Here is a 57074-nt window from a genome sequence, read left to right on the forward strand (position 1 = left end):
CGGCCCCTGCCCGAACCAGTCTCCGCGAATGATTGCTTCGCGGGCGGTATCTATCTGGAAGGTGTCGCCTTCGCCGGTGAGGAACTTGTTTATTCGGCCCGCCACGTGCGGGAAGACGTAATAGGCAGTCACGAGACCGCCGGCACCGCCTGCGCCCAGCACGATGATCCAGAGCCATGGCATGCCGGCCATGAAGAACATGCCGCCCCAGACGGCCGTCGTCAGGATCGTCTGGCCAAGGTCTGGCTGGGCGACAAGAAGAGCGACGACAATGCCAAACAGGATGATGGCGAAGAGATTACCCGGTATCTCCGGCTGGCGCGCATGTTCGGCAAAGAGCCAAGCGCAAACGACGACGAAGGCCGGCTTCATGAATTCCGACGGCTGAATGGAAAGTCCGGCGATCCAGATCCAGCGCCTGCCGCCCTTGACCTCCTGGCCGAAGAACAGCACCAGCAGCATCATCGCGAGTGCAACGATCAGCAGGATGATGGCGGTGCGCCGTATCTGGCGCGGCGTCAGGAAGGAAAGGCCGAGCATGACTGCGATCGACGGGATCATGAACGCGGCATGGCGCTTGACGAAGTGGAAGGGTTCGAGGCCGATGCGCTCGGCAACCGCGGGCGACGCCGCAAACGAGAGCATGAAGCCGATCCCCATCAGGAAGAGGAACAATGCCAGGAAAAAGCGGTCGATGGTCCAGAACCAATCGGCCAATGCTCCACGTTCCGCGCGGCTCACCATGTCATTTGCCTCCTGTTGCCGAATTGATCAGCATGGTCACGCCGTCAAGGGCGGCCACATGGCCGACAAAGGCATCGCCCCTGACTTCAAAATTCTTGTACTGGTCGAAGCTTGCGCAAGCCGGGGATAACATCACGGCCACGGGACCGGTCTCATCCTTGTCCGCATCAGCTGCCGCATGCGCCACGGCGCGTTCCAGCGTGCCGGATATCTCGTAGGGTGCTGCCTCGCCGAGCGTCGCGGCAAATTCCGCCGCCGCCTCGCCGATCAGATAGGCCTTGGCGATGCGCGGGAAATAGGGCGCGAGTGTCGTGATGCCACCGGCTTTCGGCAAACCGCCGGCAATCCAATAGATCCTGCTGTAGCTCGAAAGTGCCGGAGCCGCAGCATCCGCGTTCGTCGCCTTGGAATCGTTGACGAAGACGACATTGCCACGCTGGCCAACGGGCTGCATGCGATGCTTGAGACCGGGGAAGGATGCAAGGCCGGCACGGATATCTTCCGCGGAAACGCCGACGGCAAGGCAGGCGGCGGCTGCAGCAGCCGCATTCTGCGCATTATGGCTGCCGCGCAGCGTCTGGATGCCATCGAGATCGACGAAGGGCAGCATGGCGCCGCTCGCGGCCTGGATGAGTTTCGTGCCCTCGGCGTAGATGCCGTCGGCCAGAACATTGCGGCGCGAGATCCTGATAACCTTTACCCCTGCGCGCTCGATGCGATCGGCAATCAGCGCCGAATGGCTGTCGTCGACGCCGACAACAGCGACGCCGCTGCCGGCGACCAACCGTTCCTTGACATCGGCATAATGCTGCATCGTGCCGTGGCGATCGAGATGATCGGGCGTCAGGTTGAGAAGGATGCCGGCGGACGGGTTGAGCGTCGGCGCAAGATCGATCTGATAGGAGGAGCATTCGACGACGAAGTAGCGCTCCGCCTTCGGTGGATCGAGCGTCAGCACGGCCGTGCCGATATTGCCGCCGAGCTGCGTGTCACGGCCGCTCGATTTCAGGATATGGGCAATCAGAGCCGTCGTGGTCGATTTACCGTTGGTTCCTGTGATCGCGATGAAAGGGCAATCGGGAGCATGCGCCCGCCGCTCGCGCACAAAGAGTTCGACGTCACCGACGATATCGACGCCGGGGGCACGCGCGAGGTCGACCGTCCAGTGAGGCTTCGGATGGGTGAGCGGCACGCCGGGCGAAAGCACGAAGAGCGCCTGAGCGCTCCAGTCGATCCCATGCAGATCAGCAGTGGTGATGCCCCCTGCCGCGGCTTTGGCGACGCTGTCAGGATTGTCGTCCCACGCGATGACATCGGCGCCACCGGCAACGAGCGCCTTGGCGGTCGCGAAGCCGGAACCGCCGAGACCGAAGAGGGCGACCTTCTTTCCTGCAAGCGTCGTGACGGGGATCATGACGGCCTCACCGGAGCTTCAGGGTGGAAAGGCCGAGCATGGCGAGGCCGACGGCGATGATCCAGAAGCGGATCACCACCTGGCTTTCCGTCCAGCCCTTCTTTTCGAAGTGATGGTGGATCGGCGCCATGAGGAAGACGCGCCGGCCGGTCATCTTGAAAAAGCCGACCTGGATGATGACCGAGAGGGTCTCCATGACGAACAAGCCGCCGACGATCGCCATGACGATCTCATGCTTGGTGGCGACAGCGACGGTACCGATCGTGCCGCCGAGCGCGAGCGACCCGGTGTCGCCCATGAAGATGGCGGCCGGCGGCGCGTTGAACCACAGGAAGCCGAGGCCGGCACCGATGACGGCGCCCAGCACGACGGCAAGTTCGCCGGTACCGGGCACAAAATTGATCTGCAGGTAATTTGCAAAGACGGCGTTACCGGCGAGATAGGCGATGATGCCGAAGGCGGCCGCGGCAATCATGACCGGGACGATGGCAAGCCCATCGAGGCCGTCGGTCAGGTTCACGGCATTGCCGGCGCCGACGATGACGAAACCGCCGAAGACAACGAACATGATGCCGATATTAATCATGAAGTCCTTGAAGAAGGGGAAAGCGATCGAGGAGCCGAAGGTCGAGCCGGCGGGGCCGGAAGCAAGGGCCGCGCGCATCATGAAATAGACGGCAATACCCGCAATGATAAACTCGATGCCGAGGCGCGCCTTGCCGGAAAAGCCCTTGTGGCTTTGCTTGGTGACCTTGAGATAGTCGTCATAGAAGCCGATCGCGCCGAAGCCGAGCGTCACGAGCAGCGTCGCCACCACGTAGACGTTGGAAAGATCGGCCCAGAGCAACGATGCGCCGACAATGCCGGCCAGGATCATCAGGCCGCCCATGGTCGGCGTTCCGGCCTTCTTGAAATGCGTCTGCGGCCCGTCGGCGCGGATCGGCTGGCCTTTTCCCTGCCGGATGCGCAGCGAATTGATGATGGCCGGGCCGAAAAGGAAGACGATCAAAGCGGAGGTGAAGAGAGCAGCACCAGCTCGGAAGGTAATGTACCTGAACAAATTCAGAAATTTGAAATATTCCGACAGTTCGACTAGCCAAATCAGCATTCAAGGCCCCTTTTACCCGATCATAGTTCGCGTTGCGTGTCTGAAACTGGTGGGTACTTGTCAAGGAGCGCGGCGACAATCTTGCCGAAACCGATCCCCAGAGACGACTTCACCATCAACACGTCGCCAGGTGCGACCGAGTTCAGTACGAATTCCAGCAATTCTTCCGTCGTCTCGCGGTGCTCGACCGCGACGCTGTCGGGAAGCGATTCTTTCAGCGCCACCATCTCGGGCCCGGCGAGCCAGACATGTTCGAGACCGGCAGCCAGCAGCGGGCCGGCAAGTTCCGTATGGACCTGCTCGGCAAATTCGCCCATTTCCAGCATGTCGCCGAGCACGGCAATGCGGCGTCCGCGACCGGTCGGTTCGGCATCCGCAAGCAGCGCGATCGCCGCGCGCATGGAGGCCGGATTGGCGTTGTAGCTCTCGTCGATCAGTGTGAAGCTGCCATTGCCGATCGGAAGCCTGTGGCGCTTGCCCCTGCCCTTCTCCGGCTTCAGCGTCGCAAGTGCCTCGATTGCCTTGTCGAGGCTGGCGCCGACGATCGTCACCACGCCCAACGCGGCCAGCGCGTTTTCAGCGATGTGGCGCCCGGGTGCGCCGATGCGCACCTCCTTGGTATCCCCTCCGACGGTCATCCAGAGCGTCGAGCTTTCGTCCGAGCCGTTGAATTCAGCCAGCCGGAACTCGGCCTTGGCATGCTGACCGAAGGAATGGATCTTCATGATGCCGAGCGCCTGGGCGGTTTGCTCCAGGAAATTGAACTGATCGTTGTCGCGGTTGAGGATGACATCGCCGTTGGGTTCCAGCCCTTCGAAAATCTCCGCCTTGGCGGCAGCGATTTCCTCAACGTTCTGGAAATTGCCGAGATGGGCTGGCGCAATCGTCGTGATGACGGCCACATGCGGGCGGATCATCTTTACCAGCGGCCGGATCTCGTCCGGATGGTTCATGCCAACCTCGAAGACCCCGAAATAGGTGTCAATCGGCATGCGTGCCAAGGTCAGCGGCACACCCCAGTGATTGTTGAAGGACGCAACGGATGCGTGGACCTTGCCGGAGGGAGAGAGCACATGGCGCAGCATCTCCTTCGTCGTCGTCTTGCCGACCGAACCGGTGACGGCGATGATCTTGGCCCGCGAGCGCTCGCGTGAAGCCAATCCCAGCTTGCCGAGCGCGGCAAGCACGTCCTCGACCACAATCATCGGCACCGTCAGGCGCCCCATGGCCGGCAGGCGGGCTTCGCTCACGACAAGCAGCGATGCACCGTTTGCCATCGCCATCGAAGCATAATCGTGGCCATCCACGCGGTCGCCCTTGATCGCGAAGAAAGCCTCACCGGGCGCGATCGAGCGGCTGTCGATGGAAATGCCGGTAATGCCCTGCGGCAGCGAGCCGAACGGACGGCCCGCCATCGCGGCGATCATGTCTTCGGTGGTCCAGAGCCAGTTCATGGTACCCGCTCCTCCAAAGCCTTGCGCACTTCGGCGTGATCGGAAAACGGCAGCGTGACGCTCCCGACCGTCTGCCCCTCTTCATGTCCCTTGCCGGCAACAATCAGCGTATCGCCGGATTTCAGCTGCAGAACCGCTTCACGGATAGCCTTGGCACGGTCGCCGATCTCCGAAGCGCATGTCGCCGCCGTCATGATCTCGGCACGGATCGCCGCTGGTTCCTCCGAACGCGGATTGTCATCGGTGACGATGACGACATCAGCGAGCCGGCAGGCGATCTCGCCCATGATCGGCCGCTTGCCGCGGTCTCGGTCGCCGCCGCAGCCGAACACGACAATCACCCGACCCGTCGTGAACGGACGCACCGAGCTTAGCACATTTTCCAGGGCGTCGGGCTTGTGCGCATAGTCGACATAGGCAAGCGCGCCGTCTTTGGTATGACCGACCAGCTCAAGACGGCCGGAAGCGCCCTGCAGCTTTTCAAGTGCGGCCATCGCGACCTTTGCCGGAACGCCTGTAGACATGGCAAGAGCAGCCGCAACCAGCGCATTGGCGATCTGGAAATCGCCGGCCAGTGGAATATCGACCTCGAAAATCTCACCCTCGGCGTGAATTTCCGCGACCTGCTTGTGACGAAAATGCTCGACGCGCTTCAGCGCCAGATAGGCACCCTTGCGCCCGACCGTGCGAACATCGTGGCCGGCGGCCGCCGCCGCCTTGATCGCCTGCTCCGACCATGGATCGTCGGCGAAGATGATCGCGGGCGAACCCTTCGGCAGCACCCGGTCGAACAGGTGCATCTTCGCCGCCATATAGTCTTCGACCGTCGGATGGTAATCCATGTGGTCGCGGCCGAGATTGGTGAAGGCGGCTGCCGCGAGCTTCACGCCATCGAGGCGATACTGGTCGAGGCCATGGCTAGAAGCCTCCATCGAGGCATGCGTGACGCCTTCATCGGCGAGTTCGGCGAGCAGCTCGTGCAGCGATACTGTATCGGGCGTCGTCAGCGAGCCATATTCATTGCGCGTCGGCGAAATGACGCCGGTCGTACCGATCATCGCAGCGGCATGGCCGGCATGCGCCCAGATCTGCCTGACGAAGGAAGCAACAGAGGTCTTGCCGGCCGTGCCCGTCACGGCAACCATCGTCGCCGGCTGATGGCCGTAGAAATGCGAAGCGGCAACGGAGAGAAAACGGCGCGGCTCGGAAACGACCAGAACCGGTACGGAAGCCTGAGCCGCATGCGATGCGATGACGACGGCCGCACCCTTTGCTACCGCATCGGCGATGAAGCCCGCGCCATCCGCCTTGGAGCCCGCAATCGCCACGAAAGCCATCCCGGGTACGATCTTCCGGCTGTCGGAAGACAGTCCCGTTACATCCAGCGCGCCGGCCGGCCCTCCGAGTTCAGCTTTGAGTTCCGGAAACGCATTTCCGGCGAGGTCCCGCAATTTCATCGAATGCACTTCTCTGGTTCAGGTCGACCGCCCCTTACGAATCGACGCCGACATTGATTCACACTCAATAAGACACCAACAAGGCCGAGCCGTCTTCGCCAAATTCCGGCTCGACACCGAGGATGGGCGCGGCGCGGCGCACGATGTTCTTGACCATGGGGGCTGCCGTATAGGCGGCGATGCGCTGATGCTGCTCGCCGTCAAGCGGCTCGTCGCAGAAGGTCAGCACGACATATTTCGGATTGTCGATCGGGAACGCCGCCAGAAAAGCGTTGAAATTCAGGTTGCTGGCGTAGCGGCCGTTGACGACCTTGTCGGCCGTGCCGGTCTTGCCGCCGACATGGAATCCCGGCACATCGGCGTTGCGGCCGGAGCCCTTTACGCCATTCAGCTTGAAGAGATAGCGGATATCGTCGCTGGTGCTTTTCTTGACGACCATTTCGGCGACTTCATCGGCCTGCTCGCGATTGCGCGGCAAAAAGGTCGGCTCGATCAGCTTGCCGCCATTGATGAGCGCGGCACCGGCGACCGCCGTCTGCAGCGGCGTCGTGGCCACGCCATGGCCGAAGGAGATCGTGATCGAGTTGATCTTCTTCCAGACACGCGGCTGGCTCGGCATCTTCACTTCGGGAAGTTCCGTCTGCATCTTGGTCAGCAGGCCGAGGCGCGTCAGATAATCCTTCTGCATCTCCATGCCGACGATATCGATCATTCTTGCCGTCCCGATATTGGAAGAATATTCGAAGATTTCGGGCACGGTCAGCCAGCGGCGCTGGCCATGGAAGTCGTGAATGGTGAAGCCGCCGATGCGGATCGGGTTGGTGGCGTCGAAACTGTCCTTCAGCGAGACCTTGCCGCTGTCGATCGCCATGGCGGTGGAAAAGGTCTTGAAGGTGGAGCCCATTTCGAACGTGCCGTTCGACATGCGGTTCAGCCAGCCGTCCTTGGAGCCTTCCTGCGGATTGTTGGGGTCGAAATCCGGCGCGGATGCCATGGCAATCACTTCGCCCGTATGCGCATCCAGCACGACTGCCCCTGCCCCCTTGGCCTTGTAATTGACCACGGCATTGGCAACGACATCGCGCAGGATTGCCTGCACGCGCACATCGATCGAAAGACGCACCGGCTCCAACGGCTGGTTGCTCGTCATGCCCACCGAGGCGAGATCGGCGAGGCCCTGATCGTCTATATATTTCTCCATACCGGCAACGCCGCGGTTGTCGATATTGACGTAACCGAGGATATGGGCGGCCGTCGCGCCGCCCGGATAGAAGCGGCGCTTTTCCGGACGGAAACCGATGCCGGGAATGCCGAGTGCCAGGATCTGGCTCTGCTGCTTCGGCGTCAGCTGACGGCGCAGCCAGGCGAAATGCGAGGTGCGGTTCGACAGCTTCTTGTATGTGTCCTTGACGTCGAGGTCGGAAAGCACCGTCTGCAGCTTCTCGACTGCCTCGTCCGCATCGACGATCTTGTTCGGCTCGGCAAACAGCGAAACGGTGCGGATATCGGTCGCCAGCACTTCGCCGTTGCGATCGACTATATCGGGGCGCGATGCCATCAGCCGGTCGGGCGGCAGGATAGACGAGACCGATTCCGGCTCCTTCATCGCATATTCGACCATGCGTGCGCCGATGACGGCATAAAGCGCGGTAAACCCGACGATCAGCAGGCCGACACGGCTTCTGGCCTGCCCCGACTTGCGTTTGCGCGAGCCTTCGATCGCCATACCCGAGGGAGCGCCGAAACGATTATAAACGCCGGCGGAAAAATGCGCCTGGCTCTTCAGCACCATGATGCGGGAAAGAAAGGACATTATTCCAGCGCCCCCGTCTCGATCTGGTCCGCGTCTTCGGCTTCGCGTGGCGCCCGCGTTGGGACCGGCTGAGACTTGGCGACGGCACCCGGCTTGGCGCCGGCCTTCGCTTCGGTAATGTCTGGCGGCGGAACCTGCGATTTCAGCATCGGCAGCTCGCGCGCATGGGCAAGCGATGTCGAATCCGTCGGCTGCAACTGCAACTCGCTATTATAGGCATTGACCAGCCGCTCCAGGCGGTTCGGCTGCGACTGCAGCGCCCAGTCGGCCTTCAGGAGATCGATCGTGTCCTTCTCCAGCTTGATCTCCGCCTCGAGGCGATGAACCTCCTCGAGCTTCAGTTCGGCGCGGTGCTTGATCGTATAGGTGACGGCGGCTGCCGCCGTCATGATGCCGATGAGGACAAGATCGAACGTTCTCAGCATATCAAGCTCCAAGCTTTCCGAGGCTGGCAAGATTGGGGAATCCGAAGAGCGACATGTCTTCGGCTTCAGCGGGAGCGCTGGTGCGCTGGCCGGCGCGCAGCTTGGCGGAACGGGCGCGCGGATTGACCTGAGCCTCCTCTTCGCCGGCAGAAACCATCGGCTTGCCGACCGGCTCGAAGGTCGCGGCGCGCTCATGCGCAATGGGCAGGTGGCGGGAGCCGGAGGCCTTGCCGGCCCGGTCGGAGAAGAATTTCTTGACGACCCGGTCTTCCAGTGAATGGAACGTGACGACAACGAGACGACCGCCGGGCTTCAGAGCCCGCTCGGCGGCAAACAGCGCCTGCGCCAATTCGCCGAGTTCGTCATTGACGAAGATGCGCAGCGCCTGAAAGACGCGCGTTGCCGGATGGATCTTGTCCTTCATCTTGCGCGGCGTCACCAGCTCGATGAGGCCGGCGAGATCCCGCGTCGTCTCGAAGGGCTTCTCGGCGCGATGCTTCTCGATGGCATGGGCGATGCGCGGTGCCTGGCTTTCCTCGCCGAGATAATGGAAGATCCTGATGAGATCGGCGACCTTGGCGCGATTGACGACATCGGCGGCAGAAACGCCTGAAACCGACATGCGCATGTCGAGCGGGCCGCTCTTTTGAAAGGAGAAGCCGCGCTCGGCCTCGTCGATCTGCATGGAGGAAACGCCGATATCGAGCACCACGCCGTCGAGCCCACCTTCCGGCGCATGATCGGCAAGTTGCGAAAACTGCGAATGGATGAGCTTGAGATGACCGCCATGCGCTGAGACAAGCGCCTGGCCCGCGGCAATCGCGGTCGGATCGCGATCGAGCGCGATCACATCGGCGCCGGCGCCAAGAATGGCGGAAGTGTATCCGCCCGCACCAAAAGTGCCGTCAAGAATGACCTTGCCGGAAGAAGGCTCCAGCGCCGCAAGCACTTCCTTGAGAAGAACCGGAATGTGGCGAACCGGTCCGCCACCGGCTTCAGTTGAACCTCCGCCAGGATTCGCCACCATTCCGTTCCCTCGTCCTCTCAGGAACGCTTGCCCGCCAGCTTGCGCTCCCCTCGTGCCTGCGCCTGCGCGGCCGCGAATGCTTGCGGCTGCCAGAGCTGAAAGTGATCCGCCCGACCCACGAAGGTCACCTCGTCCGAAATGCCGGTGAAGTCGCGAATGAAATCCGTGACCATCAGCCGCCCCTCGGCGTCGAGCTTCATGAAGACCCCGCCCCCATGAATGAGAAGCGACATCTCGTTTGCCTCCGGCGAAAACGGATCTTCCGCCGCAATCTGCCGCTCGAACCTCTCCAGAAGATCCGGGCCGCCGACGCTGATCGCCGGAAACACAAAATCCTGGAAGCAGTAAAGCTCCGGGATATTGCGCTGCGCCAGCACGGAACGAAACGCCGCCGGCACGGAAACCCGGCCCTTGGTATCGATCCTGTTGGTCGCATTCGAAAGGAAGCGGCTCATGACACGAAACATCCGTTTCCGAAAGAGCCCGGAAAGCATTTTGCCGCCCGAAACCCCTTAAGTCAGGCACAGCTTCGCAAGCCGGAAGAACCAGGATCCTCCCGACGCTTCCGGTCCGGAAGGCGCCTTTGCTTTGCGATGAATGGGCAGATGATTGCCCTGATGCAGTGCGCATTTGGGATAGCATGGGACCATATGGGCGTCAATGGGATGAGCCCCTTTTAAGGTGGGCGCAGTATCGAACATTTATAAGCTGTTAAGTTTAACAAAGGGTTAGGAAAGCGATTCTCCGACACCGCCTGAAGTACCGCAGCCGAACGGGAAAATCGGCCGCGCAAGACCCGTGAGACCTCGCCTCGGTTTCAGGCATTTCAATGACTTGTCAGGAAAGAAATCGGATCTTGCGGCAATGGAAACGCCGCGGTGTTAATCGCCAGTTGGCCTGTAAGCCGGGTTCTGTATGGCTCCGGCGAACCGGAACGTGGCAGCCATTCATCTGGGACAGCGCTTGCACGCTGCCTCACGCAACCCACCCGGATGACTGACCCAGAAACAGGCCGGAAGGCTTTCGCCAACCGCGTCATCCCTATTCGGTTTTGCTCCCGGTGGGGTTTACCGTGCCATATCCGTTGCCGGAGATGCGGTGGGCTCTTACCCCACCCTTTCACCCTTACCTGTCATGACAGGCGGTTTGCTTTCTGTGGCACTTTCCCTGAGGTCGCCCTCGCCGGACGTTATCCGGCACCGTGTTTCCGTGGAGCCCGGACTTTCCTCACCCTACCGCCTTTCGGCATTGGTAAAGCGCGGCTGCCCCGCCAACTGGCAGGGGCTCCTTTAAACGAGGAAGCCCGCAAAAGCCAACGAAATATCGGGCGCAGGCTTAACGGAAATAAGGTGCGAAATCCGTGGCGTAGCCCTGATCCTTGATTCCGCCTGCCAGAATGAGCTCGGCCCCCAGCCTGCCGATCTCGTCGGAGCTCTTGGCTGACGTTCCCATGCAGCCGGTCAGAACAGCGATATGCGGCGAAGCGGTATAGCCGATCATCGGGTAGCGGCTCTTGGTATAGGAGACGACGCAGGATGCACTGGAAATGGACCGCGCCTCGAGTTCGGGCAATATGCGTGCGACAATGCTCTTGAAGTGTTCGCGGGCAACCTCCCTCCCGTCGGTGCGGAACCAGGCACGCATGTCCTTGTCGTTGTTCAGCACGAGATTGTCCGGATCACCACCGATCTTCAGATAGAGCTTGCCATCGGAGTAACGGATTGGCGGCAGCAGATAGATATCGATGCCGGGTGCATCGAGGATTAGCGACGGCATGCCGGCAAAGCGGTGTGCATCCTCTTCCGCCACCTCGAAAAGGGTCACGGTGCGCCCGTAAACCGTCATATCAACGGATTGCGGCAAGAGATTCTGCGAAATGGAAAAACCACCGGCCGCAAGCAGCACTTTCTCGGCTCGCCAAACCTCGCCGCCATCAGTCGTGACGACAGCCACCCCACCCTCCTCCCGGATCGAGGTGGCGTGATCGCGGATGACAGTCGCACCTGCCTTTTCCAAGAGCAGCGACTGCGCCTTTACCAGCTTGCGCGGACTGATATGGCCTGCGCCCTTTGCTTGGAAAATGCCGGTGCTGCCGGCAGGAAAATCAAAGTAGGGAAATTGCCTCCTCAGCCCGGCTTCCTCGAAAGAAGCCGTGTCGACACCGAGCGAGGTTGCAGCCCGTCGCGTGGCGGCAAGATAATCGCTGRCCGGAGGCCCCACAGCGAGGCAGCCGGCTTGCGTATAGAAATCAACGCCACTTTCTTCGGCAATCTCGCCATAGCGGGCGATGGAGCGGTTGGCGAGCAAGGCCCAGTCGCGGTCCGGATCGATGGTGCGGGTGATGCGGCCTTCGTCATAGTGACTGGCGAAGACGCCTTCATGCGCCTTGCGGTCTTCAGGCTCATCCGGGCCGATGACGGCAACGCCGTCGGTCCGGCGGGCCAGATATTTTGCGGCCGCGGCACCCATCATGCCGCGGCCGATAACGATGAACCTGAAGTCGACTGCCATATCTCACCTCTTTTGGAGGTAGCGATAGCATGGCAATCGCCGTGAAGCATCAAGCTCCTGTCAGAGACGGGCGCCTGCGGTTCAGAGCATCGCAAGAACCTTGCCGCAATAGGATTTGGAGACAGGGTTCATGCGCGTCGCGCCGTGGCCGGCATTGTACTTGAGGATGGTATTGCAGGTCTGCCCACCACCGAGATCATGGGCGGCCGCCAGGTACTTCATGCCGTACTTGATGTTGGTTTCCGGATCGAACAGGCCCTTGGCGCTGCCGGAATAGCCCATCATGCGGGCCGTTGCCGGCTTGATCTGCATCAGGCCGATCTCGCCGTGGGTGCCGCGCGCCATCGGATTGAAATTGCTTTCGACACGGATGACGGCAGTCGCAAGAGCCACCGGCACATCATATTGATTAGCATATTTGCTGATCAGTGCGGAATAGGAATCGCCGGAAACTTCGGCGACGGGATAGCCGCTCTGGCGCTCGACCGTCTTCAGCGGACGCTGCGCTTTCTTCTGCACGCGCTGCGCCGTCTTCTGCGGGCGTTCTTTCTCGTGCACGCGCTCCGCAGTCTTCTGCGGACGCTCGATTTTCTTCACAGGCGCATCGGCCCGCACACCCCAGTCATTCGCAAAGGCAAAGCTATTTCCTGCCAGCACCATGCCAACGCATGCTGCAGCAACAACAATCAGTTTTCTCATGTAGTCTTGATCACTCCGACCCAAAGAATTACCGGACTGCGCGCCTCGCGGTCCTGATGTATTCCTGACCAATAACTGATCAGGCCTCGCAGCAATTCTTATCGTTTCACATGACGCCTTCGATTTAGCTTGGGAACAACCATCGGCGTCGCTTAGCGGAAGCCCTTAGACCATCGCAATGAGGAGATAATAGGGAAATGATGTGGCAGTCCGATTTTCGCGCCCAAACATGGAAAATCGGTAATGTTGGAAACTGTGAAAAATCAGGAATAACGCGGCAGCGCCGAGAGCAGGCGGTGCAGCGTGTCGATCGTCGAGAAATCGGCGATTCCGTCCACCTGTTCGGGGCGGAAATGCCGCTGGAAGGCTTCCACGTCACCCGCCGTCTTATCACTGAATTCGCCCGTGATCTCAGTGCCGTAACCATAAAGCGAGAGCATGGATTGCAGCGCCTCGATCGGTTGCCCGCGGTCACCGCGCTGGAAGAAGCGTCCGCCGGTAATCGCGGCGGGTTCCACCCAATGGCCTACGCCAGCCTCGTAGAGTTCGCGCCAGGGGAATTTTTCGCCGGGATCGACCTTGCGAACGGGGGCGACATCGGAGTGCCCAAGCACCCTTTCAGGCACGATTGACCAGCGATCGCCGCAATCACGACATAATTCGATCACGGCAGCAATCTGCTCTTTCGGGTAATCTGGAAGCCCGCCCGGATGGCCGGCATTGGCGATCTCGATGCCGATCGACCGCGAATTGATATCCGTCTCGCCGTGCCAGGAGCTCTTGCCCGCATGCCACGCGCGGCGGCTCTCCGGCACGAGTTGCAGGACCTCGCCGTCAGGCTGCACGAAATAATGGCTGGAAACCTGGCTTTCATCCCGACAGAGCCAGTCGAGCGCTCCTTCAGCGCTCGGCATGCCGGTATAATGCAGCAGGATCATATCCGGTTTTTGGCCATCGGCACGTTCGCCATGGTTCGGCGAAGGCCGGACGCGCGCTCGGCTGTAATCGGCCTCGAATGAGGTCATGCGGCGCGGCGTTCCTTTTCGATCGCCGCATAAGCGTCGTTCAACGCTGCCATCCGTTCGTTGGCAATGGCATGAAACTCTTCCGGCACGCCGCGCGAGATCAGCCGATCCGGATGATGCTCGCTGACGAGCACATGGTAGTGGCGGCGGATGGTCGGGAAATCGTCTGCCGGCGAAACGCCGAGAACCTTGTAGGGGTCGCGCCCATCAGAGACATGGCGCGCGGCGATCTGATCGAAGCGGGCGTCGCTCATCTGGAAGATTTCCGCGATATGGCGCAGGAAATACATTTCATTCTCGTGGATCAGCCCGTCCGCCTTGGCAATATGGAACAGGCCATCGAGCACGTCTTCCAGAACCGGGCAATTGGCAGCGCAGGTCGAGCACAGCGTCGACAGCTTGGCCGCATAGGCTTCGTAACCGGCAACGTCCTGGCGGGCGAGATTATAGAGGCGCGCGACATTCTTTGCTTCGCTCGGCGGAAACTCGAAAATATCGCGGAAAGCCTGAACTTCCTTTTCGCTGACAATACCGTCGGCTTTTGCCATCTTGGCCGAAAGCGCAATGACGGCTACGGAGAAGGCGACCTTGCGGCGCGTCTCCGGATCGCCTTCGAAAACTGTTCGAATAGCCTCGACCACCGCAAAGAGCGCATTGCCCGCGGTATTGCCAATGGCATTCACCAGTTTTTCCCAGAAAGACATCGTCATCTTCTCGCAATGCAGCAAGTTCTAGAAGAAACACCTTGACCAAATAATCGTTGCCATTGCAAGGCGGCTATTGGTCGTAGGTTTGAAAACAGTTTTCACAATTCGGTAATTGTCGCTGATCCCGCGACCTTCCGCTGTGTCCGCTATTTTCTACATTATTCGCACAACGCCCGGCGATTTCCACAACACTTATGGATAGGTGGACCGGCATTGAACCGATTATATCGACGGTTCCGGCAGCTGCACTGCAGAATGGTCCGTTTTTCGTAAATTCTTTACTTTACAGGGCACTTTCCCTGCCGCATCCATGCGTTACCGGAAGCATGTCGCGCAAAAAGTGCAGCGGTTTGCGATACCGGCATGCGTAAAACAGAGACTTGAGCCGCTGCAATCGCGCGCATCGGGCGCCAAAGGAGGGATCTATGGCCAAACAGAAAGTCGCAATGCTGACCGCCGGAGGCCTGGCGCCCTGCCTCTCATCCGCCGTCGGCGGCCTGATCGAGCGCTATAGCGACATCGCACCCGATATCGAACTCATCGCCTACAAGTCCGGCTATCAGGGCGTGCTGCTCGGCGACAGCGTTGTGATCGCCAAGGAGATGCGGGAGAAGGCGCCGCTCCTGCATCGTTATGGCGGTTCACCGATCGGCAACAGCCGCGTGAAGCTCACCAATGCTGCGGACTGCGTGAAGCGTGGCCTGGTCAAGGAAGGCGAAAATCCACTGCGGGTCGCCGCCGAACGTCTTGCCAATGACGGCGTCACCATTCTGCACACGATCGGCGGCGACGATACCAACACGACCGCTGCCGATCTCGCCGCCTATCTCTCGGCCAATGGCTATGACCTGACGGTCGTCGGCCTGCCGAAGACCGTAGACAACGACGTCGTGCCGATCCGCCAGTCGCTCGGCGCCTGGACGGCGGCCGAAGTCGGCGCCCATTTCTTCGACAATGTCAGCAACGAACAGACCGCCGCACCGCGCACGCTCGTCATCCACGAGGTCATGGGCCGCCACTGCGGCTGGCTGACGGCCGCGACCGCCCGTGCCTACCTGCAGCGCACCAAGGGCAACGAATATGTCGACGGCCTGATGATGAACGCGCATATGAAGAGCATCGACGCCGTCTACCTGCCGGAAATGGCCTTCGACCTTGATGCCGAAGCCGCGCGCCTGAAGGAGATCATGGACAGGACCGGCCATGCCACCGTCTTCGCGTCGGAAGGCGCCTGCCTCGACGCCATCGTCGCTGAACGCGAAGCCGCGGGCGAGACGGTCAAGCGCGATGCCTTCGGCCATGTCAAGATCGACACGATCAATGTCGGCGCCTGGTTCCAGAAACAGTTCGCGAGCCTGCTCGACGCCGAGCGCTCTCTCGTCCAGAAATCCGGCTATTTCGCCCGCTCGGCACCGGCAAACGGCGAAGATCTGCGGCTGATCCAGAGCATGGTCGACCTCGCCGTCGAAAGCGCCCTCAACAAGATTTCGGGTGTAACCGGCCATGATGAAGCGCAGAACGGCAAGTTGCGCGCAATAGAATTTCCCCGCATCAAGGGTGGCAAGCCGTTTGATCTTTCAACTGCATGGTTTGGTGAAGTAATGAACCAGATCGGGCAAAAATACACCGGGGCATGATTGACGGATGGCTAATATGATGTCTTTGCTTGTTCTCTAGGAATAGGAGGAGATTCCATGTCGCTTGAAGCTTGGCTCGCTTTTGCAGCCGCATCCGCCATCATGCTGGCCATACCGGGACCGACCATTCTTCTGGTCGTTTCCTATGCGCTTGGTCATGGCCGGAAAACGGCGCTGGCGACCGTTTCAGGCGTGGCTCTCGGCGATTTCACGGCCATGACGGCATCGCTTTTCGGATTGGGCGCCCTGCTCGCCGCATCCGCTTCGCTGTTTACCGTGCTGAAGTGGGTCGGCGGCGCCTACCTCATCTGGCTCGGAATCAAGCTCTGGCGGGCACCGATCATTGGCGAGCACATCGCTGACAACGATAACCTGCCGGAAGAAAAGTCCTTGCGGATCTTCCTGCATGCCTATGTGGTGACGGCGCTGAATCCGAAGAGCATCGTCTTCTTCGTCGCCTTCGTACCGCAGTTCCTGAACCCTGCCCTTCCCTTCTTCGATCAGATGCTGATCATGGAAGCGACCTTCCTCGTGCTCGCCACCATCAATGCCTCCTGTTACGCCCTTGCCGCTCACGCCGCCCGCGGCCTGATTCGCAAGGCGAGCGTGCAGCGTGCGGTTAACCGCACCGGCGGCACTCTGCTCATCGCAGCAGGCGCCGTAACCGCCGGGTATCGCCGTATTGCAGCTTAGAGCCTTTCCCGGTCAGATTGCAGCATTCTGCCGGAGCAGGTTTTCGACAGGGCAAAGATGCCCGGCCCTTCGGGTTGGCTGAATCGGGCCGCCTGATCGACCGGCCGGCTTGGCCGTAGATCTGGGCTACGACGCGCGCCTGCCGGTCGACCATCCAACTCCGTTTGAGCCAACAGAATGCTGCAATCTGACCGGGAAAGGCTCTAATAATTTTCCGTGGTTGCTGGAAAGCCACGAATAGGTTAATGGCTATCCCCGGGCTTAAGGTATTTGATAACTTTTAAGACGCTGCCGGGGCGGCGCGATTCACGAAAGTGAGAGAATGGTAGCGATCGGATTTTCCGGCCTGAAACGCAGTCTCGTGGTCTCGACCATGCTCTGCGGCGTCATTTCCGGATGCGCGAGCGTTGAATATACCTCTCAGGCGGAACTGACCGCCGCACAGACCGTGATTCCCATGCCGAAGCCGGGTGAAGACGCAACGCTGGCGGCTATCCCGACTGCCGAAGGCGCAACTGCTCCGGCCGTCGCCACGCTCAATCCGCAGGCAGCAACCGCCGCACCTGTTCTCACCGCAGCAGCCATGCCGAATGTGGTCTCCCCCGTTCAGCAGCAGGCCGGCGATTTCGCCATGCAGGGCGGCGTACAGCAGGTTGCCGTCAATGGCTATGCTCCGATCCCGCTGACACCCGAGATGACGGCAATCCAGTCCGTCATTCCGACGCCGCGTCCAGGCTCGCCCGCAAGCCCCTCGACACAGCTTGCCTTCGCTGCAACGACACCGCAGAACGGCGCGCTCGCAGCGCTTGCCGCCGTCGATACCACGCCGCGCTTCGCCATGGACTACGGCTTTGACGAATCCGGCCCGATCGATCCGCCGGCCGCTCCGCCGATGTTCAGCGATGACGACGGCGACGATGCTCCGACCGTCGAAAAGAGCCTCGTCAGCAAGCTCATCAGCAAATATTCCAAGCTTTACGCAATTCCGGAATCGCTGCTCCACCGCGTCGTCCATCGCGAGAGCCGCTACAATTCCAAGGCCTATAACAAGCGCGGCTACTTCGGTCTCATGCAGATCAAGTACAACACCGCAAAGTCGATGGGTTACGACGGTAATCCCGCCGGCCTTTTCGATGCCGAAACCAATATCAAATATGCGGGCAAGTACCTGCAGGGCGCCTGGCAGGTTGCCGACAGGAAGGAAGACGACGCCGTTCGTCTCTACGCCCGCGGTTACTATTATGACGCCAAGCGCAAGGGCATGACCGACATCGCCCAGGGCAATTACTGATCGTCCAATAATTGATACAGACTGTCTGTGACGGGCCTCAGCCGGCTTTCGCCGCCTGAAGCGTATTGAGGATTTCCTTCAGCACGATCTGCGGCCTGTAGCGCAGCCAGCTCGGGGTCAGTCCCATGCGGACGAAGACGAGATTTGCCGAGGGAACGATTGCCATCGTCTGGCCGTCATGCCCCTGCAGCCAGAACGTATCCTGCGGCAGGCCGAACTCCGCGCTCGTGCCGCCGCCAGGTCCGGCAAGCCAGGCCTGGCCTTGCGTATATTTGCCCCCCGAACTTGCTGTCGGTGTCCGCATCGTCGCAACAAAGCCTTCCGGCAGAAGCCTCTGTCCATTCCACACACCGTCCTGCAGCAGGAACTGGCCGAAGCGCGCCCAGTCATGCGCCGTGGCATAGAGATAGGAACTGCCGGTAAACGTCCCGCGCTCATCGGCTTCGAAGACCGCGCTCGTCATGCCGAGCGGAGAAAACAGCGCATCGCGGGGATAATCGAAGGCCGCCCGCGGATCACCGACCTTATCCATCCAGATACGGGACAGAAGCACCGCCGTACCGCTGGAATAATGGAAATCCGTGCCCGGCGCGGCCACCAGAGGGGCGCCCGCCGGCAGGGAAACCATATCGGGGTCGAGATAGAGCATGCGCGTCACATCGGCGACGGCGCCATAATCTTCGTTGAAGGCGAGCCCGCTTTCCATGCCGAGCAGGTCGGAGAGTTTGATGTCTCCGCGCGAATCACCGGCCCATTGCGGCAGGAGATGCGTGTCATCGAAGGAGATCTTGCCTGATAGCATCAGCCGGCCGATCAACGCCGCATTCACGGTCTTCGTCATCGACCAGCCGATGAGCGGCGTATCGGCGCCGAAACCCGGCCCATAATTCTCGGCAATGACGCGGCCATCCTGGATGACGACCATCGCCCGCATGGCAGGCCCGGCAAGCGCGGTATCGGCCAGAAGGGCTGCGACCTTCGCATTGCCTGTCGCAGGATCGACACCCTCACCGTCCGGCCATGATGCATCGTTCGCCCCCGCCCGCAGCGCCGACACCAGTGGCACGGCTCTGGCGGCGGCATCGAAATTGCCGTCAGGCACACTCGTGCAGCCGAGGGCGCCGCGATAAAGCGCATAGCTCGGCGCAAACAGACCCATGAAACGCGATGTCACCCGCCCGCCGTCGCGGTCGATCTCGACGCGCATCAGCCTGAGCAACGGATTTCCTGGTGCCTGGACATCATCGTGGAGAACTATGTCGGGATCGCGCCCCGCGATGAAGACATTGGAGCAGACGATCTTGGCAGTATAGCCATTACCCACCTTCAGGAGTTCCGGCGGAGCTATGGAGAGCCACGCGACTGCGCCTACGACGACGAGAATGACGAGCAGGGCCAAGCCCTTGAAGATACGCGGAACAACTCGCATGCAATCCTCCACGGAAGGGAGAGAAGCAGGAAACGCTCCCCGCGAAAAGGGCGAAGCGAAAAGAAGTGTTTCAATCGCCTTCAATTTTCGCTGAGGTCTTCGCGGAGCGCCGTTGAAACCCTGGCCCACAGGGCGCGTCATCAAACTGTAGCAGAGGCGGGTTACACGCCCTGAACGCTAAAAAGGTGACAGACTCATGTCGGAATTTGCACCGGATACCGGCTTCCGCAAGAACCGGAAACTCAAGGCAGCGCTTCTCCGCCACAAGGCTTTTTCCAAGGACGGCTTCTCGGAGCGTCTCTTCGGCATGCTCTTCTCGGGCCTCGTCTATCCGCAGATCTGGGAAGACCCGGACCTCGACATGCAGGCAATGGACCTGAAGCCCAATCACCGCATCGTCACGATCGGTTCGGGCGGCTGCAACATGCTGGCCTACCTCTCCAAGGCGCCGGCTTCGATCGACGTCGTCGATCTCAATCCGCACCACATTGCGCTGAACAGGCTGAAGCTTGCCGCCTTCAAGAACCTGCCGGGCCATTCTGATCTCGTCCGTTTCCTGGCCATGCCGAACGAGAAGTCGAACAGCCGGGTTTTCGACCGCTATCTGTCATCCAATCTCGACGATACGACGCGCGCCTACTGGAACACCCGCAAGTTCGGCCGCCGCCGTGTCACGGTCTTCGACCGCAACATCTATGAAACCGGCCTGCTCGGCCGCTTCATCGGCGCCGCTCACCTTCTTGCCCGCCTGCATGGCGTAAAGCTGCAGGAAATGACCAAGGCCCGTACGATCCGCGAGCAGCGCCAGTTCTTCGACGACCAGATCGCTCCCCTCTTCGAAAAACCCATCGTTCGCTGGATCACCAACCGCAAGAGCTCGCTTTTCGGCCTCGGCATTCCGCCGCAGCAATATGACGAGCTGGCAAGCCTTGCCGCCGACAATTCCATCGCGCCTGTTCTGAAGCACCGCCTTGAAAAACTCGCCTGCCATTTCCCCATGCGCGACAACTACTTCGCCTGGCAGGCTTTCGCACGCCGCTATGCGGATGGCGAGGAAGGCCCGCTCCCGACCTATCTGAAGCCCGAGCATTACGACGTGATCCGCGCCAATGTCGACCGCGTCAACGTCCATCATGCAAGCTTCACCGAGCTTCTGGCCGGCGAGCCGGCTGCCTCGCGCGACCGTTACATCCTGCTCGATGCACAGGACTGGATGACCGACCAGCAGCTCAACGACGTCTGGCGCGAAATCACCCGCACCGCCCGCGAGGGTGCGCGCGTGATCTTCCGCACGGCGGCCGAAAAGAGCATCATCGAAGGCCGCCTCGCCCCTGTAATCCGTGACCAGTGGCACTATTTCGAAGAGCAGTCGCGTGAAATGACCAGCCAGGACCGCTCGGCAATCTACGGCGGCTTCCATATCTACGGGAAGAAGGCGTGAGCAAAGTCAGCGAGATGACCGTCAAGAGCGAGGAACATGCCGACCTGATGGACGGCATGTATCGCTACCAGCGCCATTTCTACGATCTCACCCGCAAATACTATCTTCTCGGCCGCGACCGTACGATCCGCAACCTCGACGTTCCCCAGGGCGGCACGCTGCTTGAAGTCGGCTGCGGTACCGGTCGCAACATGGCGCTCGCCCACAGGCATTTTCCGACGGCCAAGCTCTACGGTCTCGATATTTCCCAGGAAATGCTGATCTCCGCCCGCAAGACCTTCGCCACCAAGGCGACGATACCGGATTTCCGGGTCGCGGATGCCACGGCCTATACGCCGCGCGAATTCGGCGCTGCCGGTTTCGACCGCATTCTGATTTCCTACGCGCTGTCGATGATCCCGGATTGGGAACGCGCGGTGGATGCGTCGATCGCCGCGCTCAATCCCGGCGGCCAGTTGCACATCGTCGATTTCGGCCAGCAGGAAGGCCTGCCTGCCTGGTTCCGCCGCCTGCTGCAGGCATGGCTCGCCAAGTTCCACGTCACACCGCGCTCCAATCTGCGCGAGGTTCTGGAAGCGCAAGCAGCTGAAAACAGCGCGACATTGTCGTTCGACAGGATCGGCGGCGGTTATGCGTGGCGAGCCGCTATTATCAGCAAGCGCTCATAATTCGCTTGTAAATAACCAATTTTTTACGTTGATATTAGAAAAGAGGGTTATACCCTCTGCTGGGCGCGTGTATTCGAAGGTCAGGCTGTGGGGCAGATCCATCATCACGACGGGACATTCATGCGTCGGCTTCTGTTTTGCGTCGTGCCGCTTGCCCTGCTGCTCGCCGGTTGCAGCTCCACGGGTTACGATTATCTCGAGACCGCTTCCATAAAGCCGAAGACCCACTTCAAGGATACCGATCCGCAGGATTTCGGCCCCAAGCGCCCGCAGCAAAACGCAGTCCACGGCATCGACATCTCCAAATGGCAGGGCGATATCGACTGGCAGACGGTGCGCAAATCAGGCGTTGCCTTTGCCTTCATCAAGGCGACCGAAGGCAAGGACAGGATCGACCCGCGCTTCGACGAATACTGGCGCGAGGCAGCGGCCTCAGGCATTCCGCATGCGCCCTACCACTTCTATTATTTCTGCTCCTCCGCCGACGACCAGGCCGACTGGTTCATCCGTAACGTCCCGAAGGAATCGATGCGCCTGCCGCCGGTGCTGGATGTTGAGTGGAATGCAGAATCGAAGACCTGCCGCTTCCGCCCCGATCCGGCCACGGTGCGATCCGAAATGCAGCGCTTCATGAATCGCCTGGAGGCCTATTACGGCAAGCGGCCGATCATCTATACCTCTGTCGATTTTCACCGCGAGAACCTCGCCGGCTATTTCCAGGACTATCATTTCTGGGTCCGCTCCACCGCCAAACATCCAGACGTGACCTATGCCGACCGCCGCTGGGCCTTCTGGCAATATACGTCGACGGGCGTCATCCCCGGGATCCGGGGGCCGACGGATATCAATGTCTTCGCCGGTTCTGCGAAAAACTGGAACAACTGGGTGGCTGACGTTTCCAAGGATAGAAATTCTTAGTAACGTACCCTAATCTTTCTTGCTTCCGTCACATTCCTCTGGGAAAGCGACGGAATTCCATGTGTTTTTACGAGGATCGTTTCATGCACCGCTCGCTTAAAGGCCGCTCTGCACTTGCCCTTCTGTTTGCCTGCGCCATTGCAACAGGCGCTGCCGCCCAGCAGGCTCCGAATGCGGCAGCTTCGGCCCCTGCGGCACCCTGCGGCGGCGATCTCTCTGCCTTCCTCGAGGGCGTCAAGAAGGGCGCGATTGCAGCCGGCGCCAGCGCCGAAGCTGCAGACCAGGCGCTCGCCGGTGCTCAGATCGACCCCAAGGTTCTGAGCCGCGACCGCGCCCAGGGCGTCTTCCGCCAGACCTTCCTCGAATTCTCGCAGCGCACCGTTAGTCAGGCACGCCTCGACATCGGCCGCCAGAAGATGAAGCAATACGCCGATGTCTTTGCCCGCGCCGAGCAGGAATTCGGCGTTCCCGCCGGCATCATCACCGCCTTCTGGGCAATGGAAACGGATTTCGGCGCCGTGCAGGGCGATTTCAACACGCGCAACGCGCTGGTGACACTCTCGCATGACTGCCGCCGGCCGGAGCTCTTCCGCCCGCAGCTGATCTCCCTCATCGAGATGGTGCAGCACGGCGACCTCGACCCGCAGACCAATACAGGCGCCTGGGCCGGCGAAATCGGCCAGGTGCAGATGCTGCCGCGCGATATCATCGCTTATGGCATGGACGGCGACGGCGACGGCCATGTTCGCCTCAAGCAGAGCAGCCCGGACGCGATCCTGACGGCTGCCAAGTTCATCCAGCATCTTGGTTTCGAGCGCGGCCAGCCCTGGCTGCAGGAAGTCACCGTGCCGGATAATCTTCCCTGGGAAAAATCGGGCCTCGGCGGCACGATGACGGCAGGCGAATGGTTCAACCTCGGCGTCAAGCCGCGCGACGGCAACACTGCCTTTGCCAATCTCGAAGGCGATCTCGTGCTGCCGCAGGGCCGCCTCGGGCCGGCCTTCATCGCCTATCCCAATTTCAAGATCTATCTGGAATGGAACAAGTCGTTCATCTACACGACGTCGGCCGCCTATTTCGCGACCCGCCTCTCCGGCGCCCCGACCTATCAGAAGGGTACGCCGGAACAGGGCCTGTCCAACGAAGAGATGAAACAGCTGCAGACCAAGCTCGACTCGCTCGGCCATGACGTCGGCGAAATCGACGGCATCCTCGGCTCCGGCACCCGTGTCGCGATCCAGAAGGAACAGCAGCGCCTAGGCATGCCGGCAGATGGCTGGGCCACGCCCACCCTGCTCAACGCGCTCTGAGTAACGAGACGACCTCCCGCCACCCGGCCGCATGAATCGGGTGGCGGTCTCCTGCCGATCGGATATCAGTACTCCAACATCGGGAGGCATCGGCATGGAACAGAGAATGACCGCATTGACCTGGGGCCTGCTTGCCCTGCTCGGTCTCATCTGGGGCGGCTCCTTCTTCTTCGCGCGCATTGCCGTCATCGAGGTGCCGCCGCTCACGCTCGTCTTCCTGCGCCTTTCGATTGCAGCCCTTGCGCTGCATATCTATATCGCCGGCCGTTTCGGCATCTACCCGCTCTTGAGGAGCCGCTGGCGCGAATTGCTCGTCCTCGGCATCCTCAACAACGCCCTGCCTCATGCGCTGATATTCTTCGGCCAGACGCGCATCGGCGCCGGCCTCGCCTCCATTCTCAATGCCACGACGCCGATCTGGACGGTGTTGATCGCCAATTACCTGACATCGGATGAGAAGCTCTCTTCGGCCAAGATCATCGGCTGCCTGACCGGCCTGCTCGGGACGGCCGTGCTGATCGGCCCCAGTGTCGCGGCTCGTGGCGATCTGCCGGTATGGGCGCTGCTTCTGCCGGTGATCGCCGCAATCTCCTACGGATTTGCTGCAACCTACGGCAAGCGCTTCCGGGGCATCGCACCGCCGGTTATTGCCGCCGGGCAGATGACGGCCTCCTCGCTGGTTGCATTGCCGCTGTCGCTCGTCATGGATCACCCCTGGACGCTCGCCATCCCCTCGGGCAACGCGATCGCCGCGATCCTGGCAATCGCCCTCCTGTCGACGGCCCTGGGCTATATTCTCTATTTCCGCATCATGGCAGTAGCGGGCGCGACCAATACGTCGCTGGTGACACTGCTCGTACCCCCGAGCGCGATCCTCCTCGGCTTCCTGTTCCTTGGGGAGCGGCTGGAGACAACCGAGATCGCCGGCATGGCGCTGATCGGCCTCGGGCTAATCATACTCGATGGGCGCATCTATAGCCGCTCACGCGCCCTCGCCTGAAAGGACTATGCTGCAGCGCGCCATTCTTCCGCCAAAAGCATGAATCCCGATGCGCGGTATGTAACAAAGTGTTAAATTTTGAGAGCGCGATTTTCCGATTGAATTTCAGAAACTTAGCGGATCGTCTCTAGACTTATCCACTGCCCTCTTCGGCAGTGCAGCACAAGAAGCGCTTCCCAACTAACACATTTCCGACATATTATTAGCTGGTTAACGCGAGGAGGCAGACATGGGACTTACGCAATCCTTGAATGTCCTGTTGGTCAGTGCAGCGTTCGCATTCGTCGTATCCATGCTCTTCATTTGAGCGGGTGCGAAGCGTAAAGACTGAAATACCGAACTCCTGAAACAATCAGCCCCAGATATTGAAAAGCGCATGCCCCGCCCGGCATGCGCTTTTCCCTTGCCCACGGGCGACTGTCAGATCAGGCCGCCGCGCCGGCGCTTCTGGCCGTCTGGCGCGAGAGGCCGAGATTGTCGAGAACGGCAGAGACCAGCGGAGCGCGGTTCATCGTATAAAGATGGAATTCGTGCAGACCGCGACGCATGAGATCTTCGATCTGTTCGGCTGCGACATCGGCGGCAACCTTGGCCCGCTCCTCTGGCTTCTCCTCATATCCGTCAAAGCGCTCGTCGAGGAAGGCCGGAATGATCGTGCCGCAGGCGCCGGCAAAGCGCTTCAGCTGCGTCAGGTTCTGGATCGGCATGATACCAGGTACGACAGGGATCTTGACGCCGGCCGCACGCACCTTTTCGAGGTAACGCTCGAAATTGTCATTGTCGAAGAAGAACTGCGTCAGAGCGCGATCTGCGCCATTGTCGGCCTTCCGCTTCAGCATCTCGATATCGGCCGCCTGGTCGCGGCTTTCAGGGTGCTTTTCCGGATAGGCCGAGACGGAGATCTCGAAATCGCCGATCTGCTTGAGGCCGGCCACCAGTTCGGCTGCGTTGGCGTAACCACCCGGATGCGGCTGATACGGCGCACCAACGCCGCCAGGCGCATCACCGCGCAGTGCCACGAAGTGCGTAACGCCTGCCTTGCGGAAGCTGTCGACCACCTGATGCGTCTCTTCCTTGGTGGCGCTGACGCAGGTCAGGTGCGAGGCTGTTGCAAGCGGTGTGTCGGTCAGGAAGCGCGTGACCGTGGAAAGCGTCGGCGCCTTGGTGGTGCCGCCGGCACCATAGGTCACGGATACGAATTCCGGGTTCCAGTCCTGCAGCTCGCGGACCGTGTTCCAGAGCTGGCCCTCCATCTCCTCGGACTTCGGCGGGAAGAACTCGAAGGAGATCGCGATATCGCGGCGGCGAGCGTCGTTGTTCTGGGTCATTTATTCTCTCCCGGCAAATGTAGGTATGGCGCCTTCGCTCTCCAGCGAGGCCATCAGGCGCCTCGGGTCGCGCGCGAGCCAGATCGTGACCGTGAGGCCCTTCTCGCCCTGCTGACCCGGATGAAGATCGACGACCTGCTCGACATCCAGCCCCGCCTTGCGCACCCATTCCGACATGGCCTGATGCGAGAAGCCGAGACGGACATGGGCATGCTCGTCGCGAAGATATTCAAGGCCGTGCGGCGCCAGGTCGATGATGACAAGGCGACCGCCCGGCCGCAGCATGCGCGCAGCTTCGGTGATCGCGATCTCGGGCTGGTCGAAAAAATGCAGCACCTGGTGGATCGTCACCAGATCGAAGTCCTGCCCCTCGAAAGGCAGATTGAGGATATCGGCGTGGCGTACCGAAGCCGTGGTGATGCGGGACTTGTCGAGATTGGCGCGTGCCACACTCAGCATGTCGCGGCTGGCATCGACGCCAATTGCCCGGCGATAGCGGCCGGAGAGAAGCTCCAGCATGCGGCCRGTGCCGGTGCCGAGATCGAGCAGGGAATCGATCGGATTGCTGCCGAGCAGCTTGATGACGGCGGCATCCACCTCTTCATCAGCCGCATGCAGGCGGCGAAGCTCGTCCCATTCGGCAGCGTTACGGCTGAAATAGGCCTGCGCACGCTCGGCGCGGTGGCGTTTGACGGAGGCAAGACGCTCGCCGTCCCGCTGTACGACCGGATCGTTTTCGGAGACATGCTTCAGGAGGTTACGCACCAGCGCTGCGGCCTTGCCCTCATGCGCCAGCCGGAAATAGGCCCAGGCGCCCTCCTGATAGCGATCGATGAGCTCTGCCTCGCCGAGCAGCTTCAGGTGCCGCGAGATGCGGGGTTGGGATTGGCCCAGGATTTCCGTAAGATCGGTAACGGTGAGATCACCTGCCGCCAGCAGGGCCAGCAGCCGCAGGCGCGTCGGTTCGCCGGCCGCCTTCAAGACGTCCACCAGCGCATCCAGTCCAAGCCTCAGCGGTTCGCTCATATTCTACCCAATCAAGATATAAAGATATCTTTATGTGATTTGGGTAGCTGAGGCAAGCGGCATTTCACCGAATTGCGAACTTGCCTGTGCTGATCGCGCCAACAGAAGGGAAGATCGCGAGGCATCAAAAAAGCCCCGGAACAGCCGGGGCTTTTGAAAGCGGTGAAGAACCGATCAGCGCGTCAGGCGCTTATGAGCCTGGCTGCCCGGGTTCAAGGCATCAGGGCCGAGGCGGCGAACCTTGTCCTGCTCGTAGTCCTCGAAGTTGCCTTCGAACCATTCGACATGGCCCTCGCCTTCAAAGGCGAGGATGTGTGTCGCCAGACGGTCGAGGAACATGCGATCGTGGCTGATGATAATGGCGCAACCGGCAAATGCTTCCAGCGCGCTTTCCAGCGCACCGAGCGTTTCCGTGTCGAGGTCGTTGGTCGGTTCGTCGAGCAGCAGCACGTTGCCGCCGGCCTTCAGCATCTTGGCAAGGTGAACGCGGTTGCGCTGACCACCCGAGAGATTGCCGACCTTCTGCTGCTGATCACCGCCCTTGAAGTTGAAGGCGCCGCAATAGGCACGCGAATTCATGTCGAACTTGCCGAGCTTGATGATTTCGGCGCCGCCGGAGATTTCCTCCCAGACGGTCTTGTTGCCGTCGAGCGCGTCGCGGCTCTGGTCGACATAACCGAGATGTACGGTTTCGCCGATGCGGACCGAACCGGCATCCGGCTTTTCCTGACCGGTGATCATCTTGAACAGCGTCGTCTTGCCGGCGCCGTTCGGACCGATGATACCGACGATGCCGCCCGGCGGCAGCTTGATCGACAGATCGTTGATCAGCGTGCGGCCTTCGAAGCCCTTGGTAATGCCTTCCATCTCGATGACCACCTGGCCGAGGCGTTCGCTGACCGGGATGATGATCTGCGCGTCGCCCGGACGCTGCTTCTCGGCGGCCTCAACCAGTTGCTCGTAGGACTTGATACGCGCCTTCGACTTGGCCTGACGGGCCTTCGGGCTGGAAGCAATCCATTCCTGTTCGCGGCTGATCGCCTTCTGGCGGCCGGCTTCTTCGCGGTTTTCCTGCAGCATGCGCTTGGCCTTCGCCTGCAGGTAGGCCGAGTAGTTGCCTTCGTAGGGAATGCCGCGGCCGCGGTCGAGTTCGAGGATCCAGCCGGTAACGTTGTCCAGGAAGTAGCGGTCGTGGGTAATCATCATCACGGCGCCCGGATAATCGCGCAGATGCTTTTCGAGCCAGGCGATGGTTTCGGCATCCAGATGGTTGGTCGGTTCGTCGAGCAGCAGCAGGTCCGGCTGCGAGAGCAGAAGGCGGCAGAGCGCGATACGACGGCGTTCACCACCCGACAGGCTGGTGACTTCGGCGTCGCGCGGCGGGCAGCGCAGCGCTTCCATCGCCATCTCGACCTGGCTTTCCAGATCCCAGAGGTTCTGGCTGTCGATGATGTCCTGGAGCTTGGCACCCTCTTCCGCCGTCTCGTCGGAATAGTTCATCATCAGTTCGTTGTAGCGATCGACGATCGCCGTCTTGGAGGCAACGCCTTCCATGACGTTTTCGAACACCGTCTTGTTCGGATCGAGCTTCGGCTCCTGCTCCAGGTAGCCGACCGTCGCACCTTCGGCGAGCCAGGCTTCGCCAGTATATTCCTTGTCCTGGCCGGCAATGATGCGCAGCACAGTGGACTTACCGGCGCCGTTCGGGCCGAGAATACCGATCTTTGCATCGGGATAGAAGGAAAGATGGATGTTCTCGAGGATCTTCTTATTGCCATAGGCCTTGTTGAGGCCGGACATATGATAGATGAACTGACGTGCCATGCTGGGATGCTCCGGGCGGAAACTTGAAATCGTGGCCGCTATGTAGGCGAAACCACGCCCGCGGGCAACGCCGAAACCCTGTTTCGTCAGGATTTCGGCATGTTTCCGTCAGAAGCCGGCCGCATCCACAAGGCCTTCGTCACAGCCGAAGGACGTCTGCCCTGCTCCCTGGATCAGCCCACCGAGACCCTTCTCCTTCGCTTGGGTCGAAACGGCATCCTGCGAAAGTCCGATCGTCAGCTCGCTGATCACGCGCTTGTTGCCGACGCGCCGGCAGCTCATCTTCACGCGGTCGCTGGCACCGGCCCCAAAGCTCTTGTCGAAAGCCGCCTTGATCGCGTCGGATTTCAGCGTCTTGCCGACATTGGCGGCAAAGAGATCGCGCACCGCCGAAGCGTTTAGATCGCCCATCAGATGGATAGCAGTCGCAAAATAATCATCGGCACTCATCTTGGTGCACGTGCCGTGCTTGATCCATTCATGCCGCTCGAGCCCGGATTGCGTGCCGGGCATTGCCTTGTCGAGAGCGGTCTTCGTCTCGGCCGTAAGGTCTACTGACGGCAGGTCCGTCCACTGGCCGTCCTTGTCGGCGGCCTTCTGCTCGGCGGGCACGCCGCAATAATCCTGGCGCATCGGCCACAGACCGTGGAGAGAAAAATTGGTGGCGTCATAACGCTCGCCGCTCTGCGTGGCGCATTCGGCCTTCTTCTGATTGGTCTGGCAGAATGCCGGCTGCCAGCTTGCGGCGAGAATGAAGCGCGTTCGCCCGCTTTCTTCGGCGGATACGGAGCCGACAGACGATAGCGAGAGGAACAGGATGGAAACCGAGAGTAGAAACTTGACCATTATTAGCCCCGAAATAGTTCCGACAAAGAACAATACAAGAACAAACAAGCACGAAGCTGTGACTTGCGCAACCCTGAATCGCAGCAGGAAGCATGCTTTCTCGTGTATGAGCGACGCCGCAATATTGCATTTGCCTTGATATCTGGTCTTTTGGGCCTGGGAGGAATGCATGTTTTCCGAGACATTGCGGCTTCAAAACGCCGGGGCTTCGCTTGCCTGTCACTACCAGCCTGCAGAAGGACGAGTGCAAGCTATCCTGATGATTTCACACGGGCTTGCCGAACATTCGCGTCGCTACCGGCGCTTTGCCGAGGCCATGGCGGCAAGAGGCTACCACGCTTATGCGCATGACCATCGCGGCCATGGCGAGACAACCGCATCCGATGCGCCGCTCGGCCGCTTTGCGAGACGCAGCGGCATCGAGCACGTCGTCAGCGATATCGCCGCCGTGCACAGCTTCGCCACGGGCCGTCACCCCGGCCTGCCCGTCATTCTGTTCGGTCACTCGATGGGCGGCCTGATCGCACTCAATGCCGCAGCCGATCTTGCCGGCCGTTTCGCCGCTGTCGCCATCTGGAATTCGAATTTCGCCGTTGGCCTTTCCGGCCGCGCCGCGCAGGCGATCCTGCTTGCCGAACGCGCGCTGAAGGGCTCCGACGTGCCGAGCGACATGCTGCCAAGGTTGACATTTTCCGCCTGGGGCAAGTCCGTCCCCAATCATCGGACGGAGTTCGACTGGCTGTCGCGCGATCCGGTCGAGGTCGATGCCTATATCGCCGATCCGCTTTGCGGTTTCGATGCTTCGGTATCGCTGTGGTTGGACGTCTTCGCGCTCACCTTCCGCGGCATCGCGAAGGAACAACTCGCCAGACTGCCGAAGGACATACCGATCCACCTGGTCGGCGGTGGAATGGACCCGGCTACCAACAATGGAAAAGCTGTGCTCTGGCTGTCAGAGCGTTTGAAAAGCCAGGGCTTCTCCCGTATCAGCACTGAGATATATCAGGACATGCGGCATGAGACGCTGAACGAAATCGGCGCCGGCGCGGCAATAGCGGATTTGGCCGACTGGTGCGACGAGGCGATCCGCAACGGTCCGGAGCGAAAGGACTGAGATGACAAGCCCGAGCTATACCCCCCATCAAGCCTCCTCCGAAGTGACCTTCGGCCTGCTTTTCATGCTGCTCTCGGTGCTGATTTCGCCGCTGATCGACATCTTCTCGAAGCTCGCAACGGCAACGATCTCGTCCACCGAGGTCGCCGCCTTCCGCTTTGTCATCCAGTCGCTCACCATGCTGCCTATCGTCTTTCTCCGCGGCGCCAAGATCCAGTTCTCATTGAAGCAGAGCTGGTATCATGCAATCCGCGGCGCCATGGTCACGACGTCGATGATAAGCTTCGTCACCACGCTGAAGGTCATGGCGGTTGCCGATGCGATCGCCATCTTCTTCGTCGAGCCGATCATCCTGACGATCCTCGGCAGCATCTTCCTGAAGGAGACCATCGGCTGGCGCCGCTACAGCGCCTGCGCCGTCGGCTTCCTCGGCGCCATGCTGATCATCCAGCCGAGCTTCGAAGAGGTCGGCTATATCGCGCTTCTTCCTGTCGTCAGCGCCTTCTGTATCGCCGTCTTCGCGCTGATGACACGCGTGCTCTCGCACCGGGAAGATCCCTGGGCCATGCAGTTCCAGACCGGCCTCTGGGGCATCTTCTTCTGCGCCGTCATCCTGTTCTTCGGTTATGGCAGCGGTTCCAACATCATCGACACCACCATGCCCGATCTCCCCGCCTTCGGCTACCTGCTGGGTACGGGCATCGCCGCCGCCATCACCGGCATCCTCGCCGCCTATGCCTATCGCGCCGCACCGGCTTCGACGCTGGCACCGCTGCAATATCTGGAAATCGTTTCGGCCACCGCCTTTGCCTGGCTGGTCTTCGGCGATTTCCCGGATGCACTGAAATGGCTCGGCATCCTCATCGTCATCGCGTCGGGCCTCTACATCATCTGGCGTGAGCAGCGCTTTGCTTCCAAACCCGTATCCGATACATCTGAGGCAACGCGGGCGCCCTGAAATCCGACAGCCATGGGAGAAGCCCGGGAGGAAACTGGGAGGAACATGACGCAGGACGAAAAGAAGAGGCCGCCGCTTGCGGGCATCCGGGTCATCGAACTCGCACGCGTGCTTGCCGGCCCCTGGGCCGGACAGATGCTGGCTGATCTCGGCGCCGACGTGATCAAGGTGGAAAACCCCGATGGCGGTGACGACACCAGGCATTGGGGGCCGCCCTTCGTCGAAGGAGCGGATGGCGAAAATCTCTCGGCCGCCTATTACCATTCCACCAATCGCGGCAAGCGATCCATCACCGCCGATCTCAAGAGCGAGGAAGGCCAGTCGCTGGTGCGCCGCCTCGTCGCCACCGCCGATGTGCTGATCGAGAATTTCAAGCTCGGTGGCCTCGTCAAATATGGTCTCGACTATGACAGCCTGAGAGCGATCAATCCCCGTCTCGTCTACTGCTCCATCACCGGCTTCGGCCAGACCGGCCCCTATGCCAATCTCGCCGGCTACGATTATATCGTTCAGGGCATGTCCGGCTTCATGTCGATCACCGGCGAGCGGGATGGCCAGCCAATGAAGGCGGGTGTGGCAATCGCCGATATCTTCACCGGCATCTATGCGGTCTCGGCGATCGAAGCCGCCCTCATCCATGCGCTGAAGACGGGTGAAGGCCAGCTGATCGACATGGCGCTGCTCGATGTACAATCGGCAGTGCTTGCCAACCAGAACATGAATTACCTGGTCTCCGGCCGCGCGCCCGTGCGCCTCGGCAACGCGCACCCGAATATCTCGCCCTATGAAGTCGTGCCGACGGCTGACGGCTATCTCATCCTTGCGGTCGGCAATGACGGTCAGTTCCGCAGGCTTTGCACCATCCTCGGCCTCGTCATCGGCGATGACGAGAATTTCGCGACAAACAAGGCACGCGTTGCCAACAGGGACGCGGTGCGCCGGATTGTCTCGACCGAAACGCTGAAATGGCAAAAAGCCGATCTCCTGAAAGCTTGCGAAGACAATGCCGTTCCGTCAGGGGCCATCAACACGATCGAGGAAATGTTCGCCGATCCGCAGATTGCCGCGCGCGGCCTGCGCATCGATCTGCCCGATGCCGCAGGCACGGTGATCCCGGGTGTACGCACGCCGGTCGTTCTGTCGGAAACGCCACTGCGTTACGAACGGCCGAGCCCGCGCCTCGGCGAACACAATGAAGAGATTTTGGCCGAACTTCTGCAATGGGAGAGGAAGACATCGCCATGAGGAAAATGGGGCCATGAGGAGAATGGGGCCATGAGGAGAATGGGGCCATGAGGAGGAAGAGGCCATGAAGAGGACAGGCGGACAATTGGTCGTCGAGGCGCTGAAGGCAAACGGCGTCAAACGCCTCTCCTGCGTGCCCGGAGAGAGCTTTCTCGCGGTGCTCGATGCCCTGCACGACAGCGATATCGACGTGATCGTCTGCCGCCAGGAAGGCGGGGCGGCGATGATGGCGGATTGCTGGGGCCGGCTGACCGGCGAGCCCGGCATCTGCATGGTCACCCGCGGCCCCGGTGCGACCAATGCCTCTGCCGGTCTGCATATCGCGAGGCAGGATTCGATCCCGATGATCCTCTTCATCGGCCAGGTCCAGCGGGAGGCGCGCGAGCGCGAAGCTTTCCAGGAGGTCGAATTCCGCCGCGCCTTCACCGAATTCGCCAAATGGGTCGGCGAGATCGATGATGCCGCCCGCATCCCGGAATTCGTCACCCGCGCCTTCGCGATCGCAACATCGGGTCGTCCGGGTCCGGTCGTGCTGACGCTTCCTGAAGATATGTTGCGCGACGAGGTCGAGGCCCCGAAAGCAAGGCGCTACGCGCGCGTCGAAGCCCATCCCGGCCGCAGCCAGATCGACGATCTCTATCTGCGCCTGCTGAAGGCCGAGCGGCCGATGGTCATCCTTGGCGGCACCCGCTGGGATGCTGATGCGGTCGCCGATTTCCAGACCTTTGCCGAGCGCTTCCGCCTGCCGGTCGGCTGTTCCTTCCGCCGGCAGATGCTGTTCGACCACCTGCATCCCTGCTACGCCGGCGATGTCGGCATCGGCATCAATCCGGCGCTGGCAAAGGAGATCAAAGAGAGCGACCTCCTGATCCTGCTCGGTGGCCGCATGTCGGAAATGCCCTCTTCGGGTTATACGCTCATCGATATCCCTTACCCGGCGCAGTCGCTCGTCCACATCCATCCGGATCCGTCGGAGCTTGGCCGCGTCTATCGCCCCGATCTCGCGATCTGCGCCAGCCCCGCCGATTTCATCGCGGCACTCGCCGATCTCGAAGCTCCTGTCGAGCCGCGCTGGGTCGAACGCACCGAGCGCATGCACCAGGCCTATCTCTCATGGTCCAAGCCGCCGGCGACAGGTCCGGGCGCCGTTCATATGGGGCCGATCATGGAATGGTTGGAGGCCAATACCGGGCCAGACACGATCTTCACCAACGGCGCCGGCAATTACGCCACCTGGGTGCACCGCTTCCATCGCTTCCGCCGTTTCAACACACAGGCGGCCCCGACCTCAGGCTCCATGGGCTACGGCCTGCCGGCAGCAGTCGCTGCCAAACAGCTCTTGCCCGACAGGGACGTCATCTGCTTTGCCGGTGATGGCTGCTTCCTGATGCATGGACAGGAATTTGCCACCGCAGTGCGCTACGGCCTGCCGATCATCACGGTCGTGGTAAATAACGGCATCTACGGCACGATCCGCATGCACCAGGAGCGGGAATATCCCGGCCGCGTCAGCGCCACCGATCTCACCAACCCGGATTTTGCCGCCCTTGCCCGCGCCTATGGTGGTCACGGCGAGACGGTGGAAAAAACGGAGGATTTCGCCCCGGCTTTCGAACGCGCGCGCGACAGCGGCAAGCCGGCGATCATCGAGGTCAAGCTCGATCCGGAAGCTATTACGCCGACGCGCACCCTCTCGGAAATCGCCCAAACAAAAAGCCGGTAAGTTCGTGAACCTATCCTGGTTCACACCCTACCGGCTTTGATCTATCGCTCTGCAGCGCTCTTAGTCGAGAGCGGCCGTGACGATGAATTCCACCTTGTACTTCGGCGCAGCCAGCTTGGCTTCGCTGGTGGCACGGGCCGGCGGGTTTGCGGGGTCGATCCAGCCTTCCCAGACGGCGTTCATCTCTGCGAAATAGGCGATATCGGAGAGATAGATGATCGTCTGCAGGATCTTCGACTTGTTGCTGCCGGAAGCGGCGAGCAGACGGTCGACTTCGCCGAGTGCAGACTTGCACTGATCGGCAACGCTTTCGCCTTCGCCGACCTGGCCTGCGAGGTATACGGTGTTGCCGTGGATGACGGCGCCGCTCATGCGGGCACCGATGTCGATACGCTTGATGCTCATCGTGTTCTCCTGTTCATCAAATAAAAGCGCCGCGTTAGCGCGGCGCAGGACTGGTTCGGGTAAAACCGGCTCAGGCGCGGATGTGGTGCGTCTTCTGATAGATCGCCGTCGAGCGCGCGCCGGAGCGGCAATAGCCGAGCATTGGCCGCTCGAATTCGTCGAGCGCGTCGACCATGCCCTGCACGGCCTCCTCGGTCACGCCCATCGGCCCGACCGGCACATGGGTGATCTGCAGGCCGATTTCCTTGGCGCGGGCTTCGATGACGGCAAAGGGCGTCTGGTCAGGGCTTTCGCCATCCGGACGATGGCAGACGATGGACTTGAAGCCGAGTGCCTTGATCTGGTCGAGTTCGTCAACCGTGATCTGGCCGGAAACGGAGTATTCATCGTCGATCTGGCGGATATCCATCGTCTCAATCTCCTCTAAAATGGTGGGCTGAAGGTCTACGACGCGTCCCCTTGGGCGTCAACACGTCTTCGCCGAACGCCCCCGGATTAGGCTAGCAAGCTTAGACGAAGCCGAAACGAAGGCCGTAGCTGCGGCTTTCGCCCGGCTTCAGCCAGTTGAACTCACCGGCCGCCTCCAGCTCATGGCGCAGCACCCAGCGGTGCGACACCGGCTCGATACCGATAATATCAGCCGGCGCCTTCTGGTTCCGCCAGATCTGCAGATGCGGCAGCGTATCGGCGCGCACGCGCACCCTGAGCGTCCTGCCGCCGATCGCGGCAACCGGCCCGAGCCGGACTTCGGCAAGACCATCCTCCGTTGCCGGAGCCTCGACGCAGAAGATGCCGCCCGGCTCCTCGCCGAAGGTCCAGGGAAAACCGCCGCCTTCGAGCATCCTCCCCTCGAGCCGCGTGCCCGCGTCAAGCCATTTGCCGCCGATATTCATGTGGTACATCAGAAAGGTCGGCACCGTTTGGTCGCTCGTATTGACGACGCGATCCTCAAGCGAGACCTCGCCCGTTTCCCCGTCGATCCGCCACAGGCGCTCGATGCGCTGGGGCAGGCCCTCGACCGTGATGATGTCGATATCCGCACGGCATTCGGCATTGCCATTTTCGAACCTCGTCCACAGCACTTTGGCCGCATGGCCGGAGGCAGACCCGTGCAGGGGATAGATCTTGCCGTCCGTCCCGGGAACAGGTTGGCGATGACGAATGTGATCGGGGCCGCAGGTGAAGAGAAAGCCTTCCAGAGAATGGTCGATTCGCGGATCGCCATCGTCGGGGATGGCGCGTTTGGGCGCGATATCGATGCCCTCGACGATGCAGCCGCCGATATCCAGCACCGATCTTTGGTCCAGCATCAGGCGCGGTCCGCGTGCGGCGGCAAATTCGATCATCGGCTTATCCTCCCCGGAATCTTGGCTGCGGTAGGGTTAGGGGGTGCCGTCACCCTAGTCAATGAAGGATAGGAACGGCGATCGGCAGCACCGCAACCATGGACTTCACGGGAACGCCATCTTCGCGCAAGCGTTTATGAGTAAACGCAAAACACCGTTGTTTTTATGTTTTGTTCAGCACGGCTTAAGAAATTCCACACTAGCGTCAAAATTCGCAGGTGTGTGTCTGCCGAGCCACTGATCGAGGTGTGAGACGTGAATCGCTTTATGAAATCGGCCCTTTCCCTTTCGGCCCTACTTTTGGCGCTCGCCGCGTTCACGCCGCAGCAGGCCGACGCGCAGCAATACGGTCGCAACAGAAGCGATATCGTACTGGTGACGCCGACCGGCGAAATCCTCGAATACGTCCCGCCCGGCCGCGGCTTCGTTTACGCCCACGACTATCGCGGCAATCGTGTGCTGATCGACCGCTACGGCAACATCGTCGCGACCGAGATGCGTGCTCGCGGCTACTATTCGCCGCGCACCAATCGGGAAGTCTATAACGACGCCTACAATAACGACCCCTATTATTCCGACGACAACCGCTATGGCGATACGCGCTATTCCGAGCGCGGCCCGGTAACGGGGTCCATCCCGCAGGACGCCTCCATAGAGCGCCGGCCACTCGATCAAGCCTATCCCGGCGATCCGCAGGGCCAGGATGATTATGCAGCGGTCGAGCCCGACCAGCAGATTCCACCCGCCGACGAGCCGCGCGCGGCGCCACAGGATCCTGTGATCACGCTCAAGGACAAGTCCAAGCCTGAGATCGTCGCCCTTCAGGTGTTTCTGGATCGCGCCGGCGTTTCTCCTGGTGTCATCGACGGCCACATGGGCTCCAACGTCACCAAGGCGATCTACGCCTATGAACAGATGACCGGCACGAAGCTTGATCCGAACAATACGGATGCGATCCTCGAAGAACTGCGCATGAATGGCGGCCTGCCGGTCGTCAACTATACCATCACGGACGCGGATGCGGCCGGTCCCTATGTGGCGCAGATACCGGAAGATTATTCACAGAAGGCACTCCTGCCGTCGCTTGCCTATACCACGGTCACGGAAGCGCTCGCCGAGCGCTTCCACATGGACGAGAACTTCCTGAAGGAAATGAACCCCGGCGCGGATTTCACGATCCCGGGCACAGTCATCAAGGTCGTCAATCCCGGCGCGAACAAGACCGGCGCTGTTTCAAAGATCCTCGCCGATAAGGGCCGCAAGCAGGTCTTTGCCTATGACGACGCCGGCAATCTTGTTGCCGCATACCCGGCCTCGATCGGCTCCACCGACACGCCTTCTCCGTCAGGTACCGTGACCGTCGAGCGCGTCGCCTTCAATCCGGGCTACACTTACAATCCGAAGATCAATTTCCAGCAGGGCGCCAACGACAAGATCCTCGATATTCCACCAGGCCCGAATGGCCCGGTTGGTACGGTCTGGATGGCGCTTTCCAAGCCCACCTATGGCATTCACGGCACTCCGGACCCTTCCAGGATCGGTCGCACCCAGAGCCACGGCTGCATCCGCCTGACGAACTGGGATGCGACGGAGCTTGCCAAGATGGTCAAGCCCGGCGTGACGGTCGAATTCGTCGACTGAGGAAATCTATTCGCCCGGTGTTTCTGGCGGGCGCTCACCGAACTGGATCAGACGCAAGAGTTCCACCTGCTTCCTGGCACCGGTCTTCAGATAGACGGACCGCACCTGCGAGCGGATCGTCTCGCGCGAACGGCTGGTTTCGGCAGCCAGGCCTGAAACCGAGCCTCCCGAAACCAGCGCCCTCACGACCCTGATTTCAGCCTGCGTGAGACCGAAATCTCTGCGCAGTTTCTCATCGCTCAGCCCTGCGGAGCTTTGTTTCGGCTCGATCAGGATGGCGACGACAGGTCGCTCGAAGAAGCGTGGCTGGTGGCTCTTCTCAAGCTTGAGCAAGGTGATCTTCCGGCCATCGTCCAGAACCGTCTGCTGACGCTCTGCCTCCTCCTCATGCCGCAGCATCAGTGTGAGACGGTCGTCGGCATCCTGGTCGGCAAGATGCAGCAGTCCGAGCGGTGAAAGCCAGACACCCGCCCCCTGTTCGAGCACCGCCTCTCCGAAGACAGAAGTGGAGACCAGTCGCCGCTCCGAATTCAGCAGCAGCACACCGACGCCAATAGCATCGAACAGCCTCCCGTTGATCTCCGAAACATTCTTCTGTCGGCCGCCGGATTCGACCGCGATGAAGGCGCGCCTCAGATGAGGACCGATCCGTGTCAGAAGCGCAGCGCAGGCCCGGCTCTCATCCGGATCGGTCCAGCGGGTCGTGGTGATCGAAAGATTGAACGACCGGCYGCCCTCCCGCAGGATCGCCATGCCGACGGCGCCGTGACCTTCATGCCGATGCCAGAAGTCGTTGAAGAACTCGGTCCGGGAAAGCTCTGCATAGGATATGAAATCCTCACCGATTGCCCCCTGCCCAGGGGGCGTTCTGTTCAGCCCCGATATCCAGGGGTTCAGCCGGCAATAATAGCGTGTGTAGGTGTCGATCCACGCCTGATCCATATTGATGTGGAATTGCGACGAACCTTCCGCCCGCGCCGCATCATGATAGAAAAGGCTGGTTCCCGCCCCTGGCAGCAGCCCGTTCAACTCCGTCAGAAACGTATCCCATCGCGCTTCACCAAAAACGATCCCGTAAATAGAATCGATAAGTTTGTCGTCGACTTGCTGGCTTATGCTCATGCGTTGCTTCGCGCGTGAAGAGATTTTTACAACCTGATCATCATTACAGCAGTGAGCAAATGTAATTTCAAATAGAAAATGCCCCGGCCGAAGCCGAGGCATCAATTTCCCTACCCCTGTCTATTCTGATCAGGCAGCCCGGCCCATGGCATTCGCCAAGCGAATCGCAACCGGCAGCCGGCCGGGCACCTTGCGAATGATTTCCTCTGCGAAACAGAGAGCGTTTTCACGGGCCTTGTCGAGATTGCTGACACGCGTTGGATCCATCGTATGCAGCGTGCCGCCACAATCGAAGATGTCACGGAAGGCGGAGCGTTCGATGATCGCCGTATCCAGAACCGACACGTGGCGTTCGTTCAACAGGGCCTTGACGAGCTGCAGTGCGCGGGTCGTGACCATGGAGTTAACGCGGGTCAGCACGACCGAATGCCCGATCTTGATGCCGGCCTTCTCCTCCAGATATTGCAGCAGTTCGAGAACCTGGGCGCCGCCACGAGCATCCATGGCGCAGCCCTGGATCGGGATCAGCACATGATCGGAAAGGCCGACTGCCGTTGCCAGCAGCGGGTTGCGCGCGCCGGGCAGGTCGATGATGAAATAATCGGTATTATGTTTGTTTTCGCTGATGTGCTGCGGCAGCGAGGCGGTTGTTACGAAGTCGATGACGCTGATGTTGGGCACATGGCCGGAGATTTCGTGCCAGCGCGAAATCCAGTGCTGCGGGTCGGCATCGAGGATGGTGACACGGTAGCCCTGACGGGCCAATTCGGTTGCAAGCAGCAACACGGCTGTGGTCTTGCCGGCGCCGCCCTTGGTATTTGCGAATGTGATGACTGGCATATTCTTAGTCCTCGAACGGAATGGGCGTGAGCCGGCATCGCTCTTGTTGATCGCACAGTCGGAGCATCGTGCGGTTAACCCATCCTTTCCAATCGTGGTTAACAAATTCTAAACGCGCCCGCCGAAATTGCGGTCCGCATTTTTCACATCATCAAAAATTGGGATGGCCCGAAGCGCGAAAAACAACAAAAAAGCCCGGAAAACCGAGGTTTTCCGGGCCAGTTTAGAGGTCCGCCTTTATCTGTTCAGAAGCAATCCTTAAACAGGGTCTTCGTATTTTCGAGCGTCAATGCAACCGGATTGCCACCAGCACTCGGATCTTCGATCGCCATTGCGGCCAGTTCGTCGATCCGGTCGGGGGTGATTCCCATCGCAGTGAGATTGTCGGGCACGCCGAGTTCGGAGCGCAGCTTCAGCACGTAGTCGTAGAAGCCGTCGAAACCGCCGGATATGCCGAGATAGGCAGCCGCACGCGCAATCTTCTCTTCAATGGCCGAGCGGTTGAAGCGCAGCACCGCGGGCATGACGACGGCATTGGTCATGCCGTGATGGGTATTGTAAACCGCCCCGATCGGATGCGAGAGCGCGTGAATGGCGCCAAGCCCCTTCTGGAAGGCGACAGCGCCCATGGCGGCTGCCGACATCATGTTGGCGCGGGCTTCCAGATCCGTACCTTCCTTGTAGGCGCGCGGCAGGAATTCCTTGACGAGGCGCATGCCTTCCAGCGCGATGCCGGCTGACATCGGGTGATAGAAAGGCGAAGAATAGGCTTCCAGGCAGTGCGCGAAGGCATCCATGCCGGTGCCGGCCGTGATGATCTTCGGCATGCCGACCGTCAGTTCCGGATCGGCGATGACGACGCCCGGCAGGAACTTCGGATGGAAGATGATCTTCTTCACATGCGTTGCGGAATTGGTGATGACGCTGGCACGACCGACTTCCGAACCGGTGCCCGCCGTCGTCGGCACGGCAACGATCGGCGCGATGCCTGCGACATCAGCCCGCGTCCACCAGTCACCGATATCCTCGAAATCCCAGACGGGGCGCGTCTGGCCGACCATGAAGGCCACGCACTTGCCGAGATCGAGGCCCGAACCGCCGCCGAAAGCGACGACGCCGTCATGGCCGCCGTCGCGGAAGGCCTTGATGCCGGCTTCGAGGTTCTTCTCATTCGGATTCGGATCGACATCGGCAAAGATCGCCCGGCCGAGGCCGGCATCTTCTAGAATGTCGAGCGCGTTCTTGGTGATCGCCATCGCGGCGAGGCCGCGGTCGGTGACGAGCAGCGGCTTCTTCATGCCGAGGCTCTTGCAGGCGTCTGCGAGTTCCTTGATGCGTCCGCGGCCGAGCTTGACGGATGTCGGGTAGCTCCAGTTGGCGGTGATGTTGGCGCTGCTCATGCTGTGACTTTCTTCAGGTGGTAGGATTTCGGGCGCGTCAGATTGTGGAAGCCGATGATCGACAACGAGCCGCCGCGACCGGTTTCCTTGACGCCGGTCCAGCAGAGAGCCGGATCGAGATAATCGGCGCGGTTCATGAAGACGGTGCCGGTTTCGATGTCGCGGCCGAGCCGCCCTGCCCGCTCCGCATCCTTGGTCCAGAGCGAGGCCGTCAGCCCGTACTGGCTGTCATTCATCAGCGCCAGCGCCTCATCGTCATTCTTCACCTTCATGATGCCGACGGCCGGGCCGAAGGTTTCTTCGCGCATGAAGGCCATGGAATGATCGACATTGACGAGGATCTGCGGGGCGAGATAGGCGCCGCCGTCATCGGCCGGGAAGAGCTTGGGATCGACGAGCGCCTTGGCGCCCTTGGCAACCGCGCCGGCGATCTGTTCGCGCACCACCTTGGCGAAGCGCTTGTGCGCCATCGGGCCGAGCGATGTCTCCGGATCGAGCGGATTGCCGAGCTTGTAGTTCGAAACCCAGGCAACCGACTTCTCGACGAAGGCGTCATAGAGCGATTCATGCACATAGATGCGCTCGATGCCGCAGCAGCACTGACCGGAATTATAGGTCGCGCCGTCCATCAGCGTATCGACGGCCGCGTCGAGATCCGCATCTTCCATCACATAGCCCGGATCCTTGCCGCCGAGCTCGAGGCCGAGACCGGTAAAGGTACCGGCCGCAGCGCGCTCCATCGAGCGGCCGCCTTCGACCGAACCGGTGAAATTGACGAAGTTGAAGCTGCCGGCGGCGATCAGCGCCGAGGTCGTCTCATGGTCGAGGAAAACGTTCTGGAACACATCCTCGGGAACACCGGCCTCGACGAAGGCCTGCACTAGCCGCTCGCCGACGAGCAGCGTCTGCGAGGCATGCTTGAGCACGACGGTATTGCCCGCCATCAGCGCCGGCGCGATCGTGTTGATCGCCGTCATGTAGGGGTAGTTCCAGGGAGCGACGACGAAAACGACGCCATGTGCTTCGCGTTCGATGCGGCGCTCGAACTTGTCGCTCTCTTCGACGACCAGCGGCGCCAGGGCGTCGGCTGCGATCGAGGCGACATAGTTGGAACGCTCGTTGAAGCCGCGATATTCGCCGCCATACTTGATCGGCCGGCCCATCTGCCAGGCAAGCTCGGGCACGACGACATCGGACATCTCGTTGAGACGGGCGACGCCCTTCAGCACCAGCTGAACACGATCTTCGAGCGGGCGCCTGGCCCAGGCCTTCTGCGCCTTGCGCGCACGCGCAACGGCTTCCTTCGCCGCTTCAAGCGAAAGCGCCGGACGCTCCGCATAAACAGAGCCGTCGATCGGCGAAATGCATTGGATCATTGTCATGATCTGAATCCTGTTTTCTTCTGAGCCGCAGGGAAAGACACCATGACCGATCCCCCACAAGGAATCCGGTCAGGCGGTTTTCCGCTTCGGATATGTTCTTAAGCTCTCTCGAAGCCGCGCGCCACTTCCCAATCGGTGATGCGGCGGTCGTATTCTTCCTGCTCCCATTCGGCAGCGCGGGTATAGTGATCGATGACATCATCACCGAAGGCTGTGCGCAGCATTTCCGATTCCGTCATCGCCTTGGTCGCAGCCCGCAGCGTACGCGGGATTTCGCGGATATCCTTGCCGAAATAGGCGTCACCCACGTAGGGCGCCTCCAGTTCCAGCTTCTTCTCGATGCCGTCGATACCAGCGGCAAGGAGGGCCGCGAAGGCAAGGTAAGGATTGAGGTCGGAGCCGCCGACACGGCATTCGATACGGATCCCCTTGGTCTCCTCGCCGCAGAGGCGGTAGCCGGCCGTACGATTATCCTTGCTCCAGACGGCCTTGGTGGGCGCGAACGTGCCGGCCATGAAGCGCTTGTAGGAATTGATATAGGGCGCCAGGAAATAGGTGATCTCGCTCGCATGGCTGAGCAGCCCGGCAATATAGTGCTGCATCAGCGGCGACATGCCGTGATGGCCGGTATGATCGAAGAAGAGCGGCTTTTCTTCGAGACTCCAGAGTGACTGATGGATATGCGATGAGCTGCCGGCGGCATTGTAGTGCCACTTGGCGAGGAAGGTGATCGCCTTGCCCTTCGACCAGGCGATTTCCTTGCAGCCGTTCTTGATGATCGCATGGCGGTCGGCCATGGCGAGTGCATCGGCATAACGCACGTTGATTTCTTCCTGGCCGGCGGACGCCTCGCCCTTGGAATTTTCGACCGGAATGCCGGCTCCCTGCAGGCCCTTGCGGATCGCCCGCATGACCTCTTCTTCCTTGGTCGTCTGGAAGATGTGGTAGTCTTCATTATAGGCGCTGGCGAGTTTCAGGTTGCGATAACCCGACGCCTGCGCCGCCTCATAGGTCTGGTCGAAGAGGAAGAATTCGAGTTCGGAGGCCATGTAGGCCTTCATCCCCATATCTTCGAGCCGCTTGACCTGCTTCTTCAGGATCGCGCGGGGCGAATGGGCCACTTCCTCATGCGTATGATGATCCAGCACGTCGCAGAGAACGAGCGCTGTGCCTTCGAGCCAGGGAATGACCCGCAGCGTCGAAAGATCGGGCTTCATCGTGTAGTCGCCATAGCCCTTTTCCCAGCTGGTCGCCTTGTAGCCGGAAACGGTTTCCATCTCCATATCGGTCGCCTGCAGGTAGTTGCAGCTGTGCGTTTCCTTCCAGGCGCTTTCGAGGAAGAATTCGGCCTGGAAACGCTTGCCCATCAGGCGCCCCTGCATGTCCACCTGGCAGGCCAGCACCGTATCGATGCGCCCGTCGGCAACGTCCTGTCTGAGATCGTCGAGAGTATAGTTGCTCATGATGTATCCGCCTGAAATTGAAACCGGGAAATCGGGACAACGAAACGGCATGCAACCGCCGGGATCAACCCACCCGATGCCTTTTCGTTGAACCGTGAGGGGGCCGCGTGACGCGGCCCCGCCATGTGAGAGGGAAGCCTTGATCTATCAGTGTTCGCCGACAGCCTTTTCGGCCGCTGCGATTTCGGCCTGGCGTCGCGCCACTTCCTCGCCGATCGGCGGCCCCTTGAAGCGGCGGCTTTCGAAGCCGAACCAGACAATGCCGGTCAGAACCAGGAAGCCGACCGTCACATAGAGTGCCGGTCCGTTCGGCGGTTGAATGCCGAGCACGAAGATCAGGATCATCGCGAGGATCGAGAGAACCGCGAAGAGCTTGAACATGCCTTCGCCGAGGTTCCACGGACCCATCTTGTCCCACTTCGACGTGCCCCAGGCAAAGAGGCCGAGCGCGATCGGGATCGCGAAGGAGAAGAACAGGAAGATGACCGTGCAGGATACGACGATCGTGTAAACCGGCGTCTCGCCGATCGAAACGAGCGACGAGCCCCAGACGAAGAGCACCGAGAGGATAGAGCCCGTCCAGATGGCGGCAACCGGCGTGCGGTAGTTCGGGCTGACCTTCGACAGTCCCTTCGATGCCGGCAGTCCGCCGTCACGCGAGAAGGCGAAGATCATGCGCGAGACCGAAGTGACGGTCGCAAGACCGCACAGCCACTGACTGATGAGGATCGCGAAGTAGAGAATGTCCTTCACGGTCGAATTGACCTGCGTGTCCATCGCCCAGAAGAACACGTTCCAGCCCTGCTTTGCAGCATCGTCCATGTTCGGCAGCATGAGCACGAAGGAGCACAGCATGATGTAGCCGAAGAGCGCTGACCAGAGGACAGAAGAGACCATACCGCGCGGAACGGAATGCGCCGCCTTGACCGTTTCTTCGGACGTATGGGCCGAGGCGTCATAGCCGGTGATCGTATAGATCGGCAGCAGCAGGCCGAGCAGGAAGACCCAGAGGCCCGAGGTCGAGGGCCAGACATTGCCGCCCGCTTCGCCCGAATAGTTGGCGAAGGTGAAGAGCCGGCCGAACTCGTAAGACGGCGCCGAAATCAGGCACACCGCGGCAAGCGCGATAGAGGTCGCGAAGATGAGATAGCCCGAGAAATCGGTGAGCTTGGCCGTGAGGCCGATACCCATATGGTTCACGAGGGCCTGCGCGCCGGTGATGATCACCAGGAAGACGATGCGCACCGTCGTCGTGTCCGTCAGGCCGAGATAGCTCGTGCCGAACGTGCCCATGAAGAAATAATAGGTACCGACATTGATGGCGCCGAGAACGGTGACGAGGCCGAGCAGGTTGAACCAGGCGGTCAGCCAGCCGGTGAAGCGGTTGCCGAGGATCGAACCCCAGTGATAGAGCCCGCCTGCCGTCGGATAGGCGGAGCTGATCTGCGCCATCGCAACGGCGAACACCAGCGAGACGAAGCAGCCGAGCGGCCAGCCGATACCGATCGCGGCACCGCCTGCACCCGCGGTTGCCTGCGCGAGCGAGTTGATGCCGCCCGACAGGATGCAGATGATCGAGAAGGATACGGCAAAGTTCGAGAACGAGCTCATGCGTCGTTCAAGTTCCTGGGCATAGCCCATGGAATGCAGGATGCTCATATCCTGCTTCTTATCATTTTCGGAATAGTCCGACATGACTTCCCCCTGTTGACAATCGCCCGCGGAATTGCGGCCGATCCTGTGCCAAAAGTGCCCGTGGCTTTTCGCCTTGCGGGCTGTTCGCAGTTAAACTGCTCCCCGGGGTCTTCTTTTATTCAGGCATCCAGACTCTGCTGGAGAAGCCTTGTGAGATAGTCGGCCACGACCCCTTGGCCGGTATCTTCACTGATAAGGTCGTTAGGGACCTCGATCATGACATTGCGAAGCCCATTGGAAATGCCGTGCAGGATCAGCGTGTGGGTCACGCCATCAGYAGGCCCGTAGGGTTCGTTGCGTTCTGTACGATAAAGCGGCGCCTCGGCCGCAAAATCCAGCATGCGGTCGGCAAGACGGCTGTCCTCGTCATGGAGGATGCCGAGTTCGACGGCGCGCTGCTTTCCATTATAGACCGGAGTGAAGCTGTGGATCGTCACGATGACGCTATCCTGCCCCCTCGCCTGCCGATCCCGGATCAAGGCGCGCACGCCGTCATGGAACGGCAGGTAGAGAGCCTCCGTGCGGGCCAGGCGCTCGCCCTCACTCAAATCCTTGTTACCTGGAATCGCATAAATCTCGCTGACCTCGGGCATGGCGCCCGGCGAGCTCGGCGGCCGATTGCAGTCATAGATCAGGCGCGAGAAGCGCTGGTAGATGAGCGTCGCATCGAGCGCTGCGGAAATGGCGCGCGCAACCGCAAGCGCGCCCGGATCCCAGGCGATATGGCTGGAAAGCGCTTCCTCGGAGAGGCCCAGATCGCCGAAATGTTCAGGAAGCGTGCGCGATGCATGCTCGCAGATAAGCAGCACGGGGCTCTTGCCGTGGACACGCTCGATTGCAACGCAATCGCCGTCCGCCTCGCTGAGAATTTTGGCCTGAGCCAGCACCAACGGCGCTTCCCCCATCGCTTAATAAATTCTTTACAAGAAAAGAATTCTTCAGCTTCACCGCAGTGTCAAGCGCACTCTGAAAATTTCTTTTCATGACAGTTATTGACATGGATTGTGACAGCGTTGTTAACTTTCAGTGGGAAAGTGGCACTAGACCATCCCGGGGAGCAAAATCACGTGAGTGTCGCGGCAAAGACCGTTTCGGACGTCATTCATTCGCATTTCGGCGTGCTCACGCGCGCCGAGAAGCAATTGGCTGAAAGCCTTCTCGACAACTATCCCGTCTCAGGTCTCGGCAGCATCACGACCATCGCTGAAAATGCCGGCGTTTCCACGCCGACAGTCGTGCGCATGGTCCAGAAGCTCGGCTACAAGGGCTATCCGGATTTCCAGCAGCATCTGCATCAGGAAGTCGAGGCGACGATCTCCAACCCGATCGCCAAGCACGACCGCTGGGCCCAGAACGCACCAGGCACCCATATATTGAACCGCTTCGCCGATGCCATCATGGGCAATCTGCGGCAGACGCTCTCCGATCTCGATACAGCGACGTTCGACAATGTCGCCACCCTGCTCTCGGATCGCAAGCGCACGCTCTATTTCGTCGGCGGACGCATCACCGGCGCGCTGGCCGAATACTTCTTTACCCATATGCAGGTCATCCGCCCGAACACGGCGCTGCTGTCGTCCAATTCGTCGAGCTGGCCCCAATACGTCCTCAACATGAACCCGGGCGATCTCCTCATCATCTTCGATATCCGCCGCTACGAGCAGGAGATGGTGAGCCTGGCCACCGCCGCCCGCAAGCGCGGCGCCGAAATCATAGTCTTCACCGACCAATGGGCCTCACCCGCCGCCAAGCTCGCACGGCACGTCTTCCGCGTGCAGATCGAGGCGCCGTCGGCCTGGGATTCCTCCGTCGTGACACTCTTCATTGTCGAGGCGCTCATCGAAGCGGTGCAGAACTCGACCTGGGACGAAACGAAGGAACGCATGAAAACGCTGGAAGGCCTGTTCGAACAAACCCGGCTTTTCCGCAAACCCGGTTAGGAGGGACAGCTAAAAAAAGGGCAAAAACAATGGCGGCTTTCGCGGAAACAGGACAGCCTGTCGCAAATGAAACATTTGCCGCAAGCGACTGCTATTCATAGAAAAATTAACGTCATGCAACTGTCACACAAGCTTCATCTAACGACAGTAACAGCACATCGGACACTGAAAACCTGAAGGAGAACAACAGTGATCTCTAACATTTCTCGACTGCTTTCGCTTTCTACTGCGATGATCGTAGCTTCGACTGCGATCGCAGCCGCTGAACCGAGCGCCGATCTTATCGCTGCCGCCAAGAAGGAAGGCACGCTGACGACGATCGCTCTCCCGCATGACTGGTGCGGCTACGGCGATGTTATCGCAGGCTTCAAGGCGAAGTACGGTATCGAAGTCAACGAACTGAACCCGGACGCCGGTTCGGGCGACGAAATCGAAGCCATCAAGGCCAACAAGGGCAACACCGGCCCGCAGGCTCCTGACGTGATCGACGTTGGCCTCTCCTTCGGCCCGTCTGCAAAGGCTGAAGGCCTGATCCAGCCCTACAAGGTTTCCACCTGGGACTCTATCCCGGACACCGCCAAGGACGCCGACGGCTTCTGGTATGGCGATTATTACGGCGTTCTCTCCTTCCTCATCAACAAGGATCTCGTCAAGGAATCCCCGGCTGATTGGGCTGACCTTCTGAAGAGCGATTACGCAAACTCGGTTGCCCTCGCCGGCGACCCGCGCACCGCCAACCAGGCAGTTCAGGGCGTTTACGCGGCCGGTCTGTCGCGCAGCAATGGCGATGCGGCAAAGGCTGGCGAGGAAGGTCTCAAGTTCTTCGCCGAACTGAACAAGGCCGGCAACTTCGTACCGGTTACGGGTAAGGCCGCACCGTTTGCACAGGGCTCGACGCCGATCATCATCTCCTGGGACTACAATGCTCTGTCCTGGGGTGAGAGCCTGAAGGGCAACCCTCCGTTTGAAGTCGTCGTTCCGAAGACGGGCGTTGTCGCAGGCGTGTACGTTCAGGCGATCTCCGCCTTCGCACCGCATCCGAACGCTGCCAAGCTCTGGATGGAATATCTTTACTCGGACGAAGGTCAGATCGGCTGGCTGAAGGGCTATTGCCATCCGATCCGCTTCAACGATCTTGCCAAGAACAACAAGATCCCGAAGGAACTCCTCGACAAGCTGCCGCCGGCAGCGGCCTATGAAAAGGCTGTTTTCCCGACTCTTGAGGAACAGGCTGCCGGCAAGGAAGCCATCAGCAAGAACTGGGATTCTGTCGTCGGCGCCATCGTCAAGTAACACCTGATCCTGCCTCCTCGCCTCAGGGCGGGGAGGTTTTCTCACTCCGACGCCCCAGGATGAGCTTTCCATGAGTACCGTTTCAACACCTATGGTAAGCAGCGCCCCCTTGATCAACAAAGACCGCGTGATCGACTGGCTGGGCATTGCACCCTTCATTATTTTTTCACTACTGTTCCTGATTATCCCCACGCTTTATCTCGTGGCGGGCGCGTTCTTGACGCCCGAGGGCGAACTCACGCTGAAGAATATCGGCGATCTCTTTACGCCATCCATTTTGAGCGCTTACTGGATCAGTATCCGCGTCTCGGTGGCGTCCGCCCTTGGCGGCGCCCTGATCGGTTTTTTCCTCGCCTGGGCCGTCGTGCTCGGCGGCCTGCCGAACTCGGTGCGCTCGACGCTTCTGACATTCTCCGGCGTAGCCTCGAATTTCGCCGGGGTACCGCTCGCCTTCGCCTTTCTCGCAACGCTCGGCCGCACCGGCCTTGTGACCCTCTTCCTGCGCGACTGGTTCGGCTTCAACCTTTACGGCACCGGCTTCAACCTCCTCTCGTTCTTCGGCCTCACCATCACCTACATGTATTTCCAGATCCCGCTGATGGTGCTGATCCTGACGCCGGCGTTGGACGGTATGAAGAAGGAATGGCGCGAAGCCTCTGAAATTCTCGGCGCTACCAACCGTCAATATTGGACGATGGTTGCCCTGCCGATCCTCTGGCCGAGCCTGCTCGGTACCACGCTGCTGCTCTTTGCCAACGCTTTCGGCGCCATCGCCACCGCCTTCGCGCTGACCGGCAGTTCACTGAACATCGTGCCGATCCTGCTCTATGCGCAGATCCGCGGCGACGTTCTGCACAATGCCAACCTCGGTTACGCGATCGCGCTCGGCATGATCGTCATAACTGGCGTATCCAATGTCCTTTATCTCATGCTGCGCATGCGCGCCGAACGGTGGCAGAAATGAAAGCTCAACGTCTCGGAGCCTGGATCGCCATCATTCTCGGCGCGTCCTATTTCATCATCCCGCTGATCGGCACGATCGAATTCTCGCTGCGCATGCGCCGCGGCACCTATAGCTTCGATGCCTATCAGTCAGTCTTCTCGGACGCTCAGTTCCGCGAGACCTTCGGCTACTCCATGGGAATGGCGTTTCTGACCATCATCTTCGGCATGCTGCTCGTCGTGCCGACAGCCTACTGGGTGCGGCTGCGCCTACCGCAGATGCGTCCGGTCGTCGAATTCATCACGCTGCTACCGCTCGTCATTCCGGCGATTGTCATCGTTTTCGGCTACCTCAGGATGTACAATTCGTCGTCCTATCTGCCGCTGACGAATTCGTCGATGGGCACCAACGTCCTGCTGGTTTTCTCTTACATCACCTTGTCGCTGCCCTACATGTACCGCGCGGTCGATACAGCCATGCGCGCCATCGACGTCCGCACACTGACGGAGGCGGCTGAAAGCCTCGGCGCTCGCTGGACCACCATCATGTTCAAGTGCATTTTCCCGAATGTCATGAGCGGCGTGCTCTCGGGCGCTTTCATCACGCTCGCGATCGTCATGGGCGAATTCACCTTCGCCGCGCTCCTCAACCGTCCGGCCTTTGGCCCCTATCTGCAGCTCGTCGGCGCCAACAAGGCTTATGAGCCTTCTGCGCTCGCCGTTATCGCATTTTCGATCACCTGGCTCAGCATGGGCCTGCTCAATCTCGTTTCGCGCTTTGGCAAAGCCCGCCCGGCTAAAGCATAAGGTATTTGGCTCATGTCCTTTCTTACGCTGACCAACATTCAGAAATCCTTCGGCCAGACCCAGGTCGTCAAGAACTTCAACATGAACATCGAGAAAGGGGAATTCGTTTCCTTCCTCGGCCCGTCGGGCTGCGGCAAGACGACCGTGCTGCGCATGATCGCCGGTTTCGAGACGCCGACCGGCGGCACGCTGACGATCAACGGCAAGGACCAGCGCGCCCTGAAGCCGAACCAGCGCAACATCGGCATGGTCTTCCAGGCCTACGCCCTTTTTCCGAACATGACGGTGCATGACAACGTCGCTTTCGGCATGAAGGTCGCGGGCGCTGCGAAGTCGGAGATTGACAAGCGCGTCAAGGAAATGCTCGGCCTGATCAAGCTCGATCACCTGGCGGACCGCTTCCCCTACCAGATGTCGGGCGGCCAGCAGCAGCGCGTCGCACTTGCCCGCGCCCTTGCGGTCAAGCCGCAGGTTCTGCTGCTCGACGAACCGCTCTCGGCGCTCGATGCCAAGATCCGCGTGTCGCTGCGCGAGGAAATCCGCCAGATCCAGCAGTCGCTTGGCATCACCACGGTTTTCGTCACGCACGACCAGGAAGAAGCGCTCTCGATCTCCGACCGCATCGTCGTCATGAACGGCGGCAAGGCCGACCAGATCGGCACGCCCTTCGAAATCTACAACACGCCGGCAACGCGCTTCGTCGCCTCCTTCGTCGGCACGCTGAACCTCATCGAAGCCAAGGTCGTCGATCCCGACAGCAACCGCATCCAGATCGGCGATCAGGGCATCACGCTGAAACAGTCGGTCCAGACCTACAAGGCTGGCGACACCGTTCAGCTTGCGCTCCGTCCGGAAGCCGGTTCGCTCGCCGAAGGCGCCCAGAGCGACACCGCCCTGACCGGCGAGGTCGTATCTGCCCACTTCCTGGGTTCGGTCATCCGCACCCGCATGAATGTCGGCGGCAACGTGATCTCCTTCGACATGTTCAACAGCCCCGGCGTCAGGCCGCCGGCCGCTGGCGAGACCGTGACGCTCCGCTTCATGGCCGCCGACCTGCTCGTCATCCGCGACTGATCGAGACGGACTGAAACAAACGAAGGCGCCGCAACGCGGCGCCTTTTGCATGCCTGCTACCTATTTTTCATGAGCCCCTGCCCCTCCGAATATCCAGATYGGGGAGATAGCATCGAAACGGAAGGCAGCGTAAAGACCAAACGGCTTGCCTCGAATCCGGGCAAGCAATACAGACCGGACGGACATCCGCTCGGTCGTTCCACAACGGGGTCTTTCAATGATTACCTGCCATCTGCGATACGTCATCGACCCCTACAAGCTTGCAGAATTCGAACAATACGCCCGGCTCTGGATCCCCATCGTCAACAGGATGGGAGGCGCCCATCACGGCTACTTCCTGCCATCGGAAGGCGCCAACAACATTGCTATTGCGCTGTTTTCCTTCCCGAGCCTTGCCGCTTACGAGGACTACCGCACCCGAATGGCAAGCGACCCGGAATGTCAGGCCGCCTTCGAGCTCGACAGGCGCAACCGCAGCATCATCAGCTATGAGCGCAGTTTCATGCGCCCGGTTCTCGGCTGAGAGCCCCGGAATTTAGTCCAGACATATCAATCCAGCCGATCGGGATAAGACAGCACCAGATTCCATAGAATTCGGAATCGGCACCGTTCCGTCGCTGTTGCCCGCCCGCACGGGGGATAGACTGCAGGGCTTGTCTCCATTCATTGGATGAGGCTTTGCATACCGAAGCGATGACACAGTCAATGTCAGCGAAGGATTGGGGCCAGCTCACGCTCCTGGGCGCACTTTGGGGCGGGTCCTTCTTCCTCGCCCGCGTCGCCGTGTCCGAAATTCCGCCGCTGGCCCTTGTGCTTTATCGCGTGACGATCGCCGCGCTGGTCCTGCATCTCTGGTTAAGGCTGCGCGGCATTTCCTTCGCACCCGTTCTCGCCCGGCCCGGCTCTTTCCTGTGTCTTGCCCTTCTCAACAACGTCATTCCGTTCTCGCTGATCTTCACCGGCCAAACGGAGATCGGCGCCGGCCTCGCCTCGGTCTTCTATGCAACGACACCTCTTTGGACGATCCTCGCAGCAAACGCGCTGACGCTGGATGAAAAGATCTCAACCGCGAAGATCGCAGGCGTCGTCATCGGCATCGCGGGCGCCGCCGTCATGATCGGCCCGGGACTTCTGTCCAATCTCGGCGGCCCCACCTGGGCAAAGCTCGCAGTCATCGGAGCCGCCGTCTCCTACGCTTTCGCCGTCGTCTACGCCAAACGCTTCAAAGGCATAAGCCCGACAGTCGTTGCCACCGGCCAGCTGACAGGTGCTGCCATCCTCATGCTGCCGATCGTCTTCATTTTCTACAGCCCGGCCGACATCGTCACATCGTCTGCTGCGATATGGATGGCCGTGCTTTTTCTCGCGATCCTGACGACCGCCTTCGCCTTCATTCTGTATTTCAATCTCATCGCCTCGGCCGGGGCGACCAATGCATCGCTGGTGACGCTGCTGGTGCCCGTCAGCGCGATCCTGCTCGGCACGGTCTTTCTCGGCGAAAGACTGGAGGCGTTCGAGCTTGGCGGGATGAGCCTGATCATGACCAGCCTGATCATCATCGATGGACGGCTTTTCCGGCGCTGATTTGCCTTCAATACCGCCTGAAAGAAAAAGCCCCGCTCGATGGCGGGGCTTTTCGTTCCGGTTGCAATCAGCGGATTGCCCTGTCGTTCGCATCGAAGCGGTGAATATGGCTGCCATCCGGCGTCGCATAGACGATCTCATCCGGTTCGTACTTGTGTTCGCCGAAGAGACGTGCGGTCAAGAGACCGCATTGATCCGATTCCAGATAGACGATCGTATCGGCGCCGAGATGCTCGACATGCACGGTCTTGGCCTTCCAGCTGCCGCTGTCGCGCGAGAGCGTCAGATGCTCCGGACGAATGCCGACCGTCTTGGCCTGCGCATCGCCGACCTTGTCGGCAGGGATGAAGTTCATTTGCGGCGAGCCGATGAAACCGGCGACGAACGTGTTGGCCGGGCGATTATACAATTCCATCGGCGAGCCGATCTGCTCGATCGCGCCGGCATTCAGCACCACGATCTTGTCGGCAAGCGTCATGGCTTCCACTTGATCGTGGGTGACATAGATCATCGTCGCCTTCAGGCTGCGGTGCAGGCGAGCGATTTCGAGGCGCGTCTGCACGCGCAGAGCCGCATCGAGGTTGGAAAGAGGCTCATCGAAGAGGAAGAGTTCCGGCTCGCGCACGATCGCCCGGCCGATCGCCACACGCTGGCGCTGGCCACCCGAAAGCTCGGCCGGGCGGCGCGCCAGATATTGCTCGAGCGACAGCATGGACGAGGCTTTCGTCACGCGCGTCTCGATTTCATCCTTCGCCGCCCCCGCCTGTTTCAGACCGAGGCCCATATTGTCCTTGACCGTCAGGTGCGGATAAAGCGCATAGGACTGGAACACCATGGCGATGCCACGCTTGGCCGGCGGCGTCAGCGTCTCGTCGCGACCATTGATGATGACGGCGCCCGAAGTGACGTCTTCCAGGCCGGCAATGCTGCGCAGCAGGGTCGATTTCCCGCAGCCTGACGGACCGACGAAGATGACGAATTCGCCGTCCTTGACCTCAAGGTCGATGCCCTTCAGCACTTCGTGCTTGCCATAGGCCTTGCGGATGGATTTGAGTTGAAGCGATCCCACTAGTCTTTCCTTATAGTCTAACCGGTCGGCCGGTGCGCACGCTTTCGTCAGCGGCAAGGCAGATGCGCAGCGAGGCCACCGCATCATCCATATGGCGGTTGAGGTCCAGATCCTCGTTGATGGCGCGCAGCACGAAGGCCTGCTCCAGGTCGCAAAGCGCCTGATGGCCGGGCTCGCCTTCCATCGTCATGTCCTGATCGGGACGAATGAACTTGCCGTCGGGCCCGGTCTCTGCCGTATGCAGGCGGATGACGGAGGTTTTTGTATGCGTGTCGATATCGTCGGACTTCGCGTTCGGATCCATGACGATCGAGACGGCGCCGTTCGGCGACATCACATCCTTCACGAAGAAGGCCGTCTCGGAAATCATCGGCCCCCAGCCGGCCTCGTACCAGCCGACGGAACCGTCCTCGTAGAGCACCTGCAGATGGCCGTAATTATACATGTCCGGCGCGATCTCGTTCGACAGGCGCAGGCCCATGCCGCGCACTTCGACCGCCCTTGCATCGGTGATCTGGCACATGACATCGACATAGTGGACGCCGCAATCGACGATCGGCGAGGTCGTCTGCATCAGCGACTTGTGCGTCGCCCAGGTCGGCCCGCTGGACTGCTGATTGAGGTTCATGCGGAAGACATAGGGACCACCGAGCTTCCGCGCCTCCTCGATCAACTTCTTCCAGGACGGGTGGTGACGCAGGATATAGCCGATGACCAGCTTCTTGCCCGCCTTCTTTGCCGCGGCCACGACGCGCTCCGCATCGGCAACGGTCGTTGCCAGCGGCTTTTCGACGAAGACGTCGCAGCCGGCCTCGAAGGCGGCGACGGCATAATCGGCATGGCTGTCGGAATAAGTATTGATCGAGCAGAGATCCGGCTTCAGCTCGGCAAGCGCCGTCATGAAGTCGGGATGGATCGTGTACTGCTCCAGCTCCGGCGCAAGCTGGCTCGGCTTGGAGCGGTTGACGAGGCCAACGATCTCGTAGCCCGGATTGTTGTGATAGGCGAGCGCATGGCTGCGGCCCATATTGCCGAGGCCGGCAACAAGGACACGGATCGGCTTGTCAGATTGGCTCACTTGACGGCTCCCGAGGTAATGCCGCGGATCAGCTGCCGCGAGAAGATGACATAGAGAACGAGGATCGGCAGGATCGCGAGCGACAGCGCCGCCAGAACCGCGTTCCAGTTGGTGACGAACTGGCCGATGAAGATCTGCGAGCCGAGCGTCACCGTCTTTGTGGCTTCTGACGGAGCCAGGATCAGCGGGAACCACAGGTCGTTCCAGATCGGGATCATGGTGAAGACAGCGACCGTCGCCATGGCCGGCCGCACCAGCGGCAGGACGAGGCGGAAGAAGATCGCATATTCCGAAAGCCCGTCGATACGCCCGGCATTCTTCAGGTCGTCGGACACGGTGCGCATGAATTCCGAGAGAATGAAGATCGCGAGCGGAATACCCTGCGCCGTATAGACGAGGATCAGCGCCGTCAGCGTGTTGACGAGCCCGGTCGCGACCATGCCCTGCAGGATAGCAACCGTTCCGAGGCGGATCGGGATCATGATGCCGATCGCCATATAGAGGCCAACAAGGGTATTGCCCTTGAAACGGTATTCCGACAGCGCAAAGGCGGCCATCGCTCCGAACAGCAGCACAAGGAAGATCGCAACGATCGTCACGATGAAGCTGTTCTGGAAATAGGTGGCAAAGTCACCCTGCCCCAGCACCGTCTGGTAACCGACGAGGCTGAAGGTCGAGGGGGTCGGCACCTGCAGCGGCGACCGGAAGATCGAGTTGCGGTCCTTGAACGAATTCACGATCGTCAGGAACACCGGGAAGATCGCAATCAGCGTGTAACCGATCAGCGCGAGATGTACGAGGCCGGTGCGGATGGGGGATGTGCGCGCTCTGTTCGACATGGGCTCACACTCCTCAGAACTGGTAGCGGCGCATGCGCCGCTGGATGGCGAAAAGATAGAAGGAGACGCCGGCGAGGATGATCAGGAACATGACCGTCGCGATCGTCGCTCCCATGGAGCGGTCGCCGAGTTGCAGCTGGAAACCGAAGAAGGTGCGGTAGAGCAGAGTGCCCAGAATATCCGTCGACATGTCGGGGCCTGCAAGCGCACCCTGCACGGTATAAATCAGATCGAACGCGTTGAAATTGCCGACGAAAGTCAGGATCGAGATGATGCCGATCGCCGGCAGGATCAGCGGCAGCTTGATCTTCCAGAACTG

General features: G+C 60.5%; 52 protein-coding genes and 1 other RNA gene (2 of these 53 running past the window's edge). 20 read left to right on the top strand and 33 right to left on the bottom strand.

What is annotated here, in order from left to right:
- The 14 genes from ftsW to AC1DF8_RS02645 form a co-directional block, all read right to left on the bottom strand.
- Positions 1-744, bottom strand: the 5' portion of a protein-coding gene (ftsW, locus tag AC1DF8_RS02580) for a putative lipid II flippase FtsW (RefSeq protein ID WP_112541257.1). Its footprint begins 411 nt before the window's first position; only the first 744 of its 1155 coding nucleotides appear in the window; its start codon is at positions 742-744; its stop codon lies off the left edge, out of view.
- Between the two features lies 1 nt (position 745).
- Positions 746-2158, bottom strand: coding sequence for a UDP-N-acetylmuramoyl-L-alanine--D-glutamate ligase (murD, locus tag AC1DF8_RS02585; RefSeq protein WP_477994903.1), 1413 nt, complete (start codon positions 2156-2158; stop codon positions 746-748).
- Positions 2159-2165: 7 nt separating this feature from the next.
- Positions 2166-3266, bottom strand: a complete 1101-nt coding sequence (gene mraY, locus AC1DF8_RS02590; RefSeq protein ID WP_112541255.1) for a phospho-N-acetylmuramoyl-pentapeptide-transferase — start codon at positions 3264-3266, stop codon at positions 2166-2168.
- A gap of 20 nt (positions 3267-3286) precedes the next feature.
- The gene (locus AC1DF8_RS02595; RefSeq protein ID WP_477994904.1) at positions 3287-4720 is read right to left on the bottom strand and encodes a UDP-N-acetylmuramoylalanyl-D-glutamyl-2,6-diaminopimelate--D-alanyl-D-alanine ligase; all 1434 of its coding nucleotides are present in this window, start codon (positions 4718-4720) and stop codon (positions 3287-3289) included.
- Positions 4717-6177, bottom strand: coding sequence for a UDP-N-acetylmuramoyl-L-alanyl-D-glutamate--2,6-diaminopimelate ligase (locus AC1DF8_RS02600; RefSeq protein WP_477994905.1), 1461 nt, complete (start codon positions 6175-6177; stop codon positions 4717-4719). The genes AC1DF8_RS02595 and AC1DF8_RS02600 overlap by 4 nt, the downstream gene beginning before the upstream one ends.
- 64 nt (positions 6178-6241) lie before the next feature.
- Complete coding sequence (locus AC1DF8_RS02605) at positions 6242-7990, bottom strand: peptidoglycan D,D-transpeptidase FtsI family protein (RefSeq protein ID WP_112541252.1); 1749 nt, start codon at positions 7988-7990, stop codon at positions 6242-6244.
- Positions 7990-8415: a cell division protein FtsL gene (gene ftsL, locus AC1DF8_RS02610; RefSeq protein ID WP_112969248.1), complete on the bottom strand. Its 426-nt coding sequence runs from the start codon at positions 8413-8415 to the stop codon at positions 7990-7992. Before ftsL ends, AC1DF8_RS02605 begins: the two co-directional genes overlap by 1 nt.
- Before the next feature lies 1 nt (position 8416).
- On the bottom strand, positions 8417-9442 hold the full coding sequence (gene rsmH, locus AC1DF8_RS02615) for a 16S rRNA (cytosine(1402)-N(4))-methyltransferase RsmH (RefSeq protein ID WP_183878014.1): 1026 nt from the start codon (positions 9440-9442) through the stop codon (positions 8417-8419).
- Between the two features lie 17 nt (positions 9443-9459).
- On the bottom strand, positions 9460-9897 hold the full coding sequence (mraZ, locus tag AC1DF8_RS02620) for a division/cell wall cluster transcriptional repressor MraZ (RefSeq protein ID WP_246715469.1): 438 nt from the start codon (positions 9895-9897) through the stop codon (positions 9460-9462).
- A gap of 429 nt (positions 9898-10326) precedes the next feature.
- An RNA gene (rnpB, locus tag AC1DF8_RS02625) (RNase P RNA component class A) lies at positions 10327-10720 on the bottom strand.
- Positions 10721-10777: 57 nt separating this feature from the next.
- Positions 10778-11953 carry an NAD(P)/FAD-dependent oxidoreductase gene (locus tag AC1DF8_RS02630; protein WP_477994906.1) on the bottom strand — a complete coding sequence of 392 codons (1176 nt, stop codon included), beginning with the start codon at positions 11951-11953 and terminating at the stop codon, positions 10778-10780.
- Between the two features lie 81 nt (positions 11954-12034).
- On the bottom strand, positions 12035-12652 hold the full coding sequence (locus AC1DF8_RS02635) for a lytic transglycosylase domain-containing protein (RefSeq protein WP_112969245.1): 618 nt from the start codon (positions 12650-12652) through the stop codon (positions 12035-12037).
- A 263-nt stretch (positions 12653-12915) separates the two neighbouring features.
- A complete protein-coding gene (locus tag AC1DF8_RS02640) occupies positions 12916-13677 on the bottom strand; it encodes an N-acetylmuramoyl-L-alanine amidase (RefSeq protein WP_477994907.1) in 762 nt (253 codons plus the stop codon).
- Positions 13674-14381, bottom strand: coding sequence for a J domain-containing protein (locus tag AC1DF8_RS02645; RefSeq protein ID WP_029868979.1), 708 nt, complete (start codon positions 14379-14381; stop codon positions 13674-13676). The genes AC1DF8_RS02640 and AC1DF8_RS02645 overlap by 4 nt, the downstream gene beginning before the upstream one ends.
- Positions 14382-14809: 428 nt before the next feature.
- Between AC1DF8_RS02645 and AC1DF8_RS02650 the strand changes: the two genes are divergently transcribed.
- The 3 genes from AC1DF8_RS02650 (at position 14810) to AC1DF8_RS02660 (ending at position 18005) form a co-directional block, all read left to right on the top strand.
- Positions 14810-16021 (top strand): pyrophosphate--fructose-6-phosphate 1-phosphotransferase, encoded by a 1212-nt coding sequence (locus AC1DF8_RS02650; protein WP_477994908.1) that lies wholly within the window; start codon positions 14810-14812, stop codon positions 16019-16021.
- Positions 16022-16078: 57 nt separating this feature from the next.
- Positions 16079-16714, top strand: coding sequence for a LysE family translocator (locus tag AC1DF8_RS02655; protein ID WP_477994909.1), 636 nt, complete (start codon positions 16079-16081; stop codon positions 16712-16714).
- 322 nt (positions 16715-17036) lie between these two features.
- Positions 17037-18005, top strand: a complete 969-nt coding sequence (locus AC1DF8_RS02660; RefSeq protein WP_112541243.1) for a lytic transglycosylase domain-containing protein — start codon at positions 17037-17039, stop codon at positions 18003-18005.
- 37 nt (positions 18006-18042) lie between these two features.
- Here the strand turns inward: AC1DF8_RS02660 and AC1DF8_RS02665 are convergent, their stop codons facing one another.
- A complete protein-coding gene (locus AC1DF8_RS02665; RefSeq protein WP_477994910.1) occupies positions 18043-19434 on the bottom strand; it encodes a serine hydrolase domain-containing protein in 1392 nt (463 codons plus the stop codon).
- 196 nt (positions 19435-19630) lie between these two features.
- Between AC1DF8_RS02665 and AC1DF8_RS02670 the strand changes: the two genes are divergently transcribed.
- The 5 genes from AC1DF8_RS02670 (at position 19631) to AC1DF8_RS02690 (ending at position 24771) form a co-directional block, all read left to right on the top strand.
- Entirely contained in the window at positions 19631-20875 is a 1245-nt protein-coding gene (locus tag AC1DF8_RS02670; protein WP_477994911.1) for a BtaA family protein, read from the top strand.
- A 14-nt stretch (positions 20876-20889) separates the two neighbouring features.
- Positions 20890-21543, top strand: a complete 654-nt coding sequence (locus AC1DF8_RS02675) for a methyltransferase domain-containing protein (protein ID WP_210301256.1) — start codon at positions 20890-20892, stop codon at positions 21541-21543.
- Positions 21544-21663: 120 nt separating this feature from the next.
- Positions 21664-22461 carry a glycoside hydrolase family 25 protein gene (locus AC1DF8_RS02680; RefSeq protein WP_113205670.1) on the top strand — a complete coding sequence of 266 codons (798 nt, stop codon included), beginning with the start codon at positions 21664-21666 and terminating at the stop codon, positions 22459-22461.
- Between the two features lie 83 nt (positions 22462-22544).
- A complete protein-coding gene (locus AC1DF8_RS02685) occupies positions 22545-23771 on the top strand; it encodes a lytic murein transglycosylase (protein ID WP_477994912.1) in 1227 nt (408 codons plus the stop codon).
- Positions 23772-23865: 94 nt separating this feature from the next.
- Positions 23866-24771 (top strand): DMT family transporter, encoded by a 906-nt coding sequence (locus tag AC1DF8_RS02690; protein WP_477994913.1) that lies wholly within the window; start codon positions 23866-23868, stop codon positions 24769-24771.
- Positions 24772-25196: 425 nt separating this feature from the next.
- Here the strand turns inward: AC1DF8_RS02690 and metF are convergent, their stop codons facing one another.
- The 4 genes from metF to AC1DF8_RS02710 all read right to left on the bottom strand — a co-directional run bounded on the left by metF (position 25197) and on the right by AC1DF8_RS02710 (position 29795).
- The gene (metF, locus tag AC1DF8_RS02695) at positions 25197-26099 is read right to left on the bottom strand and encodes a methylenetetrahydrofolate reductase [NAD(P)H] (protein ID WP_112969237.1); all 903 of its coding nucleotides are present in this window, start codon (positions 26097-26099) and stop codon (positions 25197-25199) included.
- Positions 26100-27125 carry an ArsR/SmtB family transcription factor gene (locus AC1DF8_RS02700; protein WP_112541236.1) on the bottom strand — a complete coding sequence of 342 codons (1026 nt, stop codon included), beginning with the start codon at positions 27123-27125 and terminating at the stop codon, positions 26100-26102.
- Positions 27126-27299: 174 nt separating this feature from the next.
- Positions 27300-28949: an energy-dependent translational throttle protein EttA gene (ettA, locus tag AC1DF8_RS02705; protein ID WP_112969236.1), complete on the bottom strand. Its 1650-nt coding sequence runs from the start codon at positions 28947-28949 to the stop codon at positions 27300-27302.
- 108 nt (positions 28950-29057) lie between these two features.
- Entirely contained in the window at positions 29058-29795 is a 738-nt protein-coding gene (locus AC1DF8_RS02710) for a ribonuclease T2 family protein (protein WP_477994914.1), read from the bottom strand.
- Between the two features lie 169 nt (positions 29796-29964).
- Between AC1DF8_RS02710 and AC1DF8_RS02715 the strand changes: the two genes are divergently transcribed.
- The 4 genes from AC1DF8_RS02715 (at position 29965) to AC1DF8_RS02730 (ending at position 34835) form a co-directional block, all read left to right on the top strand.
- The gene (locus AC1DF8_RS02715; protein ID WP_477994915.1) at positions 29965-30909 is read left to right on the top strand and encodes an alpha/beta fold hydrolase; all 945 of its coding nucleotides are present in this window, start codon (positions 29965-29967) and stop codon (positions 30907-30909) included.
- 1 nt (position 30910) lies between these two features.
- Entirely contained in the window at positions 30911-31867 is a 957-nt protein-coding gene (locus AC1DF8_RS02720; RefSeq protein ID WP_113204725.1) for a DMT family transporter, read from the top strand.
- Between the two features lie 45 nt (positions 31868-31912).
- Positions 31913-33112 carry a succinate--glutarate CoA-transferase gene (caiB, locus tag AC1DF8_RS02725; protein ID WP_477994916.1) on the top strand — a complete coding sequence of 400 codons (1200 nt, stop codon included), beginning with the start codon at positions 31913-31915 and terminating at the stop codon, positions 33110-33112.
- 64 nt (positions 33113-33176) lie between these two features.
- Complete coding sequence (locus AC1DF8_RS02730) at positions 33177-34835, top strand: thiamine pyrophosphate-binding protein (RefSeq protein WP_113210734.1); 1659 nt, start codon at positions 33177-33179, stop codon at positions 34833-34835.
- 60 nt (positions 34836-34895) lie between these two features.
- Here the strand turns inward: AC1DF8_RS02730 and AC1DF8_RS02735 are convergent, their stop codons facing one another.
- The 3 genes from AC1DF8_RS02735 to AC1DF8_RS02745 all read right to left on the bottom strand — a co-directional run bounded on the left by AC1DF8_RS02735 (position 34896) and on the right by AC1DF8_RS02745 (position 36586).
- Positions 34896-35240 (bottom strand): RidA family protein, encoded by a 345-nt coding sequence (locus AC1DF8_RS02735; RefSeq protein ID WP_112969230.1) that lies wholly within the window; start codon positions 35238-35240, stop codon positions 34896-34898.
- A 70-nt stretch (positions 35241-35310) separates the two neighbouring features.
- Positions 35311-35649 (bottom strand): protein tyrosine phosphatase family protein, encoded by a 339-nt coding sequence (locus tag AC1DF8_RS02740; protein ID WP_112541227.1) that lies wholly within the window; start codon positions 35647-35649, stop codon positions 35311-35313.
- 100 nt (positions 35650-35749) lie between these two features.
- Positions 35750-36586 carry a DUF4432 family protein gene (locus AC1DF8_RS02745; RefSeq protein ID WP_113210736.1) on the bottom strand — a complete coding sequence of 279 codons (837 nt, stop codon included), beginning with the start codon at positions 36584-36586 and terminating at the stop codon, positions 35750-35752.
- Between the two features lie 255 nt (positions 36587-36841).
- Between AC1DF8_RS02745 and AC1DF8_RS02750 the strand changes: the two genes are divergently transcribed.
- Positions 36842-38227 carry a L,D-transpeptidase family protein gene (locus AC1DF8_RS02750; protein ID WP_112541225.1) on the top strand — a complete coding sequence of 462 codons (1386 nt, stop codon included), beginning with the start codon at positions 36842-36844 and terminating at the stop codon, positions 38225-38227.
- A gap of 6 nt (positions 38228-38233) precedes the next feature.
- Here the strand turns inward: AC1DF8_RS02750 and AC1DF8_RS02755 are convergent, their stop codons facing one another.
- From AC1DF8_RS02755 to AC1DF8_RS02785, 7 genes are all read right to left on the bottom strand, one after another.
- A complete protein-coding gene (locus AC1DF8_RS02755; protein WP_477994917.1) occupies positions 38234-39349 on the bottom strand; it encodes a helix-turn-helix transcriptional regulator in 1116 nt (371 codons plus the stop codon).
- A gap of 129 nt (positions 39350-39478) precedes the next feature.
- A complete protein-coding gene (locus AC1DF8_RS02760) occupies positions 39479-40189 on the bottom strand; it encodes a ParA family protein (RefSeq protein ID WP_162709945.1) in 711 nt (236 codons plus the stop codon).
- A gap of 245 nt (positions 40190-40434) precedes the next feature.
- Positions 40435-41589 (bottom strand): iron-containing alcohol dehydrogenase, encoded by a 1155-nt coding sequence (locus AC1DF8_RS02765; protein ID WP_477994918.1) that lies wholly within the window; start codon positions 41587-41589, stop codon positions 40435-40437.
- Entirely contained in the window at positions 41586-42971 is a 1386-nt protein-coding gene (locus tag AC1DF8_RS02770) for an aldehyde dehydrogenase family protein (protein ID WP_477994919.1), read from the bottom strand. The genes AC1DF8_RS02765 and AC1DF8_RS02770 overlap by 4 nt, the downstream gene beginning before the upstream one ends.
- A 98-nt stretch (positions 42972-43069) precedes the next feature.
- Positions 43070-44434 carry a glutamine synthetase family protein gene (locus tag AC1DF8_RS02775; RefSeq protein WP_477994920.1) on the bottom strand — a complete coding sequence of 455 codons (1365 nt, stop codon included), beginning with the start codon at positions 44432-44434 and terminating at the stop codon, positions 43070-43072.
- 147 nt (positions 44435-44581) lie between these two features.
- Entirely contained in the window at positions 44582-46129 is a 1548-nt protein-coding gene (locus AC1DF8_RS02780; RefSeq protein ID WP_112541220.1) for an amino acid permease, read from the bottom strand.
- A gap of 119 nt (positions 46130-46248) precedes the next feature.
- A complete protein-coding gene (locus AC1DF8_RS02785; protein WP_477994921.1) occupies positions 46249-47019 on the bottom strand; it encodes an N-formylglutamate amidohydrolase in 771 nt (256 codons plus the stop codon).
- A 177-nt stretch (positions 47020-47196) separates the two neighbouring features.
- Between AC1DF8_RS02785 and AC1DF8_RS02790 the strand changes: the two genes are divergently transcribed.
- The 7 genes from AC1DF8_RS02790 (at position 47197) to AC1DF8_RS02820 (ending at position 53769) form a co-directional block, all read left to right on the top strand.
- On the top strand, positions 47197-48069 hold the full coding sequence (locus AC1DF8_RS02790) for a MurR/RpiR family transcriptional regulator (protein ID WP_112541219.1): 873 nt from the start codon (positions 47197-47199) through the stop codon (positions 48067-48069).
- 189 nt (positions 48070-48258) lie between these two features.
- A complete protein-coding gene (locus AC1DF8_RS02795; RefSeq protein WP_113204719.1) occupies positions 48259-49362 on the top strand; it encodes an ABC transporter substrate-binding protein in 1104 nt (367 codons plus the stop codon).
- A gap of 70 nt (positions 49363-49432) precedes the next feature.
- Positions 49433-50326 carry an ABC transporter permease gene (locus AC1DF8_RS02800; protein WP_007824097.1) on the top strand — a complete coding sequence of 298 codons (894 nt, stop codon included), beginning with the start codon at positions 49433-49435 and terminating at the stop codon, positions 50324-50326.
- Positions 50323-51111 carry an ABC transporter permease gene (locus AC1DF8_RS02805; RefSeq protein ID WP_112541217.1) on the top strand — a complete coding sequence of 263 codons (789 nt, stop codon included), beginning with the start codon at positions 50323-50325 and terminating at the stop codon, positions 51109-51111. The genes AC1DF8_RS02800 and AC1DF8_RS02805 overlap by 4 nt, the downstream gene beginning before the upstream one ends.
- 12 nt (positions 51112-51123) lie before the next feature.
- Positions 51124-52185: an ABC transporter ATP-binding protein gene (locus tag AC1DF8_RS02810; RefSeq protein ID WP_477994922.1), complete on the top strand. Its 1062-nt coding sequence runs from the start codon at positions 51124-51126 to the stop codon at positions 52183-52185.
- Between the two features lie 217 nt (positions 52186-52402).
- Positions 52403-52708, top strand: a complete 306-nt coding sequence (locus AC1DF8_RS02815; protein WP_112541215.1) for an NIPSNAP family protein — start codon at positions 52403-52405, stop codon at positions 52706-52708.
- A gap of 182 nt (positions 52709-52890) precedes the next feature.
- A complete protein-coding gene (locus AC1DF8_RS02820; protein ID WP_477994923.1) occupies positions 52891-53769 on the top strand; it encodes a DMT family transporter in 879 nt (292 codons plus the stop codon).
- Positions 53770-53836: 67 nt separating this feature from the next.
- On the opposite strand, the gene AC1DF8_RS02825 is transcribed toward AC1DF8_RS02820, so the two are convergent.
- The 4 genes in view from AC1DF8_RS02825 to AC1DF8_RS02840 are tightly spaced (at most 13 nt apart) and all read right to left on the bottom strand, a layout consistent with a single transcriptional unit that may run on beyond the window.
- Positions 53837-54838 carry an ABC transporter ATP-binding protein gene (locus tag AC1DF8_RS02825; RefSeq protein WP_112541214.1) on the bottom strand — a complete coding sequence of 334 codons (1002 nt, stop codon included), beginning with the start codon at positions 54836-54838 and terminating at the stop codon, positions 53837-53839.
- Between the two features lie 10 nt (positions 54839-54848).
- On the bottom strand, positions 54849-55916 hold the full coding sequence (locus tag AC1DF8_RS02830) for a Gfo/Idh/MocA family protein (RefSeq protein ID WP_112969221.1): 1068 nt from the start codon (positions 55914-55916) through the stop codon (positions 54849-54851).
- Positions 55913-56755, bottom strand: a complete 843-nt coding sequence (locus AC1DF8_RS02835; RefSeq protein WP_112541212.1) for a carbohydrate ABC transporter permease — start codon at positions 56753-56755, stop codon at positions 55913-55915. The genes AC1DF8_RS02830 and AC1DF8_RS02835 overlap by 4 nt, the downstream gene beginning before the upstream one ends.
- A gap of 13 nt (positions 56756-56768) precedes the next feature.
- A protein-coding gene (locus tag AC1DF8_RS02840; RefSeq protein WP_112541211.1) for a carbohydrate ABC transporter permease crosses the window boundary here: on the bottom strand, positions 56769-57074 show its 3' portion. Its footprint extends 642 nt past the window's final position; 306 of the gene's 948 nt are visible here — the last part of the coding sequence; its start codon lies beyond the right edge, outside the window; it ends in the stop codon at positions 56769-56771.

Source organism: Rhizobium sp. 05N49, assembly GCF_056396805.1.

What these genes read in the sequence shown, in the direction of transcription:
- AC1DF8_RS02745 (WP_113210736.1), bottom strand. Translation starts at nt 36,586, where the DNA reads ATGATCGAATTTGCCGCCGCACGCGGACCGCGCCTGATGCTGGACCAA.
- AC1DF8_RS02820 (WP_477994923.1), top strand. Translation starts at nt 52,891, where the DNA reads ATGTCAGCGAAGGATTGGGGCCAGCTCACGCTCCTGGGCGCACTTTGG.
- AC1DF8_RS02775 (WP_477994920.1), bottom strand. Translation starts at nt 44,434, where the DNA reads ATGAGCAACTATACTCTCGACGATCTCAGACAGGACGTTGCCGACGGG.
- AC1DF8_RS02720 (WP_113204725.1), top strand. Translation starts at nt 30,911, where the DNA reads ATGACAAGCCCGAGCTATACCCCCCATCAAGCCTCCTCCGAAGTGACC.
- mraY (WP_112541255.1), bottom strand. Translation starts at nt 3,266, where the DNA reads ATGCTGATTTGGCTAGTCGAACTGTCGGAATATTTCAAATTTCTGAAT.
- AC1DF8_RS02650 (WP_477994908.1), top strand. Translation starts at nt 14,810, where the DNA reads ATGGCCAAACAGAAAGTCGCAATGCTGACCGCCGGAGGCCTGGCGCCC.
- caiB (WP_477994916.1), top strand. Translation starts at nt 31,913, where the DNA reads ATGACGCAGGACGAAAAGAAGAGGCCGCCGCTTGCGGGCATCCGGGTC.
- AC1DF8_RS02770 (WP_477994919.1), bottom strand. Translation starts at nt 42,971, where the DNA reads ATGACAATGATCCAATGCATTTCGCCGATCGACGGCTCTGTTTATGCG.
- AC1DF8_RS02715 (WP_477994915.1), top strand. Translation starts at nt 29,965, where the DNA reads ATGTTTTCCGAGACATTGCGGCTTCAAAACGCCGGGGCTTCGCTTGCC.
- AC1DF8_RS02640 (WP_477994907.1), bottom strand. Translation starts at nt 13,677, where the DNA reads ATGACCTCATTCGAGGCCGATTACAGCCGAGCGCGCGTCCGGCCTTCG.
- AC1DF8_RS02765 (WP_477994918.1), bottom strand. Translation starts at nt 41,589, where the DNA reads ATGAGCAGCGCCAACATCACCGCCAACTGGAGCTACCCGACATCCGTC.
- AC1DF8_RS02800 (WP_007824097.1), top strand. Translation starts at nt 49,433, where the DNA reads ATGAGTACCGTTTCAACACCTATGGTAAGCAGCGCCCCCTTGATCAAC.
- AC1DF8_RS02665 (WP_477994910.1), bottom strand. Translation starts at nt 19,434, where the DNA reads ATGCGAGTTGTTCCGCGTATCTTCAAGGGCTTGGCCCTGCTCGTCATT.
- AC1DF8_RS02760 (WP_162709945.1), bottom strand. Translation starts at nt 40,189, where the DNA reads ATGCCAGTCATCACATTCGCAAATACCAAGGGCGGCGCCGGCAAGACC.
- AC1DF8_RS02675 (WP_210301256.1), top strand. Translation starts at nt 20,890, where the DNA reads ATGACCGTCAAGAGCGAGGAACATGCCGACCTGATGGACGGCATGTAT.
- AC1DF8_RS02685 (WP_477994912.1), top strand. Translation starts at nt 22,545, where the DNA reads ATGCACCGCTCGCTTAAAGGCCGCTCTGCACTTGCCCTTCTGTTTGCC.
- AC1DF8_RS02595 (WP_477994904.1), bottom strand. Translation starts at nt 4,720, where the DNA reads ATGAACTGGCTCTGGACCACCGAAGACATGATCGCCGCGATGGCGGGC.
- AC1DF8_RS02600 (WP_477994905.1), bottom strand. Translation starts at nt 6,177, where the DNA reads ATGAAATTGCGGGACCTCGCCGGAAATGCGTTTCCGGAACTCAAAGCT.
- AC1DF8_RS02780 (WP_112541220.1), bottom strand. Translation starts at nt 46,129, where the DNA reads ATGTCGGACTATTCCGAAAATGATAAGAAGCAGGATATGAGCATCCTG.
- AC1DF8_RS02740 (WP_112541227.1), bottom strand. Translation starts at nt 35,649, where the DNA reads ATGGATATCCGCCAGATCGACGATGAATACTCCGTTTCCGGCCAGATC.
- AC1DF8_RS02730 (WP_113210734.1), top strand. Translation starts at nt 33,177, where the DNA reads ATGAAGAGGACAGGCGGACAATTGGTCGTCGAGGCGCTGAAGGCAAAC.
- AC1DF8_RS02605 (WP_112541252.1), bottom strand. Translation starts at nt 7,990, where the DNA reads ATGTCCTTTCTTTCCCGCATCATGGTGCTGAAGAGCCAGGCGCATTTT.
- AC1DF8_RS02655 (WP_477994909.1), top strand. Translation starts at nt 16,079, where the DNA reads ATGTCGCTTGAAGCTTGGCTCGCTTTTGCAGCCGCATCCGCCATCATG.
- rsmH (WP_183878014.1), bottom strand. Translation starts at nt 9,442, where the DNA reads ATGGTGGCGAATCCTGGCGGAGGTTCAACTGAAGCCGGTGGCGGACCG.
- AC1DF8_RS02835 (WP_112541212.1), bottom strand. Translation starts at nt 56,755, where the DNA reads ATGTCGAACAGAGCGCGCACATCCCCCATCCGCACCGGCCTCGTACAT.
- AC1DF8_RS02710 (WP_477994914.1), bottom strand. Translation starts at nt 29,795, where the DNA reads ATGGTCAAGTTTCTACTCTCGGTTTCCATCCTGTTCCTCTCGCTATCG.
- mraZ (WP_246715469.1), bottom strand. Translation starts at nt 9,897, where the DNA reads ATGAGCCGCTTCCTTTCGAATGCGACCAACAGGATCGATACCAAGGGC.
- AC1DF8_RS02645 (WP_029868979.1), bottom strand. Translation starts at nt 14,381, where the DNA reads ATGTCTTTCTGGGAAAAACTGGTGAATGCCATTGGCAATACCGCGGGC.
- AC1DF8_RS02660 (WP_112541243.1), top strand. Translation starts at nt 17,037, where the DNA reads ATGGTAGCGATCGGATTTTCCGGCCTGAAACGCAGTCTCGTGGTCTCG.
- AC1DF8_RS02805 (WP_112541217.1), top strand. Translation starts at nt 50,323, where the DNA reads ATGAAAGCTCAACGTCTCGGAGCCTGGATCGCCATCATTCTCGGCGCG.
- ftsL (WP_112969248.1), bottom strand. Translation starts at nt 8,415, where the DNA reads ATGCTGAGAACGTTCGATCTTGTCCTCATCGGCATCATGACGGCGGCA.
- murD (WP_477994903.1), bottom strand. Translation starts at nt 2,158, where the DNA reads ATGATCCCCGTCACGACGCTTGCAGGAAAGAAGGTCGCCCTCTTCGGT.
- AC1DF8_RS02735 (WP_112969230.1), bottom strand. Translation starts at nt 35,240, where the DNA reads ATGAGCATCAAGCGTATCGACATCGGTGCCCGCATGAGCGGCGCCGTC.
- metF (WP_112969237.1), bottom strand. Translation starts at nt 26,099, where the DNA reads ATGACCCAGAACAACGACGCTCGCCGCCGCGATATCGCGATCTCCTTC.
- AC1DF8_RS02690 (WP_477994913.1), top strand. Translation starts at nt 23,866, where the DNA reads ATGGAACAGAGAATGACCGCATTGACCTGGGGCCTGCTTGCCCTGCTC.
- AC1DF8_RS02815 (WP_112541215.1), top strand. Translation starts at nt 52,403, where the DNA reads ATGATTACCTGCCATCTGCGATACGTCATCGACCCCTACAAGCTTGCA.
- AC1DF8_RS02670 (WP_477994911.1), top strand. Translation starts at nt 19,631, where the DNA reads ATGTCGGAATTTGCACCGGATACCGGCTTCCGCAAGAACCGGAAACTC.
- ettA (WP_112969236.1), bottom strand. Translation starts at nt 28,949, where the DNA reads ATGGCACGTCAGTTCATCTATCATATGTCCGGCCTCAACAAGGCCTAT.
- AC1DF8_RS02680 (WP_113205670.1), top strand. Translation starts at nt 21,664, where the DNA reads ATGCGTCGGCTTCTGTTTTGCGTCGTGCCGCTTGCCCTGCTGCTCGCC.
- AC1DF8_RS02810 (WP_477994922.1), top strand. Translation starts at nt 51,124, where the DNA reads ATGTCCTTTCTTACGCTGACCAACATTCAGAAATCCTTCGGCCAGACC.
- AC1DF8_RS02635 (WP_112969245.1), bottom strand. Translation starts at nt 12,652, where the DNA reads ATGAGAAAACTGATTGTTGTTGCTGCAGCATGCGTTGGCATGGTGCTG.